General features: G+C 58.2%; 47 protein-coding genes and 15 pseudogenes (1 of these 62 running past the window's edge). 28 read left to right on the forward strand and 34 right to left on the reverse strand.

Features of this window, described 5'->3' with window-relative positions; genetic code table 11:
- Window positions 1-254: the 5' portion of a hypothetical protein gene (locus tag WGT02_RS36000; RefSeq protein ID WP_037070913.1), read on the reverse strand. 178 nt of this gene lie to the left of the window's left edge; the window shows 254 of its 432 coding nt (coding positions 1-254); its start codon is at window positions 252-254; the stop codon falls past the left edge of the window.
- Between the two features lie 146 nt (window positions 255-400).
- Between WGT02_RS36000 and WGT02_RS36005 the strand changes: the two genes are divergently transcribed.
- Entirely contained in the window at window positions 401-1,321 is a 921-nt protein-coding gene (locus tag WGT02_RS36005; protein ID WP_208245286.1) for a cytochrome c, read from the forward strand.
- 2 nt (window positions 1,322-1,323) lie between these two features.
- Here the strand turns inward: WGT02_RS36005 and WGT02_RS36010 are convergent, their stop codons facing one another.
- The 7 genes and pseudogenes from WGT02_RS36010 to WGT02_RS36040 form a co-directional block, all read right to left on the reverse strand.
- Complete coding sequence (locus tag WGT02_RS36010) at window positions 1,324-1,665, reverse strand: cytochrome c family protein (protein ID WP_225040561.1); 342 nt, start codon at window positions 1,663-1,665, stop codon at window positions 1,324-1,326.
- 67 nt (window positions 1,666-1,732) lie between these two features.
- A complete protein-coding gene (locus WGT02_RS36015) occupies window positions 1,733-2,611 on the reverse strand; it encodes a cytochrome c oxidase assembly protein (protein ID WP_208245284.1) in 879 nt (292 codons plus the stop codon).
- A gap of 292 nt (window positions 2,612-2,903) precedes the next feature.
- Window positions 2,904-3,506, reverse strand: coding sequence for a cytochrome c oxidase subunit 3 (locus WGT02_RS36020; protein WP_208245283.1), 603 nt, complete (start codon window positions 3,504-3,506; stop codon window positions 2,904-2,906).
- A pseudogene (gene ctaD, locus WGT02_RS36025) lies at window positions 3,503-5,371 on the reverse strand (cytochrome c oxidase subunit I). The gene WGT02_RS36020 and the pseudogene ctaD overlap by 4 nt, the downstream one beginning before the upstream one ends.
- Before the next feature lie 38 nt (window positions 5,372-5,409).
- Window positions 5,410-6,393: a cytochrome c oxidase subunit II gene (gene coxB, locus WGT02_RS36030; RefSeq protein WP_208245282.1), complete on the reverse strand. Its 984-nt coding sequence runs from the start codon at window positions 6,391-6,393 to the stop codon at window positions 5,410-5,412.
- A complete protein-coding gene (locus WGT02_RS36035; protein WP_082321306.1) occupies window positions 6,390-6,986 on the reverse strand; it encodes a c-type cytochrome in 597 nt (198 codons plus the stop codon). The genes coxB and WGT02_RS36035 overlap by 4 nt, the downstream gene beginning before the upstream one ends.
- Complete coding sequence (locus tag WGT02_RS36040) at window positions 6,986-9,406, reverse strand: FdhF/YdeP family oxidoreductase (RefSeq protein ID WP_024316400.1); 2,421 nt, start codon at window positions 9,404-9,406, stop codon at window positions 6,986-6,988. The genes WGT02_RS36035 and WGT02_RS36040 overlap by 1 nt, the downstream gene beginning before the upstream one ends.
- Before the next feature lie 754 nt (window positions 9,407-10,160).
- Here WGT02_RS36040 and WGT02_RS36045 point away from each other — a divergent pair.
- Both WGT02_RS36045 and WGT02_RS36050 read left to right on the forward strand, forming a co-directional pair.
- Window positions 10,161-10,352 (forward strand): annotated as a pseudogene (locus tag WGT02_RS36045) (hypothetical protein).
- Window positions 10,349-10,714 (forward strand): hypothetical protein, encoded by a 366-nt coding sequence (locus WGT02_RS36050; RefSeq protein WP_024316397.1) that lies wholly within the window; start codon window positions 10,349-10,351, stop codon window positions 10,712-10,714. Before WGT02_RS36045 ends, WGT02_RS36050 begins: the two are co-directional and overlap by 4 nt.
- Before the next feature lie 223 nt (window positions 10,715-10,937).
- On the opposite strand, the gene WGT02_RS36055 is transcribed toward WGT02_RS36050, so the two are convergent.
- The gene (locus tag WGT02_RS36055; protein ID WP_208245642.1) at window positions 10,938-11,903 is read right to left on the reverse strand and encodes a magnesium and cobalt transport protein CorA; all 966 of its coding nucleotides are present in this window, start codon (window positions 11,901-11,903) and stop codon (window positions 10,938-10,940) included.
- Window positions 11,904-13,286: 1,383 nt separating this feature from the next.
- Here WGT02_RS36055 and WGT02_RS36060 point away from each other — a divergent pair.
- The 3 genes and pseudogenes from WGT02_RS36060 to WGT02_RS36070 form a co-directional block, all read left to right on the forward strand.
- Complete coding sequence (locus WGT02_RS36060) at window positions 13,287-13,634, forward strand: hypothetical protein (protein ID WP_208245280.1); 348 nt, start codon at window positions 13,287-13,289, stop codon at window positions 13,632-13,634.
- A 3-nt stretch (window positions 13,635-13,637) separates the two neighbouring features.
- A complete protein-coding gene (locus WGT02_RS36065; RefSeq protein ID WP_208245278.1) occupies window positions 13,638-13,862 on the forward strand; it encodes an SDR family NAD(P)-dependent oxidoreductase in 225 nt (74 codons plus the stop codon).
- A pseudogene (locus WGT02_RS36070) lies at window positions 13,771-14,010 on the forward strand (SDR family NAD(P)-dependent oxidoreductase); the annotation flags it as partial. The gene WGT02_RS36065 and the pseudogene WGT02_RS36070, both read left to right, overlap by 92 nt.
- 608 nt (window positions 14,011-14,618) lie before the next feature.
- Here the strand turns inward: WGT02_RS36070 and WGT02_RS36075 are convergent.
- A complete protein-coding gene (locus WGT02_RS36075; protein WP_024316395.1) occupies window positions 14,619-16,265 on the reverse strand; it encodes a bifunctional diguanylate cyclase/phosphodiesterase in 1,647 nt (548 codons plus the stop codon).
- A gap of 179 nt (window positions 16,266-16,444) precedes the next feature.
- Here WGT02_RS36075 and WGT02_RS36080 point away from each other — a divergent pair, with 179 nt between their 5' ends.
- Window positions 16,445-16,705, forward strand: coding sequence for a hypothetical protein (locus tag WGT02_RS36080; protein WP_208245276.1), 261 nt, complete (start codon window positions 16,445-16,447; stop codon window positions 16,703-16,705).
- A 131-nt stretch (window positions 16,706-16,836) separates the two neighbouring features.
- Here the strand turns inward: WGT02_RS36080 and WGT02_RS36085 are convergent, their stop codons facing one another.
- From WGT02_RS36085 to WGT02_RS36105, 5 genes are all read right to left on the reverse strand, one after another.
- On the reverse strand, window positions 16,837-17,208 hold the full coding sequence (locus WGT02_RS36085; protein ID WP_375680023.1) for a DUF6328 family protein: 372 nt from the start codon (window positions 17,206-17,208) through the stop codon (window positions 16,837-16,839).
- A gap of 395 nt (window positions 17,209-17,603) precedes the next feature.
- Complete coding sequence (locus WGT02_RS36090; protein WP_208245272.1) at window positions 17,604-18,380, reverse strand: ABC transporter permease; 777 nt, start codon at window positions 18,378-18,380, stop codon at window positions 17,604-17,606.
- On the reverse strand, window positions 18,364-19,194 hold the full coding sequence (locus WGT02_RS36095; protein WP_208245270.1) for an ABC transporter ATP-binding protein: 831 nt from the start codon (window positions 19,192-19,194) through the stop codon (window positions 18,364-18,366). Before WGT02_RS36095 ends, WGT02_RS36090 begins: the two co-directional genes overlap by 17 nt.
- Before the next feature lie 15 nt (window positions 19,195-19,209).
- Complete coding sequence (locus WGT02_RS36100) at window positions 19,210-20,211, reverse strand: ABC transporter substrate-binding protein (RefSeq protein ID WP_024316391.1); 1,002 nt, start codon at window positions 20,209-20,211, stop codon at window positions 19,210-19,212.
- Between the two features lie 47 nt (window positions 20,212-20,258).
- The gene (locus tag WGT02_RS36105; RefSeq protein WP_208245268.1) at window positions 20,259-21,341 is read right to left on the reverse strand and encodes a 4-oxalomesaconate tautomerase; all 1,083 of its coding nucleotides are present in this window, start codon (window positions 21,339-21,341) and stop codon (window positions 20,259-20,261) included.
- 109 nt (window positions 21,342-21,450) lie between these two features.
- Here WGT02_RS36105 and WGT02_RS36110 point away from each other — a divergent pair.
- Window positions 21,451-21,798 (forward strand): annotated as a pseudogene (locus WGT02_RS36110) (LysR family transcriptional regulator); the annotation flags it as partial.
- Window positions 21,799-21,835: 37 nt separating this feature from the next.
- On the opposite strand, the gene istB reads toward WGT02_RS36110, so the two are convergent.
- Together istB and istA are read right to left on the reverse strand one after the other, a co-directional pair.
- Window positions 21,836-22,732, reverse strand: a complete 897-nt coding sequence (gene istB / locus WGT02_RS36115) for an IS21-like element helper ATPase IstB (RefSeq protein WP_208245168.1) — start codon at window positions 22,730-22,732, stop codon at window positions 21,836-21,838.
- Window positions 22,729-24,201: an IS21 family transposase gene (istA, locus tag WGT02_RS36120; RefSeq protein WP_208245170.1), complete on the reverse strand. Its 1,473-nt coding sequence runs from the start codon at window positions 24,199-24,201 to the stop codon at window positions 22,729-22,731. Before istA ends, istB begins: the two co-directional genes overlap by 4 nt.
- A 228-nt stretch (window positions 24,202-24,429) precedes the next feature.
- On the opposite strand from istA, the pseudogene WGT02_RS36125 reads away from it, so the two are divergent.
- A pseudogene (locus WGT02_RS36125) lies at window positions 24,430-25,002 on the forward strand (LysR substrate-binding domain-containing protein); the annotation flags it as partial.
- Window positions 25,003-25,322: 320 nt separating this feature from the next.
- Here the strand turns inward: WGT02_RS36125 and WGT02_RS36130 are convergent.
- From WGT02_RS36130 to WGT02_RS36160, 7 genes and pseudogenes are all read right to left on the reverse strand, one after another.
- Window positions 25,323-25,589, reverse strand: a pseudogene (locus WGT02_RS36130) (aldehyde dehydrogenase family protein); the annotation flags it as partial.
- A gap of 590 nt (window positions 25,590-26,179) precedes the next feature.
- The gene (locus tag WGT02_RS36135; protein WP_024316387.1) at window positions 26,180-26,926 is read right to left on the reverse strand and encodes a ribonuclease activity regulator RraA; all 747 of its coding nucleotides are present in this window, start codon (window positions 26,924-26,926) and stop codon (window positions 26,180-26,182) included.
- A gap of 21 nt (window positions 26,927-26,947) precedes the next feature.
- Entirely contained in the window at window positions 26,948-28,111 is a 1,164-nt protein-coding gene (locus WGT02_RS36140) for a mandelate racemase/muconate lactonizing enzyme family protein (protein ID WP_024316386.1), read from the reverse strand.
- Between the two features lie 33 nt (window positions 28,112-28,144).
- Window positions 28,145-29,242: an ABC transporter ATP-binding protein gene (locus tag WGT02_RS36145; protein WP_208245266.1), complete on the reverse strand. Its 1,098-nt coding sequence runs from the start codon at window positions 29,240-29,242 to the stop codon at window positions 28,145-28,147.
- An 11-nt stretch (window positions 29,243-29,253) separates the two neighbouring features.
- Window positions 29,254-30,144, reverse strand: coding sequence for a carbohydrate ABC transporter permease (locus WGT02_RS36150; protein WP_024316384.1), 891 nt, complete (start codon window positions 30,142-30,144; stop codon window positions 29,254-29,256).
- On the reverse strand, window positions 30,141-31,100 hold the full coding sequence (locus WGT02_RS36155) for a carbohydrate ABC transporter permease (RefSeq protein ID WP_208245264.1): 960 nt from the start codon (window positions 31,098-31,100) through the stop codon (window positions 30,141-30,143). The genes WGT02_RS36150 and WGT02_RS36155 overlap by 4 nt, the downstream gene beginning before the upstream one ends.
- A gap of 73 nt (window positions 31,101-31,173) precedes the next feature.
- Window positions 31,174-32,652 (reverse strand): sugar ABC transporter substrate-binding protein, encoded by a 1,479-nt coding sequence (locus WGT02_RS36160; RefSeq protein WP_024316382.1) that lies wholly within the window; start codon window positions 32,650-32,652, stop codon window positions 31,174-31,176.
- 209 nt (window positions 32,653-32,861) lie between these two features.
- On the opposite strand from WGT02_RS36160, the gene WGT02_RS36165 reads away from it, so the two are divergent.
- From WGT02_RS36165 to WGT02_RS36180, 4 genes are all read left to right on the forward strand, one after another.
- Window positions 32,862-33,572, forward strand: coding sequence for a GntR family transcriptional regulator (locus tag WGT02_RS36165; protein ID WP_024316381.1), 711 nt, complete (start codon window positions 32,862-32,864; stop codon window positions 33,570-33,572).
- A 54-nt stretch (window positions 33,573-33,626) separates the two neighbouring features.
- Window positions 33,627-34,793 (forward strand): mandelate racemase/muconate lactonizing enzyme family protein, encoded by a 1,167-nt coding sequence (locus tag WGT02_RS36170; protein WP_024316380.1) that lies wholly within the window; start codon window positions 33,627-33,629, stop codon window positions 34,791-34,793.
- A 68-nt stretch (window positions 34,794-34,861) separates the two neighbouring features.
- A complete protein-coding gene (locus WGT02_RS36175; RefSeq protein WP_208245262.1) occupies window positions 34,862-36,190 on the forward strand; it encodes a mandelate racemase/muconate lactonizing enzyme family protein in 1,329 nt (442 codons plus the stop codon).
- Between the two features lie 17 nt (window positions 36,191-36,207).
- Window positions 36,208-37,407, forward strand: coding sequence for a mandelate racemase/muconate lactonizing enzyme family protein (locus WGT02_RS36180; RefSeq protein WP_208245260.1), 1,200 nt, complete (start codon window positions 36,208-36,210; stop codon window positions 37,405-37,407).
- Window positions 37,408-37,423: 16 nt separating this feature from the next.
- Here WGT02_RS36180 and WGT02_RS36185 read toward each other — a convergent pair.
- Window positions 37,424-37,585 (reverse strand): annotated as a pseudogene (locus tag WGT02_RS36185) (Ku protein); the annotation flags it as partial.
- Window positions 37,586-37,589: 4 nt separating this feature from the next.
- Here WGT02_RS36185 and WGT02_RS36190 point away from each other — a divergent pair.
- The 3 genes and pseudogenes from WGT02_RS36190 to WGT02_RS36200 form a co-directional block, all read left to right on the forward strand.
- Window positions 37,590-38,614, forward strand: a pseudogene (locus tag WGT02_RS36190) (acetoacetate--CoA ligase); the annotation flags it as partial.
- Between the two features lie 228 nt (window positions 38,615-38,842).
- A complete protein-coding gene (locus WGT02_RS36195) occupies window positions 38,843-39,148 on the forward strand; it encodes a type II toxin-antitoxin system RelB/DinJ family antitoxin (protein ID WP_024316375.1) in 306 nt (101 codons plus the stop codon).
- On the forward strand, window positions 39,148-39,441 hold the full coding sequence (locus tag WGT02_RS36200; RefSeq protein WP_208245258.1) for a type II toxin-antitoxin system RelE/ParE family toxin: 294 nt from the start codon (window positions 39,148-39,150) through the stop codon (window positions 39,439-39,441). The genes WGT02_RS36195 and WGT02_RS36200 overlap by 1 nt, the downstream gene beginning before the upstream one ends.
- A gap of 669 nt (window positions 39,442-40,110) precedes the next feature.
- Here WGT02_RS36200 and WGT02_RS36205 read toward each other — a convergent pair.
- Window positions 40,111-40,707 (reverse strand): annotated as a pseudogene (locus tag WGT02_RS36205) (mobile mystery protein B).
- 5 nt (window positions 40,708-40,712) lie between these two features.
- Complete coding sequence (locus WGT02_RS36210) at window positions 40,713-41,324, reverse strand: mobile mystery protein A (protein ID WP_225040559.1); 612 nt, start codon at window positions 41,322-41,324, stop codon at window positions 40,713-40,715.
- 42 nt (window positions 41,325-41,366) lie between these two features.
- Between WGT02_RS36210 and WGT02_RS36215 the strand changes: the two genes are divergently transcribed.
- The 3 genes and pseudogenes from WGT02_RS36215 to WGT02_RS36225 form a co-directional block, all read left to right on the forward strand.
- On the forward strand, window positions 41,367-41,630 hold the full coding sequence (locus WGT02_RS36215) for a hypothetical protein (protein WP_208245256.1): 264 nt from the start codon (window positions 41,367-41,369) through the stop codon (window positions 41,628-41,630).
- 164 nt (window positions 41,631-41,794) lie between these two features.
- Window positions 41,795-42,376 (forward strand): annotated as a pseudogene (locus WGT02_RS36220) (hypothetical protein); the annotation flags it as partial.
- Window positions 42,373-42,495 (forward strand): annotated as a pseudogene (locus WGT02_RS36225) (transposase domain-containing protein); the annotation flags it as partial. The pseudogenes WGT02_RS36220 and WGT02_RS36225, both read left to right, overlap by 4 nt.
- A 10-nt stretch (window positions 42,496-42,505) precedes the next feature.
- Here WGT02_RS36225 and WGT02_RS36230 read toward each other — a convergent pair.
- The gene (locus tag WGT02_RS36230) at window positions 42,506-42,739 is read right to left on the reverse strand and encodes a DUF6429 family protein (RefSeq protein WP_208245255.1); all 234 of its coding nucleotides are present in this window, start codon (window positions 42,737-42,739) and stop codon (window positions 42,506-42,508) included.
- 127 nt (window positions 42,740-42,866) lie between these two features.
- Between WGT02_RS36230 and WGT02_RS36235 the strand changes: the two are divergent.
- Window positions 42,867-43,128, forward strand: a pseudogene (locus WGT02_RS36235) (hypothetical protein); the annotation flags it as partial.
- Window positions 43,129-43,332: 204 nt separating this feature from the next.
- Here WGT02_RS36235 and WGT02_RS36240 read toward each other — a convergent pair.
- Window positions 43,333-43,917: a tyrosine phosphatase family protein gene (locus tag WGT02_RS36240; protein WP_024316367.1), complete on the reverse strand. Its 585-nt coding sequence runs from the start codon at window positions 43,915-43,917 to the stop codon at window positions 43,333-43,335.
- A 580-nt stretch (window positions 43,918-44,497) separates the two neighbouring features.
- Here WGT02_RS36240 and WGT02_RS36245 point away from each other — a divergent pair.
- Window positions 44,498-44,983, forward strand: coding sequence for a hypothetical protein (locus WGT02_RS36245; protein WP_309475105.1), 486 nt, complete (start codon window positions 44,498-44,500; stop codon window positions 44,981-44,983).
- Between the two features lie 300 nt (window positions 44,984-45,283).
- On the opposite strand, the pseudogene WGT02_RS36250 reads toward WGT02_RS36245, so the two are convergent.
- The 3 genes and pseudogenes from WGT02_RS36250 to WGT02_RS36260 all read right to left on the reverse strand — a co-directional run.
- A pseudogene (locus WGT02_RS36250) lies at window positions 45,284-45,668 on the reverse strand (type II toxin-antitoxin system VapC family toxin).
- Window positions 45,665-45,865, reverse strand: coding sequence for a type II toxin-antitoxin system VapB family antitoxin (locus WGT02_RS36255; protein WP_024316365.1), 201 nt, complete (start codon window positions 45,863-45,865; stop codon window positions 45,665-45,667). The pseudogene WGT02_RS36250 and the gene WGT02_RS36255 overlap by 4 nt, the downstream one beginning before the upstream one ends.
- A 168-nt stretch (window positions 45,866-46,033) precedes the next feature.
- Window positions 46,034-46,222 (reverse strand): annotated as a pseudogene (locus WGT02_RS36260) (type II toxin-antitoxin system HipA family toxin); the annotation flags it as partial.
- A gap of 192 nt (window positions 46,223-46,414) precedes the next feature.
- Between WGT02_RS36260 and WGT02_RS36265 the strand changes: the two are divergent.
- The 7 genes and pseudogenes from WGT02_RS36265 (at window position 46,415) to WGT02_RS36295 (ending at window position 54,843) form a co-directional block, all read left to right on the forward strand.
- Window positions 46,415-49,012, forward strand: coding sequence for an EAL domain-containing protein (locus WGT02_RS36265; RefSeq protein ID WP_208245253.1), 2,598 nt, complete (start codon window positions 46,415-46,417; stop codon window positions 49,010-49,012).
- Window positions 49,013-49,042: 30 nt separating this feature from the next.
- A complete protein-coding gene (locus WGT02_RS36270; protein WP_208245251.1) occupies window positions 49,043-50,287 on the forward strand; it encodes a type III PLP-dependent enzyme in 1,245 nt (414 codons plus the stop codon).
- A 12-nt stretch (window positions 50,288-50,299) separates the two neighbouring features.
- Window positions 50,300-51,364 carry a DMT family transporter gene (locus tag WGT02_RS36275; RefSeq protein WP_082321280.1) on the forward strand — a complete coding sequence of 355 codons (1,065 nt, stop codon included), beginning with the start codon at window positions 50,300-50,302 and terminating at the stop codon, window positions 51,362-51,364.
- Between the two features lie 294 nt (window positions 51,365-51,658).
- On the forward strand, window positions 51,659-51,823 hold the full coding sequence (locus WGT02_RS36280; protein ID WP_157997375.1) for a hypothetical protein: 165 nt from the start codon (window positions 51,659-51,661) through the stop codon (window positions 51,821-51,823).
- A 171-nt stretch (window positions 51,824-51,994) separates the two neighbouring features.
- Window positions 51,995-53,011, forward strand: a complete 1,017-nt coding sequence (locus tag WGT02_RS36285; RefSeq protein WP_024316360.1) for an ABC transporter substrate-binding protein — start codon at window positions 51,995-51,997, stop codon at window positions 53,009-53,011.
- A 95-nt stretch (window positions 53,012-53,106) separates the two neighbouring features.
- Window positions 53,107-53,954: pseudogene (locus tag WGT02_RS36290) on the forward strand (ABC transporter ATP-binding protein).
- A 13-nt stretch (window positions 53,955-53,967) separates the two neighbouring features.
- Window positions 53,968-54,843: an ABC transporter permease gene (locus WGT02_RS36295; protein WP_024316358.1), complete on the forward strand. Its 876-nt coding sequence runs from the start codon at window positions 53,968-53,970 to the stop codon at window positions 54,841-54,843.
- Between the two features lie 61 nt (window positions 54,844-54,904).
- Here the strand turns inward: WGT02_RS36295 and WGT02_RS36300 are convergent, their stop codons facing one another.
- Complete coding sequence (locus WGT02_RS36300) at window positions 54,905-56,317, reverse strand: sensor histidine kinase (protein ID WP_024316357.1); 1,413 nt, start codon at window positions 56,315-56,317, stop codon at window positions 54,905-54,907.
- On the reverse strand, window positions 56,310-56,975 hold the full coding sequence (locus WGT02_RS36305; protein ID WP_040680785.1) for a response regulator: 666 nt from the start codon (window positions 56,973-56,975) through the stop codon (window positions 56,310-56,312). Before WGT02_RS36305 ends, WGT02_RS36300 begins: the two co-directional genes overlap by 8 nt.
- Window positions 56,976-57,135: the final 160 nt, after the last annotated feature.

The raw sequence follows: 57,135 nt of genomic DNA on the forward strand, positions 1-57,135 counted from the left end.
TCGCGGAGAGCTTCGATTTCAGAAGCGGCAGTTTCGACATTGCGCTGCATCGAATGCAAGGTCTGCCGTACATAAGCATCAGGCAGTTGATTCAAGTGCCAGCCATTGAGCGCCATGCGCGCCGAATTCGAGCAGGACGAAATAATTCTTGATTGCAAGCTGACTTGATCAGCATCGGAAGAGGAGCAGCCTGCCAAGGCTGCGACCAAGCAAAGAACGCTTACGTGGATTTTCGAGAAATTCCGATGGTCCATGTTAAGTCTGCTTAGCGGTTTATTGCCTTCGCCATAAAACGCAGGTCCAGTCAGCATGTTCCGGGGGACCAAACCCGTCTGGGAACTTTCGCAGGTCGAAAACACTGAGGGTTCTGAGCAGTAGCGCCGTGGGCGCCGGGAATGTCATGCTGTGCAATGCGTGGAAATTTGCTCTCCTAATGATTCTGTGCGCAGGCATCGCGGCAGCGGCTGGCTGGTATGTAACTGCAGCCCGCGCGCCGTTTGCAGCAGGAGACCGGCGGTTCGACGGTGCGGGCGACATCGCGTACGGGCGCCTCATATTTGCTGCCGGCGATTGCGCTTCCTGTCACGCAACACCAGGCCAGTCCGATCGCCTTAGGCTCGGAGGCGGCATGGCGCTCGCCTCACCGTTCGGGACCTTTCGGCCGCCCAACATTTCCCCCGATCCGGTGGATGGTATCGGCGCATGGACCGTCGTGGACTTCGCTAATGCGCTCATCGGCGGCGTATCGCCCCAGCGAGAGCACTATTATCCTGCTTTTCCCTTTACGAGCTTCACGGGTATGACGACCATGGACATTAAGGATCTCTATTTCTACCTGAAGACACTTCCTGAGGTTTCGGGGCGCGCGCCGCCGCACGATCCGTTTTTTCTGTTTCACATTCGCCGAGTCGTCGGGTTTTGGAAACTGCTATTTTTTCGCCAAGGCCAGTCGGCTGCCCGGCTGGACGGCGAGGCGGTCCATGATCGGGGCGCTTATCTCGTCGAGAGCATTTCCCACTGCGCCGAGTGCCATTCCAGCCGAAACGTCTTCGGAGCAATCCGATCCGATACCCGGTTTGCCGGGGGCGTCGATCCCCAGGGTACAGGATTTGTGCCAAACATCACGCAGCAGGAGTTAGGCCGGTGGAGCGAAAGCGACTTCGTGACGATGCTAAAATCTGGCGACACGCCCGACCATGGGCGTGTCGGATCGTCGATGTCCGATGTCGTGACCAACACGGCTATGCTACCCGACAGCGATCGTGTTGCTATCGCTCGTTATATTAGGGCTCTCCCGCCTTTGTCCACGCCTCGTCACTGAACTCAACGGCTGTAGATGTAGGCGGCGAGATCCCGCGCTTCCCTCTCCGAAATACCGCTGTTGGGCATTGCCGTCTGCGGGGAAAAGGCCTGAGGGGAAACGATCCACGAGACAAGATTGTCGGAGCGATTTTCCAGCACGCCAGCGATATAGACGCGCTTGGAAAACCCCGTCAGAGGGGGGCCGACCTCGCCATCCGCACCGGCTATGCCAGGAATCGTGTGACATCCGGTGCAGCCGTAGCGGCGGAAGATCATTGGCGCGCGGGTGAGATCGCCGCCCGTCAGCGCCATAGCCGTAGCAGCTTTTGTGTGGTTGTCGCGCAAGGTGTTTGTTGCGATCATAGTGGCCAGGCCCGCGAGGACGGCGGCGGCTGCCCAGACAGTGCGATGCAATGCCGAAGCGGGGACATCAGGCATTTTGCGTGTCTCTTTTGCTGGAGTTGCGAATCCATAGGGCCAGCATCGTCATTGCGGCGGCTGCGTAGATGATCCCGGCCGGCACCCACATGATCATCCCGGCGAGTTGCTGGTCCCCCAGAGGTGTCAGCTCCCAGGCCGGCGCCGTTTGCGTCTGGGCGACGTAGAGCACGCGCGGCGCGAGCGCGATCAAGGCTCCGAGGATGCTAGTGTGTATCATCGTCAAGAATAGGTGCCAGGCCGCCGCGCCGTAATCGCTTTTCCAAAGAACCGCCCAACAGAACAGGATCGCAGTCGCAAAAAAGCTGAGGTGCTGGAGGCGATGCATCGTGGTGTTGGTCACCGCCGCATCAAACAGGAAGGGCAGGTGCCAGCTCCAGATGACAATACCATGAATGATGGTGGCGTTGGTCGCACCGGTGCCCCAATCCCATGACCGACGGACCAGGGGAGCTTGCATGGCAGCACCTAAGCCCCGGCGCGGTCGTCTAGGCAATCCCCACAGGAGCAGACCGACCGGTCGCGCAAGTACGATCAACGGCGCGGAAATGACCATGACAATCTCGTGCTCGATCATATGAAAGGTAAAAAGGTGCTCTCCAAGCCAATGAAGCGGCGAGATCAGCGCAGCCGCCAAAGTCAGCACGCCGACGTAGAAGAATAGACTTTGCCGTTGTATCTGCCCAAGCCGGCGCGCCCGACCTGAAAGCCTGACGACGCCGAAAATATAGAGTAGGCTAACCGTCGCAATGGGGAGCACGACCCAAGGATCGAATGTCCAGCTCAACGCCGCCGTATGAGCATTGTCACCGTGCGCCAGGGCCGGGGCAGCCATCATAAGTGAGATCAAGATGCAGATCAGCGCTGACATGGATCCAGCAGCATGGACGCCGCTCCCTGCAGTATCAGCGCAAAGACAAATGCCGACGCGATCAGAAATCCTGCATCGATAATAAACCGCTCCGCCCTGCCTACGAGCTTTGGAGACAGACGAGATGCAGCGGTCCCCGCAATTGAAACGAGCAAGAGGGTTCCGCAAACGGCGGGCGTCAAAGCCACATGTCGGCTACAATCGATATAGGGGGTAATCTGCCCAAGCTGGGTTCCGACGACCCAGGCCAGAGGCGGGACAGCAAGTCCGTTAAATCGCAGCCAACTTATCGTCATAGACGCGGCACCCAATACAGGCAGACATACATAGGCAACCAGGTTGCCACCACGAAGTTCCAGTACATCGCGTTGTCACTGACATCGCCGTAGCGCCGCGGATTGTCACCGTGCCTGGAAAACATCAGGCAGGTCAGCACCAGCGTTTCGATCAGGTCGGTAATGATATGGGTCGTGTGCAGCCCAAGCATCACCCAGACGATCGAGCCATAGGCATTCTGGTCCCATTTTACGTGCATCGCTGGAAATTCAAAAAAACGCAAGACCAGCGGCGCGGCGCCCAGCACCGACATAATAATCAGACCGATGCGTACCTTCACCAACTTCTGATCGCGCGCCCAGTGCGCGATGAGGAGGTTTGGCAGCAGGCTGGTGATCAGGAGTGCCGTCAGCGCCGTTCCGGCCAGCAGATCGGGTGTCGGCGCATGCAATCGCCACTGCGATGCGAGGCTCATGAGATAGAGATAGACGACGATCGAAAGCGCGAAGCCTGTTCCCTCGATCAGCATGAAGGCGAGCGTCCCCCACCAAGTCAGACTTGCCCCGCCGAGACCATGCGGCGGAAGCCTCGTCAGGTCGAGCACGACGGCTTGTTTCATGAATCATCCTCCGGCGCGCCTTTCGGCCAGAACCAACAGATGAGAGCGATCGCAACTGGTATCGAGCCCCAGACAACCGCCCAGGGCGAAAAGATCGACCAGATTAGCATCACCGTGGTGGCAAGCGCCGACCACAACGGCCAGATCGAATTCCCAGGTGATGACTCACGGGCCTCCGGAAGCGCTTCGACAACGCTGCTGACGATTAGTTCGCGTCGGTTAACGGACAGGCCTGTGACAACGGAAAGCGTGTCGGGATCGGCGGACAGCGGTTCGAAGCTGCCGACTACCGGCAATCGTGCGAAATTATAAGAAGGGGGTGGCGAAGACGTCGCCCATTCGAGCGTCGACGCGCCCCAGGGATTGGCTGGCGCGGCGGAACCTGACGCGGCGCTGCGAACGGCGTCGATGAAAAATACCAGAAATCCGGCCACAAGAATGACGGCGCTCAGGCTGACGAACATGTTAAGGGCGGACCACGGCATTTCCGGCTGATAGGTATAGATGCGGCGCGGCATGCCCTGCAGCCCAAGGATGTGCATAGGAAAGAAGGTCAGGTTGAAACCGGTGAAGATCAGACCGAATACCCAGCGGCCCAGCGTCTCGCTCATCATCCGGCCAGTCAGCTTCGGGAACCAGTAATAGATGGCGCCGAGCAAAGGAAAGACAGCACCGCCAACCAGGACGTAGTGGAAGTGGGCAACGACGAAATAGGTGTCGTGAACCTGTGTGTCAAAGGGCACGGACGCGACCATCACGCCTGTCATCCCGCCAATGACGAAAATCACCATAAAGCCGATAACAAATAGGAACGGGGTTTTGAAGAGCGGTCTTTCAGTCCACATCGTGGCCAGCCAACAAAATATCTGCAAGCCGGCAGGAATGGCGATCGCCATACTCGAGGCCGTGAAGAAGCTCTCCCCGAGCCGGGGCAAACCCGCGACGAACATATGATGGACCCATAGCCCGAAGGCCAGGACCCCTGTCGCGATCAAGGCCATCACCATGGCGAGGTAACCGAAAACGGGGCGTCGCGTGAACGTCGCGACAATCGTCGAGACCATGCCGACGGCCGGCAGGAAGATGATGTAAACCTCCGGATGGCCGAAGGCGGCGACGTGCTGCTATGGCAGCACGTCGCCGCCTTCGGCCGGATTGAAGAAGTGCGTGCCTACCAGTCGGTCGAGGATCAGCGCCGTGCTGGCGACCATGATTGCCGGCATGGCCATGATGATGAGAAACGATGTGACCAGCATCGACCAGACAAACAAAGGGATCCGGTCGAGCGACATGCCCGGCGCACGTTGCTTGAACACGGTCACCACAATTTCGACCGCAACCGCGAGCGCCGAGACTTCGGTGAAGGTGATCATCTGCGCCCAGATGTCGGCGCGCTTTCCCGCGGCATATTGCGGCCCCGACAGTGGCACATAGGCAAACCAGCCGACGTCGGGGCCGGTATCGACCGCAAAGGCGATCCACAACAGCAGCCCGCCGGCGAGATACATCCAGTAGGAAAACGCATTCAGGCGTGGGAATGCAATGTTGCGGGTACCCACCATCAACGGCACCAGATAGACCGCCATAGCCTCCATGACGGGCACAGCAAACAAAAACATCATATTCGTGCCGTGCATGGTGAAGATCTGATTGTAACGATCCGGGCCAATGAACCGGGCTTCTGGCTGGGATAGTTGCAGGCGCATCGCGAGCGCCAGTGATCCTCCGAGCGCCAGGAATATAAAAGCTGTCACGATATAGCGACGGCCGATGATTTTATGATCGACGGTCGAAAGCGCGCCCCAAAAACCTGCCGGCGTCGACCACGTGGCGGCGAGACGGCGGTCGAGTTCCAGCTCGTCCATTGCCGTATCGCGCAACACCTCGCCGTCATCTCTAAGGGTCATTTGAGGCTTTCCATATAGGCGGAGATATCTCGCAACTCCACGCTGGTAAGGGGAACCATCGGCATATTGTTTCCGGGCTTGAGCGTCTGCGGATCGGCAATCCAGGCCGCCAGCGATCCGCGGGTCGTCTCAAGCAAGCCGGCTGCGATCGTCTGACGGCTGCCGACATGCGTGAGGTCGGGTCCAGTAGCACCGATGGCTGGCGTACCCCGTACAGTATGGCAGGCAGCGCAGGGCTTCGCCAGAAAGGCAGTCTTTCCGGCGGCGGCGTCCGGGTCGCCCGGCATCGCTCCATCATCGCGTTGGGCCGCGACCCAGCGCTGATAGCTTGCGGGTTGCTCCGCGATCACCACCATATGGGTGTGCTGAAGCCCGCAAAACTCGGCGCACTGACCGCGATAGACGCCTGGCCGCTCGGCACGCAGGACAAGACTGTTGCTTCGCCCCGGCACGAGATCCTGTTTGCCAGCAAGGCTTGGCACCCAGAATGAATGAACGACATCGACACTTTCAAGCTGGATTCGAACATCCTGACCGACCGGGATATGGATTTCGTTGGCAGTCTGGAAGCCGAGCGCAGGATCAGGATCGGCATAGACGACCTGCCACCACCATTGCTGCCCTCTGACGGTGATCGTCAGCGCCGCGTTTTCCGGCAACGCGATGCTGCGTGTCGTGTAAAAGCTCGCGATTGTTAGTCCTGCGATGATGACAACGGTTGCTCCCACGGCAGTAGACACCGTTATCGTCAACTTTCGTTCACGGGACCGTTCACTCTCGTCGGGACGGTTTCGCAGTAGCGCCCAACCGAGCATGATCATCACCAGCAGCCAGATGACCGAGCAGACAATGATCATGCCGATAATCAGATGCTCGACATGAATCGCCGGATGGCCCTGAGGATCCAGTGCCGACTGGTTGCCGCTGCAGCCCGAGGCGGCAGTGACAACCAGCAGCAGAAGGATGCGGGCTGTTTTCAAGGGGATGGCCCCTGGTCCGGATGGGCGCCGACTGGCCCTTCGTTGAAAAGCATCTTGGCGGGCGCCCGGTTCTCGGCCGGCCGCGTCTGATGGTCGTCGTTCCGCCCGGTCGCCGCCACTTTGGCAGAATAGGCGCCGATGGTTTGAACATAGCCGGCAAGCTGCCAGATCTGTTCGATCGTCATTCGATCACGAAAAGCGGGCATGCCGTGTGGGCGGCCATCGCGGATGGAAGCGACGATGGACACCATCTCCGGTCCGTAAAGCCACCACCCATCGAGGAAAGAAGGGCCTAAGTTGCCGCGACCGTCGCCGTGGCACGACTGGCAACCGAACCAGGCATAGAGGCGTTTGCCCTGGCTGAGACTATATGCATCGGTTTCGTAAGGCTTACCGAGCGCGAAATAACTCTCAGGGGGTGTGCCGCTGATACCGTTGGGCATCAGCCGAAACCGGTCAAGATCGGCGACGACCGGTGCAAAGGTACGAAGTTCCCTTGGCTGTCGCATCCAGCCAAGTAAAGCGCCCCCAGCGACCAGCAGGAGAAAGGTTGCCAGAAAGGGCCACTTTGCATCCTTGAATGCGCGAGGCATCATGGGGTCATCCGGCGCAGCTCTCCTTCATGTGGAATCTCGATCGATCGACTGAGACGCACGGGGAGAAGTTTATAAGAGGGTGTTTTTGACTTCGGGTCATGATGCGCCAGGGGAAAGAGCGGATTTGTCTCCGGATAATACGCCCCACAACAGCCCTTTGGAATGTCGTATGGGACGATCCTCAATGCCGTCACTTTGCGAACGTTGTTCGCATCAATTGCGGTGGTCACATCGACGCTCTCGCCATCCGCGAACCCCCACCGGATGATATCCTCCGGATTCATAAAGACGATTTTCCGAGTGCCTTCCACCCCGCGAAAACGGTCGCTGTAGCCATAAATCGTCGTATTGAACTGATCGTTGGACCGCAGCGTGGCAAGGTGCAGGACGTCGGCGTTCTGCGACGTCGAAAATTCCGGAAACAGTCTTTCTGGCGTTAGGAAATTCGCCTTGCCGCTCTTCGTCACCCATTTGCGCTCGCGAGCAGGAAGCGCCCTGGCAAATCCACCCGGCTTGAACAGCCGTTTGTTGAAGTCCTTGAACGTTTCCGGATAGGTTCGCTCGATGGCGTCCCTGATCTCCGCATAATCGCCGACCCAGGTATCCCACGGGACCTTGGTTTCGCCGAGAGTGGCCTTCGCCATGCCGGCGACGATCGCCGGCTCCGAGAGCAGTTCAGTGCTGGCTGGTTTCGTCATTCCGCGGGACCCATGAAAATTGGCAATCGAGCTTTCGATCGAGACTGCCTGCGGACCGGTCGCCTGCTCGTCCAGTTCGATCCGACCGAGACATGGCAGCAGATAGGCAATCTCGCCGTGGACAACATGGCTACGATTGAGCTTGGTGGCGATCTGCACGCTCAGCCCCAGCTTTCGCCATCCTTCTTCCATGGCGGCCGTGTCGGGTACGGCTCTCAAGAAGTTGCCTCCGAGACTGATGAAGCCTCGCGATTGGCCGCTCATTATCGCCTCGCACGTTTCGATCGTTGAGCGACCTGTCCATCGCGGCGGTTCGAAGCCGTACAGTTCGGAGAGCTTATCCAGCGGCGCAAGTCCCGGTTTCTCGGTGATTCCGACGGTCCGTTGTCCCTGTACGTTCGAGTGACCACGAACAGCGCAGATATTGGCGCCGGGCTTGCCGATATTGCCCCGGAGCAGTGCCAGATTGCAGACCATGTGAACGTTCTGGACGCCCATGAGCTGTTGGGTCAGACCCATGCCGTAGACCATCATTACGGCATCGGATTTGGCGTAGGTGGCCGCAGCCTGCATCATCTGATCACGGCCAAGGCCAGAGACCCGCTCTAGTTCCTCCCACTGATGCCCACGTGCGGCTTGAGCAAATTTCTCAAACCCCGTGGTGTGCTCGTTGATGAAGTCGTGATCGAGCACATGCAGCTTGTCGGCGGCTGCAATCGACGCGGCAAAGGCGACCATTGCTGCGTTATCCGGATCTTTCGGTTTTGCGTCCTCGCCTGCGACACGGCTTCCCCCCGATGCTTTCAAGGTATCGTCCGCCTCGATGAGCGCCTTGCAAACACCAAACAGAGCCGCGATATCGCCGCCATTCTTCACCTGATAATATTCGGAGGAGATCTTTGTTTCCTTACCCGTGACCATCTGCGTCGGCGATTGCGGATTGACGAAGCGTTCAAGGCCACGTTCCCGTAGCAGATTGAAAGTAACTATCTTCACCCCACGATCGACGGCGTCCTGGAGATCGTGGAGCAAGCGGGGCGACGAGGTACCGACGTTCTGAGCAATGTAGAAAATGCAATCGGTATTCTGAAAGTCCGACAAAACGGCAGTTCCGACCGATGCCCCGATACTTTCAGGTAGTGCCGCCGAAGAGCTCTCGTGGCACATGTTCGAACTGTCAGGCATGTTGTTGCTGCCGTACATGCGTGCGAACAATTGGTACATGTAGCTAGTTTCGAGCGACGCTCGACCCGAGGTGTAAAAGTCGACCTGATGGGGGTCGAGCCCACGCAATTCTCTGCCGATTTCTTCGAATGCCGCCGCCCACGCCACTGGAATATATTTATCCGTGGCCGCGTCCCAGCGCATGGGATGGATCAACCGGCCCTGTGCCTCAAGGTCGTGGTCCGGCCAGAGCTCCAGCTCGCGAAGTGTGTATTTGTCGAAAAATGCCCGATCGGCACGCCGTGATGTGACCTCCCACGCCGTTGCCTTTGCGCCGTTCTCACAAAATTCGAGCGGATGCGGCTTCGCGGGTTTCGCCCAGGCGCAACTCACGCACATGTAGCCTTGTGGCTTGTTCTGCTTCGACAGCAGCTCAGGCGCCTTCAATGTGACATGCTCTCTGACGGCAATCTCGGCGATGGATTTGGCAGATCCCCATCCGCCGGCGGGCCCAGAATAAGGTTTGATTTTAGGGAAGCGTATTTTCGATGTCATGTATGCCTCACGCGGTGCGAAGAGGGCGAACCACCCCCGCGGCACTAACTTCCGATGTCGCAACGTGTTCCGTGCTGCGCCGCTTGTGTCCGAATGCGGCGCATTTCGTTGCCCTTAGGCAATCCTCATCATCTGCGGTTGATCAATTATTATGGCCGTTGGGATCGTTTGCGGTTCGGGCCGGTCTTATCCTCGGCTCTTTCCCTGAGACTCACCCACGTTCGTATCACGCTCGTCGTAATTGACGTCCCAGTCCTTAGCGCCTTTATCCTTACCGGGCTTTTTCTTGTTGCTGGTGGCGTCGTCCGAATGGGTGATAACACGAGGCTTGGCGCTGCTCACGCCATCGTTGGTTCCGCCTTGCTTTCGGACTGCCCTTTGGCGTCCTGCTCGATCTGCGTTTTCGAGGGTCGGTCATTTTTTGCGATGTTGGGGCTCCTGAATAGTTGGTGCGACGCGCTCAATTGCTTCGTCGCTCTGGGTTTCGGCGATCGCTCGGCGCAGCCCTTTTTCAGCCTCTCGAGCCAGATTGCTGCGACGGCGTGTGGCGGTGGGGCCATCGCGGGAAGCGCAAACTGGTTTCCTTCGCAGTTGAAGGTCTCCGCCCGTTTCACGCGCAAACGGGCGCCTTGGAGAGTGTAGCTGCGGGTACGATTGTCGCGGCTGAGCCGGCCGCGTGCACGTCTTCGTCCGCTATCGCACGCATCCTTTTGAATTGTCCTGCGTTTCTACGTCACTAACATTGGAGACGATCATGAAGAAACGCGAACTCATCGACACCGGGCGGGCAAGCCCTATGTCCGCCGCGACGTACGGCTGCTTCAAGGAGAGCGTCGACGTCGGCCGCTCCCTATCCGCGGACAAGCGGTGGAAGGCGAAGAACGACGCGAAGCCGGGCGAGGGTGATCGCGGCGACGATCAAGAAGCATTGAGGAGGGGTCGATGACCAACTTCCGCGCCAAAGGCTTCAACGGGAAGAATCTCGATTCTTATCTCGCAGAATACGACGATCCGGGTGTCGAGGAGACTGTGGACGCCGCCGAGGACGACGACATGGACGCCGGCCAGAAGGAAATTGCCTGGCTCCGAAAGGAAGTCGCCGATCTTCGGGAGCGGCTTTCCGTCATTCGCGGTGAGACCGGCGGTATCCCAGCCGCGAAGGACCGCGCCCGACCCTGGCTCCGTATCGCGGCGACGGCTGCTGCCACGTTTATCCTCGGTAAGGCCTTCCATCGATTGCGGTTGGGCGCGGCGGGCGCCGCCGCGATTCCGAGGATCACCCCACAGCTCGCCCGCAAGCTTTGGTAGGGATCGAACTGGCGGAAGGGACGCTCGAGTGTGCTTCCAGAGAGCACCAAGCGTCCCTTCCTCTGGCATTCGAGATTTCGTCCAATACAGGATGCTCGTCCCGCTCCGCCCTGTTGGGCCGCACCGTTCGGTTGCGATGAGGGACATATTAGCCAGCTGAAAAAGTGTTTTGAACCAAATCCGGGGCCTGTGGCGATTTTTTCCAAAGGCGACGGCGCGGACGTCAGAGCCAGCCCGACTTCTTGAAGCGCCAGAACAGGATACCGCACAGCGAGAAGATGACGGCCAGTACAACGAAGTAGCCGTGCTGTGTCTTTAGCTCCGGCATGTTCTCGAAGTTCATCCCGTAGATGCCCGCGATCGCTGTTGGAACTGCCGCGATTGCCACCCATGCGGCGAGCTGGCGCTGGATCGCGCCGACCCGCTGTTGCTCGAGAAGATTGCTGGCTTCGAACACGGAGGTGATGACGTCCTTCAAACCGCCGACCACGCCTTCGACCCTTCGAACATGGTCGTGCACGTCTCGGAAGTAGTTCTTCGCTTCGACGTCGATGCAGGGGAGGTCGACGTGGACGAACTTGCCGCAAACTTCCGACATCGGGCCAACGAATCGCTGGAACCGGATCACCTGGCGGCGGAGCTGGAACAGCCTCGTGATCTGCTCCCGCGCCAGGAACGTATCGAGCATCTGCTGCTCCATTCCCAGCACACGATCCTCGACACTTTCCACGACCGGGAGATACCCGTCCACGATGAAGTCGAGAACCCCGTGGAGAACGTAGTCGGGGCCGTTCTTGAGAATCTGCGGTGACGCCTCGAGCTGCTGCCGGAGAGCGCTATGTCCTCGGTCGGAGCCATGTCTGATCGTGACAACATGGCGCCGGCCGACGAAGATCGAGGTTTCGCCATACTCGATCACGTCATCTTCGAGATGGGCTGTCTTCGTCACGACGAAGAGCTGGTCGTCGTAGACGTCGACCTTGGGAACTTGTGTGTGGGATAGGGCGTCCTCTACTGCCAACGGGTGCAGATGGAAGATCCGTTGGAGAGATTTCAGCTCGGCTTCGTCCGGGTCGTGCAGTCCGACCCAGACAAACTCGTCGGAAGCCTCCGGCGACCATCCGCTTTCGATGTCGAAGGAGGAGGTGCGGCGACCGTCCTTGTATAGGTAGGAGGCGACGACTGTCATGGGAAGGACTCGTTGGCGGGGCCGGGTATGATGATGTATAGCGCTGGTACCGGGCTGCGTTTGTGAAAGTGCAGCCGTCGCCACCGTCGATCCGGCATTCGAAACGATGCCGCCCAGGCCGGAGAAGGCCCCCCCGACAAGGGCACCGACCGACGTGGTCAAGAGGTAGACGACCACCAGCGTGGTGACGGCCCAGGATGTCACGCCATGAAGCGCTCCCGTGGGAGGGACGGGACGTCCCGACAGGCGGCTTGCGATGTAGCCGCCGACGAAGGACGCGATAAGTCCGCTGACTACGAACCACGCCGCCGAGCTGACCGACAGGGTTGTCGCGCTTGGGTTGTCGTTTGATTGGGGGTAGATCACGGCAGCACCAATGCCCGCACCCAGGAGATTGAGCAGGAGTTGCACCACGAGAGCGACCGCAACGCCGGCAAAGACCGCTCCCCATGAGACTTTGTTAAAGGCTGCGTTCAGATATGGGTTGTCGTCACGAGTATGTATATGAGCGACGGGGAGACAGATTCGGTCATCAGGAGCTTCCTCTTCTTCACGGATTCGTCGAACTCGCTAGGGACCGGGTTGTTCCCCGTCAAACGATGCCGGCCTTCTACGACTTCAGTGAAGAAGGGGCGGCCGCGGTCATCGAGATCGAAGGCCGCAATGAAGAGAAGAAAGGTGCATGATATCCTCAAGTGAAGGCGAGGAACTTTCACTGAGTCTGGGGGTTCACAAAGCGTCAATCACTCGATGCAAGTTAGAGCTTCTCTCAAACGAGCACGCTTCCATCAAAGGCTTTCCTCAGGATTGGCGAACTTTTGCTGCGAGTCACGGGAACCGTTTCGTCTGATCGAGGTTGGGACACCGGAGATCATTTCCGATCTCATCAACGAGGAGTTCAACATGCCATCTACAAGCGGATCACACTCGGGAAAAACCGGGTCAAAGTCTGGGGCTAGCAAAAGCGCTGCTGCTAAAAGCTCGAGCTCAACAGGCAAGCAGGGCGGTTCACATGAGCAGCATGTCAAGGCTGGCGAACAGAGCCACAAGAATTCGAAATAGTCGCTGCAGGCGGGGGCCTCTCTTGGGGCTCCCGCTCATAGTGCAGAACTTCACGGGGGCGATCCGAAGTCAATCAACACGGATATTCGTCCGACGCTAACATGCGAGGCTGGAAGCGACTGGTTGCCTCCTCCCTCTCTTCGACACGACCGCCTGTACCTCATGTGCTCGCCGACGGCTACAGCAGCCGTCGGCGACGTGCCGAGATAAACTGGCTGAAACGAAATAGTTCCTGATCGGCTCTTGGATTTCGTCGCCGCTGGAAGGCATCCGGAACAACCGCCGTTCTCCTGCATTCTCTCGCGACAAAGGAGAACTCCCATGCAGCTTATCGACACCCACGTGAGCAATCTGAACGACGGCACCGTCACGGTTGAATTTCAAGGGGAGGGTGGTGATCGCGTGTCCGTTCGGATGGCGACCGACGGTAGCCTCGACCACGACGGCGCTGTCCTGCGGGCAAAGGAGCTGATGGTTCAGCTCGCTGTCCTCGGAACCGAGAACGACAAGGATCTGAAAGGGGAGGGCAACGGGAACGAGCAGGGCTCGCTCGAGGACGAACAGCCTTTTCTTGAAGTTGCCGCCGAAGGGCCCGAGGAGGGTCGCGGGGATACCGTCGAGGCAAGCGATCCCGTCTCCGTCATAAACCCCACCGGATCGCGGGACTGACGGATGGCACGGCCAGTCGCGTTCGTCACCGGTGCGAGCTCCGGGATAGGTCTCGCCACAGCGACAATTCTTGCGTCGTCGGGTTACGATCTCGCGCTCTTCGATCTTAATGACGAACCACTGGAAAACCTGGCTCGAACACTCCGACAACAGGGTGGGCAAGGTAGTACCTGTGTACGGAGACTTCTTCTCCGAAGTAGATATGGACCGCGCCATAACGGCCATTAGGAGCGATTTCGGTCGGCTCGACGCTGTGGTCGCCAATGCCGGCATCAACGGCGTCTGGGCGCCAATCGACGATCTCACACCGGACGAATGGGACGCCACCATCCGCGTCAATTTGCGTGGAACCTACCTGACGCTGAATAGGACGGTCGCGTCGCCGACCCAGCCTTGGTTTTCCGGGGGACGATGCCCGATGGAGACGGTCACAATATTGATCGCCGATGATGAGGCATCAGTGCTGCTGGTTTCCGCCCGCGCACGGATTGGTCACCGACATTCCGCTGAGAGACGCGCCTGACGGCTGGGAGGTGGCCCGCGTTGCGCGGGAAATCGAGCCAGGAATGCCTGCCGTATGCACGACTGACGACAGCGCCGCCGACTGGCCATCGAAAGGTGTTCCAAACAGCATCATGCTTCAAAAGCCATTTGACATCGCGCAATTGGTGACCGCGATCTCGCAACTGCTCAACGAAAGCTCACTACGTCGGACAAGGGCGAAACCGAGGATCGCGGTTGATGTTTCGGTACCACCGCACGTCAATCGGATGTCGCCGATGCTGAATTGGATGAGCCCACGGTGACGCAAGCTGGGGCGACGCTGCGAACAAAATTCGTGGTGCCTCGTTCTGATAAAACGGTGCCAGCGATGAGGAGAGCGGCTCGTCTTGAACAAGTGAGACCAGTTCTCCTTGGCCATATCATTCCGATCGCCGTCGGATCAACCCTCGATGGACTCACGATCGTGCGAGCTTGGCAGGTCTAAAGCATCGCGAACGACGAATGATCCAAGAAATCCCCGATGGCGTCGGCAGGCATCGGGGCGCCCAAGAGGTTTCCCTGTAGCCGGTCGCATTTCCTTCTGCCAAGCCAGGTCGCTTGGCCGACAGTCTCGACGCCTTCCGCAGTGACCCGCATCCCCAATCCGTGAGCAAGGCCGATGATGAAGCGCACGATCGTCTGGCTCTTCGGGTTCGTCTCGACATCGTTGATGAAGTGCTTGTCGATCTTGATCGTATCGAAAGGAAAGTTCTGTAAGTAGCTAAGGGACGAATATCGGGTACCGAAGTCGTCGAGCGCGATCCGGATGCCTAGGATCTCGAGTGTGTTGAGCGTGTCAAGATTGTTGGTCGTGCGCTCGAGCAAGACGGTTTCCGTTATCTCGAGTTCCAACCGATCGGCCGCGAGTCCGACCTCGTCAAGGATTGCCGCTACGCGATCGGTGAAACCACCGAGTAGGAACTGGGCCGGGGAAAGATTGACCGCAACAATGAAGTGCGAGGGCCAGGTTGTCGCCTGGCGGCAGGCGTTTTCCAGCACCCACTCTCCGATTTCTCCCATCAGGCCGTCAGCTTCGGCCATGGGAATGAAAAGGTTCGGTGGAATGACTCCAGCATAGGGATGGCGCCACCGCAGCAAAGCTTCGAAGCCGACGATCCGCTCCGGCAGCTCTACGAGCGGCTGGTATTCAATGAAGAATTGCCCTTCCTGGAGCGCGACACGTAAGCTGCGCCTCAGCATCTCGCGCTGCTCTAGCATGATCAGCATCGAGCGGTTGAATGCTCTCGCGCGACCGCGTCCATCGTTCTTCGCAGCGTAGAGCGCGATGTCAGCCGCCTTCATCAATTGCTCGCCGTCGTTTCCGTCATTTGGCGCGACGGCGATTCCAATGCTTGCGCCGACAAAGACATCGATGCCGTCGATGGTGAACGGTCCCTTGAACGCATGGACCAGTGATTCCGCCAGCCGCTCTGCTTCACCGGGCTGATCGTCATGGCATTGAATGACGGCAAATTCATCGCCTGCGAGCCTGTAGGCGGTCTCCCCATCGCGAAGCACGGCTTGGATCCGTTCCGCCGTCATCTTGAGCACGATATCGCCAGCGCCGTGACCAAGGGTGTCGTTGACCGGCTTGAAGCCATCGAGATCCATCTGCATCAACGCAAGCTTGTGCCCAGCAAGCACAGGGAGATTCGCCTGAAGATCGCTGCTGAACTGCCGACGATTGGCCAGTCCTGTCAATGCGTCATGCCGAGCCTGGTGAAGAAGCAAGGCTCGATCTGCGTATCCATTCGGGGCTTTCGAACGAGCCGCCTCGTTTCGCGTCTCGATGACCCCGAGTCCCCGTTCCGTGCTGAAAAGGAGAAGATTGCGCCCCTCATCGGACGCGCCAGGTTCAATCGCAATATTGCACGGGATGCCGCCGGCAAGCACCGCCTCGACAAACGGCCTGCGGTCGGAAATCAGCAGCTCTGGATAGACCTGCCAAAGAGTTGCATCTGTCGCGGCCACGATTCTGTAGGCCTGGGCAACCTTTGCAGAGCATTTTACCAGCTTTAGGCTATTCCCATAATAGGAAACAAATTCATCGGTTTGACGATGCATAGACGCCACATTAGAATCTTTCATTCCCGCCTCAGCCTGTTGAGACAACGCTAACATGCTGACACTAAGTTTTTCAATCAAGTGTCGCGTGGTCACCGAGAGGACAACTAGGGAGCGTCAAATAAAAAGAAAGTTCCGGAATCGGCGTTCAAAGGCGCGGTCGGCAGCGGAGCAACTAACACCGGCCGCCAGAAGATCGTGTGGTGACGGCCCTTGATGGGATGAAGTTGCTGGTGATGATGATCCCCGACAGCGGGATTAGGGATTGCCCAAATCCACTGGCCACTTCTTGGGCTGGTGAGATCGAGCAATATCCGTCCGAACTGCAAATCGCCGTTCCACGCGGCGAAATCCTGATGGCCTTCAGCCGGCCACGTTTCTCGCCAGCGATATCTCGGTTCATATTCGGGCGCACAGGGCTTCCCTCGGAAGATGTTGCCGACAGCCGCATGTCGATGGTTTGAATTCTTGCTCCGCCCGACCCTCATGCCTGGGCGCTGGCAGTACGACGCGGGCTTCTGTTAACACATAGTCGATCTTGGCAGCGGTCGGCGTCTTTTCGTCAAAAGTAGACATGCTCGTATCTCCATCGCCGTCACGAAGCAGGATTGGACCGTACCACAACCCAAGCGCCACCAGGCCCCCTAAGATACCGGCTACGATCCCCGCCAATATTCCGAGACTGCGGCTCGTGGCAACGCCGAGACCCAAGCCGAGTGCGAGGGCAAATGGGGCAAGCGTCAAGCAAGAAATCCGCGTGACAAACCCATTGAAATCTCGTCGCTTCTCCTCGCTCCACAATCCGATGGCGCGCGCTCGGCGTAATCAGAACTGCGATGACCCCGACCATGATGCAAAGCAGGATCACTTCGATCCCTTTTTGGAGGAAACTGAGATTGGAAAAAGCATTTTGAAATGGCGCATGGAACTGAAAGCCGAGCAAGATCTGCGCGCCCAACATCGGCATGCGCAATTCATCCAGAGCCGTCTTTCTCTTATCGGCCAGAGACACCTGCTCGACCTTTTCTTTTGCGCAAACGCGAATGGCTGGAACTGCGTCTATGCCGCGTCACCCGACATGAAATGGCAAGTTTCATAAGGCATCCCGCCCCGTCTATGCCATAGAACCGCTACTCCACTCGGAAGTTCCACGAGTGAGGATCTAAATCAGAGTTAGGGTCTGGGGTGCTGACCAATCCAATTGGGCACGAAAAACAATGGTCGCTTAGAAGCGCCTAAGATTTTAGCACTTCGATTCACAACAATCGGGTGTTGGTTACGCGTTCGAATTCAAGGCCGAAAAAGAACGGGATGCCGATGGCGGCACCCCAGCTCCAATCACATGGAAACTGATCCGGTTGGTTACGCCGCTCTTTCTTCTGCTGCGTTCGGTCTCCACTTAATGAGCCGGCCTTCCAAAACATCGAGAATGCGGTCGATGATGAGCACGAACAAGGCCAGGATGATGATGCCGGCAAACACTCCGACCGCGTCGAAGTTGCCTTCCGCCTGCGCGATCAGATAACCGAGCCCCGCAGAGGAGCCGAGATATTCACCAATGATGGCGCCTACCACCGCGAAGCCAACTGACGTGCGAAGGGAAGACAAAATCCAGCTGGCCGCCGCCGGAAAATAGACATGCCGCAACAGATCGGAACGTTTGGCCCCGAGGATCCTTGCGTTTGCGAGGACGACCGGGTTGACTTCGCGGACGCCTTGCATCGCGTTGAAGAAGGTGATGAAGAAGACAAGCGTTACTGCGAGCGCTACCTTCGACCATAGGCCGAGACCAAGCCAAAGCACGAAAATTGGGGCGAGTACGACGCGCGGAATGGCGTTCAGGCCCTTGATGAAGGGGTCTAAAATCCGTGCCGTGCTGCGGCTGAGACCGAGCCATACCCCGGCTGCGACGCCCAGGCCCGTGCCGATGATGTAGCCGAGCACAGTCTCCGTCAGTGTGATTGACACATGTCGATAGAAGCTGAGGTCAACAATCCAGCTGACCATCTGGTTGAAGATGTCGAGCGGGGCTGGAAAGAAGAAGACATCGATGAAGCCGGCGGTCACGCCGAGCTGCCAGCCGCCGAGGATAAAAACCAGCATCCCGAGCTGGATGATGCGTTCAGTCACGACGTTCATAGCTTTTCTCCACTTCGCCGCGCAGGGAAGCCCAGATATTTCGATACAAATCCATAAAGCGTGGATCGAGCTTGATTTCCGCGACGTCGCGGGGGCGCTCGAGTTCCACCGCGAAGCTTTCGATGACCCGTGAACGAGGGCCGGCTGCCAGAATCGCGACCCGGTCGCCGAGGGCTATTGCTTCCTCAAGGTCATGCGTGATCATTACGACGGCCCTGCGCTCTTCCTGCCACAGACGCAGGAGTTCGTTTTGCATGAGGTGCCGTGTGTGAATATCGAGGGCCGAAAAGGGCTCGTCCATCAGGATGACTTTGGGGCCGGAGATCAGGGCCTGCGCCATCTGAACGCGCTTGCGCTGGCCGCCCGAAAGCTGATGCGGATAGCGATGCTCGAACCCTTTGAGTCCGACTTTCGCAAGCCAGTTCATAGAACGCTCGCGCCGCTCTGCACTCGGCACACCTTTGAACAGCAGTCCCAGCTCGACATTCTCGATCGATGTCTTCCAGGGCAGCAGTGCGTCCTGCTGAAAGAGATAGCCGATATCGTTCTGGACGCCCTTAATCGGAGCGCCGTCGATCGCCACTCTGCCGCTGGCAGGCTTCAGAAGACCGGCAATGGCGTTGAGAACGGTACTTTTGCCACAGCCTGTCGGTCCCACGATGGCGAGAAACTCGCCATCGGCAACTGTCAGGTTCACGTCCTGCACCGCGACATAGGAGCCGAATGACATCGTGACTGTGTCAATCGATACCATTGGCCTTTTGTTTAGCTCGCCCGTCGGAACGGACATGGGTTTTACGACAGCCAATGCCATGGCCTCCTCCTGGGGTTAGTTGATGGTCTTGTCGGTGACTTTGTCCACGAATGCGCTCGTGTAGGTTTTGGAAAGATCGATGGTCGCGGCAGCAACCTTTTGGTTGAAACTCTTCAAAACGGCGAGGGGTGTCTGAGTGTCGGTCTCGCTGAATTTGCCATCGACCGAGAAGATCGGTTTGGCATTCTCGACAGCCTTCACATAGGTGTCCCGGTCACCGGAGATGAATTCCTTCGGCAGTTTTTCGACAATCTCTTCAGCGCTGTGTGTGTTCATCCAGGCCAGCGCCTTAACGGTCGCGTTTGTGACTTTCTGGATGGTTTCCGGATTCTCATCGATATAGGCCTGCGTCGCATAAAGGACGGAGGTCGGGTAGATCCCGCCGTAGATTTCCGTGGCACCCTCGTCGCTGCGGGCGTCAATCAAAATCTTGCCGACACCCTTGGCTTCGATAAAGGTTGCCGCCGGATCGTAGTTGACCAATAGATCAACTTTTCCTTGCTCGAGCGCCGCAACAGCAGCCGAACCGGAGCCGACTCCGATCAACGAGACGTCATCAGCCGATAGGCTGTGGCGCTGCAGATAATAGCGAACGAAGAAGTCTGAAGACGAGCCCGGTGCTGTGATACCGATTTTCGCGCCCTTGATCGTTTCAGGTTTGGCAGGATCAAACGTAGCGTTCTTTCCACCGGCAAGCACGAGCCCGGAATTGCGGGCCAGCTGCACGAAGGCGACAACAGCCTTGTTCTGCGACTGCATCTGGATGGTGTGGTCGTAGAAGCCGACCGCGATATCCGTGGAGCCGGCAACGAGCGCCTGCAGCGTCTTGGAACCGCCCGATGCGAAGTTTTCGACGGTCACCTCAAGACCTTCCTTCTCGTAGAGACCTAGGCCAGCTGCGACCGGAAAGGGCAGGTTGTTGAGGTTGTAGGACCCGACGCTGATGCGGACGGGTTCCGCAAAAGCCGAACCTGCGAAGGCGGCCGTCGCTGCAAGGGCGAGCAAAAGTTTACGCATGCGTATTCCTCCCTGATGCGTGGCGCCCTCCCGGCAACCACTTTCGATTATGCCGCGCAAACCATTTGCGCGATAGGTTTTGCAAAGACCCGGCCTTCGAAGAGGCGGCGGGCCGTACGCAGGATTCCGGCAACTGTCTTGCCGTCGCGGGTATCCAGTTTCACTTCCAAACGACCACTTGGATGTTCGAGAACGAGAACGACCGGCGGCTTGCGGTCGCCGATCAGCCGCGAGGCGACGGTTCCGTCGCTGATGCAGGCTGTGGCAATGCCGACCGCACCGGTCGTTGCGAGAGACGGGTGGCATTGACGTGGCATGAAATAGCGCACGCCGAGATCGCCACTCTTGTTAGGCGTCGAGATTAGAACCGGCTTTGGCGTGACCTGACTGCTGACGTCACCCATACCCATGCGCCGGCCGGCTTCGAGCCTCAGAGTTTCGAGACGTTCGAGCAATGCGCCGTTGGCATTAAGCACGGCCGCAGGTTCGTTCCCCGTCACGCCGAGGGCGGTGGCTTCCAGCAACATCATCGGCATCGCGCAATCGATGCAGGTCACATCGATGCCATCGATCCTGTCTCGCGGGTTGCCGGTGGGAAAAAGCATGCCCGTGCGTGCTCCGGCAGCATCCATGAAGGTCAGCGCGATTGGCGCAGCATTGCCGGGCACGCCGTCGATCGACGCATCTCCCATGTAGGCAACCCGGCCATCAGGGGTCGGAACCTCGGCTTCGATCAATTTGTCGGTATTAACGTTGTGAATGCGCACGCGGGTTACCCCCGTCGTCGCCTTGATCAGGCCGGCCTCGATCGCGAACGGCCCGACGGCCGCCAGCATATTTCCGCAGTTGGGCGAGGTATCGACGAATTGCTGATCGATGCGGACCTGAGCGAACAGATAATCCACATCCGCATCGGACACGGTTGCTGGACCAACGATGGCGACCTTGCTGGTGACCGGATTGCCACCGCCGATTCCATCGATCTGTAACGGGTGACCGGATCCCATAACCGAAAGCAGGATCTGATCGCGTTGACGCGAATCCGACGGAAGGTCGGATGCGAGGAAGAACGGTCCTTTGGAGGTGCCGCCTCGCATCAGAACGCAGGGAATGGAAATCAGGTCGTTCATGGTTGTGTCCGCATACTGATGTGATCTAAATATCAATCAGCTTCTTTGTTGCAGTAAGCGGCAAAACGATTGATATGTGAAATGCGAATATCAGATGGAATGATGCGTTGTGAGCATTAATTGCGAGATACTGGATCTGCGCGCGTTTCTATCAGTCGTCGAACTGGAAAACTTCCACCGCTCTGCCGAAGCGCTTAATCTGTCACAGCCGGCACTCAGCCGGCGAATTCAGAAGCTCGAGCTGGCAATCGGGGCACCGTTGCTCGAGCGCACGACGCGTCATGTCTCGACAACCGCCCTTGGCGCGGAGCTGATCCCCCTGGTACGGCGCATGCTTGAGGAGTTCGACACGTCGCTGTTTGCAGTGCGCGATGTTGGGTCCCAGCGCAGCGGTCTTGTGACGATCGCATGCCTGCCGACGGCTGCTTTCTATTTTTTGCCGACTATAGCGCGACGATCAGGATGAGACGCGAGCGACAATCTGGATGAGATTCTTATGTCGCGGTTGGAGCGAAGTTATCATGTTGATTGTCGCTGGCAAGAGTTTCATCGTGTTCTGATTGCCGCTCCGCGACAAGCTGGGAAGAGCTTTTGATTGTCGCGAATGAGGCGGGTCTGCCGCGCTGGCGTTTGGCTTCCATGGCCGAACGCCGCCGGTAGCTTTCGACATTCATCTCGAAGATTGTTGCGTGATGGACAAGTCGGTCCACCGCGGCAAGCGTCATGGCCGGGTCTGGAAAGACGCGGTTCCATTCTCCGAAGGGCTGATTGGCGGTGATCATGATGGAACGCCGCTCATATCTTGCGGAGATGAGTTCGAAGAGCACGCTCGTTTCGGCCTGGTCCTTGGTGACGTAGGCCAGGTCGTCGAGGATGAGAAGATCGAACTTGTCGAGCTTTGCGATGGCGGCTTCGAGCTGAAGCTCCCTCCGCGCGACCTGAAGCTTCTGGACGAGATCGGTCGTGCGGGTGAAGAGCACGCGCCAGCCGTTCTCGATTAGCGCGAGGCCGACGGCTGCGGCGAGATGGCTCTTTCCGCCGCCGGGCGGACCGAACATCAGGATATTGGCGCCTTTGGCGAGCCAGCTATCGCCGGCTGCAATCGCCATGACCTGGGCCTTGGAGACCATGGGAACAGCGTCGAAGGCGAAGCTGTCGAGCGTCTTTCCGGGTGGCAGGTGGGCCTCGGCGAGGTGTCTTTCGATCCTGCGATGGGCGCGTTCGGCCAATTCATGCTCGGCGATGGCCGAGAGGAAACGGGCAGCAGGCCATCCTTCCCGATCGGCCTGCTCGGCAAATTGGTGCCAGAACGTCTTGATCGTCGGCAGCCTCAGTTCGTTGAGCATGATGCCGAGGCGGGCTTCATCGACTGTGTGGATGTTGCTCTTCATGCGACCTCTCCCGCATAGGCCGTGCCGATCAGGGCTTCATAACCATTGAGCGACGCGAGTTGCACATGAACGATCGGCAACTGATCCGGGTCCGGGCTGAAGACCGCTCTCAAAGCCGCCAGATCAGGCAGTTTGTGGGCGTCGAGCGTTTTGGCAAGCTCCTCGGCCAGTTCACGCTCGCAACTGCGATCGTGAGCCAAGGCAAGCAGTTCCACGGTGATCTTGCAAGCCTGCCGCTCGGGCAGTTGCTCGATGAGCGCGTCGAAAGTCCTGCGATATTCCGGCCTGGGGAAGAGCTTGTCGCGATAGACGAGCCCCAAAAGCGCCATCGGCTTTTTGCGCAGGGAATGAATGACGTGATGATAGTTGACGACTTGATCGTGCTTGCCACTCGCATGGGCGCGGCCTCGGGGTAATGTCAGCAGATGCGTGCCGCCGATGAAGACGTCGAGGCGATCGTCGAACAGACGCACCCGCAGCCGGTGGCCAATCAGACGGGAAGGCACGGTGTAGAAGACCTTGCGCAAGGCGAAGCCGCCGGTGCTCGATACGGTGACGATGACCTCTTCGAAGTCGGTGGTGCGACGATCGGGAAGAGCTTGCAGATGCGTGCGCTCGGCATCGATGCGCTTGCCATGTGCGGCATTGCGGCGGCTGACGATCTCATCGATGAAGGCGCGATAGGATCCGAGGTCGCCAAAGTCCCTGGTTCCGCGCATCAGCAGAGCATCGCGGATCGCATTCTTGAGATGGCCGTGGGAACTTTCGATCGAGCCGTTCTCGTGCGCGACGCCCTTGTTGTTGCGCGTCGGCGTCATGCGATAATGGGCGCACAGTTCGTCGTAGCGATGCGTCAGATCGACCTTGGCGTCGGCATCGAGGTTGCGGAAGGCGGCCGATAAGCTGTCGCTGCGATGATAGAGCGGCGAACCGCCAACCGACCACAGGGCGTTCTGCAGCCCCTCGGCCAGAGCGACGAAGCTCTCTCCACCCAGGATGACATGGGCATGCTCGAAGCCCGACCAGACCAGCCGGAAGTGATAAAGCAGATGATCGAGCGATTGGCCGGCGATCGTCACGCCGAGGCTGCCCATGTCGGTAAAATCCGACAGTCCTAACCGACCGGGTTCGTGCATCTGACGGAAGATCACTTCCTGCTCCTGACCGTGAACAGCCCGCCATGATCGGATACGACGCTCAATCGTACGGCGAACACCTTCTGACAGCTCTGGATGACGCCGCAGCATCTCGTTGTAAACGGCGACCGCTCGGATGCCGGGCGCGGCCTTGAGGAGCGGAACAACCTCGGCGTCGAAGATGTGCTCAAGGGGATCGGGGCGACGCCGGTCGCGCGGCGGCTTGGTCTGCGATGGAAGACGCGCATCCTTCTCGATGCGGTAAGCCGTCGCCCGGCTGATCGACGCCTTGGCGGCAGCGACCTCAATGGGGTTGTTTTGTCGGTACTTCATAAAAAGCCTCGTCTGATGATCGGTTACATGGCGACCCGGCACAAAGGTGATTCTCCATTCTCAGAAAATCACCGACGCTACCGGGCCAACCGCGATCATGAGACGCCGAAAAATTGCGCCGCGGCGGGGGTGTAACTCCAGTCGGGCTACGCCCTCCCTTCGTCACACCCCCGCCGCCGAGTCTCATCCTGATTGACGCTGAGTCTCACCTTGTTTGTCGCCGCGCAGCCGACCGTCATCAAGCAGTTCAGCGCCGAATATCCCAATATTCGTTTTCGCATTCTCGATTTGCCGGCCACCGACGGTCTGCAAGCAGTCGCCCGCGGGGAGGTCGAGTTCGGCATCAATATCATGGGCTTTTCAGATCCCGACCTTGTCTTCGACCGGCTCATCGAAGATCCGTTCGTGCTTGCGGCACGCAAGGATCATCCGTTGGCGGCCAAGAGCGAACTCGAATGGGACGATCTGGCGCCCTATCAACTGATCACGGTTCACCGATCCAGCGGCAATCGTACGCTTTTGGATGCAGCATTGGCGAAATCGAACCTGAAACTGCGCTGGTCGTATGAAGTCACGCATCTTTCGACATCACTTGGTCTCGTGGAAGCCGGGCTTGGAATTTCGGTTCTGCCGAAACTCGCCACACCACAAGAGGAGCACCCGTTTCTCGTCACGAGACCTATTCGCAATCCTCAAATCTCGCGAACGATCGGCATTGTGCGCCGTCGCGGTGGGACGCTTTCGCCCGCAGCCGAGCGCTTCATGACCATGTTGATTGGGACGTGGGCCGAAGGAAATTGAGCGGCAAAAGCGTTGATGTTGGCGAGAAGGTGACGATGCCGGAGCCCACGGCTCGGCGTACCGGTCGCCGTCGGGGGCTATTGCCTGGCGGGGCGGTATGCCTTGCCGCAAGGCTGGCGAATGGGCGCACCCTCAAGGCATTCATGTCCGCTCATGACGCCCGAGAACCCAAATTTGTGGGTTGCCGCTCTCCCATCCGCAGGTCGTCCTTGTTTTCTTCGGGTACGACCGGCATGCCGAAATGCATCGTCAACTCGGCCGCGGGAACGCGACTGAAGGAATGTCGCCGGCGACGCATATTGCGTCCTCGCAATCTCCGGTCAGACAGCTTCTGTAATCAGCTTGGTGTTGAAGAAGTTGTCCATCGCCTCAGTCCCGCCTTCGGACCCATAACCAGAGTCCTTTATTCCGCCGAAAGGCAGTTCCGGCAGCGCGAGACCATGATGATTGATCGACACCATACCGCTTTGTATATCGCGCCCGAGCGCGGCGCTCACTTTTGCCGACGTTGTGTACGCGTAAGCTGCAAAGCCAAAGGGGAGACGGTTGGCTTCCGTGATGGCTGCTTGATAGGTTGAAAAAGGGCTCAACGTCACGATCAACAAGCTCTCGCAAAAATGGATGAAGATCGGCCTCGAATAGTCGGCGATCTCTGCCTTCTACAATCGGAAAAGATCGCCGCCGCCATGCGCTCGGGCCGGCTCAATTGCACCGCCTGTTAGTTCCATAAATACGGGTTACACAACAAAGGCCGAGTTTTCAGCATCTTTGAAAAAAGGCTGTGAGGCCGATGGTTCGTATCCCATCACATCAGGATCGATGCGGTCGGTCTTCGCCCGGCGATGCCGGTAGGGCATGGCAATCGATGCGGCCTCTACAATGTGAGCGAAAATCTAAAGTTTGGTGGCGGAACGTGGCCCGAAGTTAAAATTTTCAGCCCCTCGCGATCTGAACGTCCACTAGTTCCGAAGACCCGACGCCGCCATGCAACGTTCGGCCCAAAGCTGCCGGCATCCGACACCCTTCATAGAAGGTGACATTCGGCGAACCTCGGCGTCTGGATCCCGGCTGCCTGATCGAAAAGCGGGCGCCGAGGGCGAAATTCGACTCAGTGCTTTTTGTGTAGACGCCGGCGATATCCCAGAAAGTTCGCCGCCCGCCTAGGGTAATCCATTGGCTAAGTTGTTCCCGAGCGTTTTGTTTTGCGCCACTCTTCGTACTCTCCGCGGGCATCGTCATGCAGCGGATAGTAGCGCTGCAACGACCCGCCCCCCATAAGCTTCACTCGCGAGAACTCCTCCCAATCGTGATGCTTTTGCGATTCTTCGATTACCTTCGGGGCCATTGCGACTGGAAGCACCACCACCCCGTCATCGTCGGCGACGACGATGTCTCCGGGGATTACCGTGACACCGCCGCAGGCAATCGGAACGTTGACGGCGTTGGGATAGATGCCAGTCTGCACATGATAGTTGGGCGTCCAGCCGCGCAGCCATAGGGGGAGATCTAGCTTCTCGACATTGGGCCGATCGCGCATGCACCCGTCGATTACGATGCCAGCGCCGCCTCTGCCTTTGAAATACGTCGACATCATATCGCCAAAGACGCCCGAGCTCATGTCGCCGCGCGCGTCGACCACGACCACATCGCCCTCGTGCACGTGATAAAGCACATGGCGGTGCAACTGCGTCTCCGGATCTGCATATTCTCCCTCGGTGAAGAGGTCCGGCCGCTGCGGCATGAATTGAAGCGTCAGGGCCGGCCCGACGATCGACTTCCCGCGATTCTGCGGCACGGGACCGACCATGTGCGGATTGCGGAAACCCATGTGGCCAAGCGTGCCGGAAACCGTCGCGGCGCCGATTTCCTTCAGTGCGTCGATCAGCTCTTTGGGCGGTCGCGTAATGTCGGGTGTATGCGTCATTTTAGGCTCCGGTGGATGAAACTACCAGTTTGTGACAGAACCGTCGCGGCGCTTCAGGTGAGGCGCTTCCCAGAAACGAAAGCTCTCCGCCTTGACCGCCTCTTCGTTGACCTCGACGCCGAGCCCCGGCAGATCGCTGACCGGATAGTCGGGGCCGTCGAGCCGTGGTTGTACTGGGAAGAAGTCGGAATTATCGAAGCCCAGCTTTGCTTCGGGCGCCCTGGTCTCGAGCCAAGCGAAATTCGGTACCGCGGCGGCGAGATGGATGGTCGCGGCCGTGCAGACTGGGCCGAGGGGATTGTGCGGCATCAGGTCCACATAGTGCGCCTCGCTCCAGCCAGCGACCTTCATCGCTTCGGTGAGCCCGCCAACATTGCAAACATCGAGCCGGTTGAACTGATGGATGCCTCGCTCGATGTAGGGCAGGAACTGCCACTTGCTAGCAAATTCCTCGCCGATGGCGAACGGGATGTCGGTCATCGTGCGCAGAGATTCGTAGGCCTCCGGGGTCTCGTCTCGTATCGGCTCTTCGAGGAAATCAAGCACGCCACGGCCGAGCTTGTTGCAGAAGCTCGCCGCCTCTGCCACCGACAGCCGATGGTGATAGTCGATGCCGAGCACGACGTTGTCGCCCAGCGCCTCGCGCGCCTTGTTTAGCATACTTGCGGTAGCGCCGATCGACTCGCGCGGCTCAAAGAAGTCCTTGCTGTTTTGCCCGATGGGGAAGAAGCGGATTGCCTGCCACCCCTGTGCGCATAGTTCGCGGGCTCGCTCGATGGCAACATCGCCCTCGGCCTCGTCACCGGTCGAGGCGAAGGTAGAAATGCGGTCGCGCTGCTTGCCGCCCAGCAGGTCGTGGGCCGGCACCCCCAGCGCCTTGCCCTTGATGTCGTGAAGGGCAATGTCGATGGCGGAAATCGCCGCCTGCAGAACGCGCCCGCCCTCGAAGTATTGGCTACGATAAACTTCTTGCCAGATCCGACCAATTTGCATCGGGTCGCGGCCGATGAGAAACTCGCGATAGTGCTCGATCGCGCCGGCCACTGCCTTCTCGCGACCGCTCAAACCGCTTTCGCCCCAGCCGAAGATGCCGTTGTCTGTCTCGACCTTGACGAGCATCTGGTTGCGTGTTCCTACCCATACCGGATAGGGCTTGATAGCGGTGATTTTAAGCTTCGTAGTCATCCACGTCCTCGTTCCACACGCATCCGCTCTGTCTCAGCTGGCCTTGAGGGCCATTTCTGTTTCGCCGTCGAACAGATGCATCCGCTCCTGGTCGAACTCGAGCCAAATCTGCTCGTCGGGCGCGACGGCAATGGTCGGCGGCACGCTGACGTTGACGATGACGCCAGACAGGAACGCCTGTATGAAGGTGACATCGCCGGTCGGCTCGACCGTGTAGGCCTTCGCAGGGACGCTTCCTGGCACCGCACTCTTGTGCAGCTTGATCGTCGAGTGACGTGCGCCGAGCACGACTTTCTTGGTGGTTGCCCTCGCGACCTTCTGGGCGTTCTGTGGCGAGAGCTCGAGGCGCCAGCCCTCCGCGCTGGTCAACACAGTGTTGCCGCTTGCCGTTGATGCCTCCAGCGGAACAAGGCTCATCGCCGGGCTGCCGACGAAGCTGGCGACGAACATGTTCACCGGATGGGCAAAGACCTGCGCCGGTGAATCGTATTGCTGCAGGTAGCCGCCGTTCATCACCGCCATCCTGTCGGCCATGGTTACGGCTTCGAGCTGGTCGTGGGTCACATAGATGATCGTCGCCTTGAGGTCCTGGTGGAAGCGCTTGATTTCCGACCGCATCTGCACACGCAGCTTTGCATCGAGGTTGGACAGTGGTTCATCCATCAGGAATACCGCCGGATCTCGAACGAGGGCGCGGCCCAGGGCCACGCGCTGCTGTTGCCCGCCCGAAAGTTCGCGCGGCTTACGCTCGAGCAGCTGCGTCATGTCGAGCACTCGCGCTGCTTCTTTGACCTTCTTGTCGATCTCGTCCCTTGGCAGTTTGCGCATCTGCAGCGGGAACGCCAGATTTTTATAGACCGATTTTTGCGGATAGAGCGCGTAGTTCTGGAACACCATTGCGATGTCCCGGTCCTTGGGGTCGAGGTCGTTGACCACCCGGTCGCCGATGACGATGTCGCCAGATGTGATGGGGATGAGCCCCGCCACAAGATTGAGCGTGGTTGTCTTGCCGCAGCCTGAAGGGCCGACGAGCGCAACGAATTCGCCGTCGTTGACCGTCAGCGAAACATTATTGACAGCTTTGAAGCTGCCATAGGTCTTGACCAGATCTTTGAGGACCACGTGGGCCACCGGCAACTCCCCTAGTGCTTGACTGCGCCTTCCGTGAGGGCGCGTACAAAGTATCGTTGCAGGACGAGAAACAGGACCACGACGGGCACGCTCATCATAAAGCTGGCCGCCATCAGGCCCGGAAAGTCCGTCGTATTTTCCGAGAAGAAGCGCTGGATGCCGACCGGGAGTGTCAACTGCTCGTTCTTGGAGAGGAAGGTGTAGGCATAGATGTATTCGTTCCACGCGCCGATAAAGGAATAGATCGCCGTGGCGATGATTCCTGGCGTCGAGAGCGGCATCACGATCAGGACAAAGGCCTGGAACCGCGTTGCCCCGTCGATGCGCGCCGCTTGCTCGAGCTGCACCGGGATGTTGTCGTAGAAACCCTTCAGGAGCCAGATTGCCAGCGGCAGGCCGAATGTGAGGTAGGTGAGGATGAGCGACCCATGCGTGTTTACCAGCCCGATCGCGCGCATCAGGATGAAGAGCGGCACGAGAAAGATCACGGCCGGGAACATGTTGCGAAGCAAGACGGCGAAGAACAGAAAGTTCCGGCCCGGGAAGGTGAAGCGCGAAAACGCGTAGGCCGCAGGAACTGCCACGATCACCGAAAGGATGGTCGTGGCGGTGGAGACGAAAAGGCTGTTCCAGAAGAAGCGCAGGAAGTCCTGACCGACGCTGTTTTGCGGATCGAGCAGCTTCTGGTAGCTGGCAAGGGTGGGTTGGTCCGGCCACCATTGCGGCGGGAATTGCATGGCCGCGAAGCCGGACTTGATCGAGGTGATCAGCATCCAGATCATCGGTAACGCGGTGTAAAGCAGCATGAACACAAGGAAGATGCGTCCGCCCCACCGCCATCCATCGATGCGCACACGACGACGCGCCTGGCCTCGATGAGCATTCTCGGCAATCGTGCTCATTCGCTCCCATCCTTCTGTTCGTTACCGCTCAGCGCACGGACGTAGAAGTAGCCGAGCGACATCAGGATCAGGAACAGCAGCACCGAATAGGCCGATGCCCCCCCCCAGCGCTGGCGGCCGAAGGCGAGTTCATAAATGTGGGTGATCCAGATATGCGATGCGTTCGACGGCCCGCCGCCGGTCATGATCCAGGGGATGATGAAAGAATTGAAGTTGGCCACTGCCAGCAGAAGGATCGTCACCGTCGAGACGTTTCTCAAGTGCGGAAAGGTGACGTGCCAGAACCGCTGCCATGCATTGGCTCCGTCGACTTTTGCGGCGCGCAGCAACTGGTCGGGGACTGTCTGCAGGCCAGCCATCATCATGATCATGGCAAACGGAAACTCCCGCCAGATATTGACGACGATCAGCGAGGGCAGTACAGTGCTGACGCTGTCGATGAAATTCGGCGGCCGGTCGGCCAATCCGAGGCCGACCAGCACCGCGCCGATAATCCCAAAATCCGAATGATAGATCCACTTCCAGATATAGGACGCGGCGACCGCGCTGATGACCCAGGGAATGATCAGGACGGCGCGCAGGATGCCACGGCCGGCAAAGTCACGATGGAGCGCCAGGGCGCTGGCAAACCCCAGGACAAATGAGATGAAAGTGGATCCCAGTGTCCAGATAAGAGTGTTCGAGGTGACCTTCCAGAACACCGGACTTGTGACGATGGCGATGTAGTTGTCGAGGCCGATGAAAATTTTGTCCCGGAGCTGCAGGCCAGGCGGTGTATTAAAGAACGACAGCTCGATCGTGTAGTAGATAGGGTAGGCTATGACGATGAGCATCACGGCGATCGCAGGAAGCACGTACGCGTAATCAGCGCGGTGCTCCCAAATCTTTCGCAGCACGCCGGACCTACCGGGTTGAAGTCTTCGGCGAGTCTCGGCCTTGCCAGTCAAGATCGTCACTGTGCCGTGCCCTTATTCTTCGGAACAAACCGGCTGCAATCGAGGCGCAGCCGGTCAGATCGTCAGGCTTGGTCTAGAGTCCGCCGTCCGTCAGGTCTTTTACCTTCTTGGCCGCGTCGTCCGCTGCTTGGTCGACGGTCATGGCTCCGGTCAGGGCATTCTGCAGCATGTCCGGGACGATAATGTTCATGATCTCGGGGGACTGTGGCAGCGCCGGGAACGGGATGCCGTAGGGCAGCATCGAGGTCGTGACATCAAGGAACTTGATGTTGTCCAGACGTTCCTTCATCCATTTGGTCTTAAAGCCGTTAAGGTTTCCCGGGTTCGAGCCGGCATAGGCCATCTTCAGTGACCATTCGGGGCTCGTCCACATGCAGATGATAGCCTTTGCAGCCGGTTCGTCTACCTTGCCGCCCTCGACATATTCGGGCTTCAGGATGTGAATGTTGGAGCCCCCGAACACGACGGCACGCTTGCCGTCGGGGCCAGTTGGAATCAGGCCGTAGCGCATGTTGTCGATGACGGTCTGCGCCTTATCCTTGTCGGTATCCGTCGCTTTTTTCTGCAGGTCGAGCATGACGTTGTAGTCGGACGGGTGCGAAATCATCATGCCGAGCTGGCCAGCGAGGAAGAGGGGCTGGTTGTCGGCCTGCTGGTTGGTGAGCGCCGAAACCGGAACCGACTTGTCGCGAACATACATATCGTAGGAGGCTTGCAATGCCGCCTTGCTCTGCGGGCTATTGAGCTCGACCTTCTTATAGGTCGGGTTGGCGGTAGCTTCGTCGAAGACGCCGCCGCCGTAGGCCCACAGCTGCGGCATGAAGCGGTACGGCGTATTGCCGGCATTCTTGCGAGCCACGAGGCCGTAACCGGCAATGCCGAGCTTGTCGTGGATCTGCTTGGAATACTGGACGACGTCGTCCCAGGTTGCCGGAGCCTTGTCCGGATCCAGGCCTGCACGCTTGAAGATGTCGGCGTTCCAGATGAACGCCATCGTCTCGTTGTTGGTTGGAATGCCGTAGGTCACCCCCTCCCAAGTTACAGCCTTCATTGCGCCGGGCCAGAAATCCTCGGTCGAATACCCTACATCCTCGGGTTTGAGCGGCTGCAAATAACCCTTTGAGGCGAACTCGGTGCCCCCCAGGATTTGCAGTCGGACCGCCATGGGCGCTGCATTGCCAAGGAGCGCGGTCCGGAACTTGTCCAGCAGGTCGTTATAGGTGAGGGCTTGTTCCTCAAGCTGGATGTTTGGATAGGTTTTGCGGAAGGTCTTGAAGAACTCCTTATAATACTCTCGCAGGAGGTCGGGGTCTCCCTCGAACACGCCCTGATACCAGAAAGTCAGTCGCCCCTTGTAGTCGAGCGGGGTGACCTTGGCGCAATCGCCCGCCGTGTCAAAATCCTGGGTCCCGGCAATGGAGCGCACATATTGCGGCGACCACTTGCTCAAGTCGACCGGCGCACCCAGCGCCGACGCGGACATCAACGATACCATCAAAGCAGTGGAGACAGTGCCGCGCAGGACGGCACCTCCGAGTGAAATCCTCGTCATAGGTATCCTCCAGGTTCTCTCCCATGCCGCTCTGCCTCAAGGCGAGCGGTCTTTGCTCGTCGGCCGCAGGACGTTTTCAGCGAATGTATCCCTTCGAGCTAATCATACGTTTTCAGATCGTTGATTGCCTGTCAACTAGAGAAATCGTACATTGTTTGCAGAAGCCTCGCATGATATCTGAGCAATGTGTGTATTGATTGGGGACAGTCTTGGCCGATACAAGCGATTTTAAAGCAGAGCCACCCGAAGGGATTGACGCTATCGGGGCCTCCAGCGAGGGCGCCTCGCTTTATCAACTGATCAGGGAAGACATCATCGAAGGGCGGCTCGCTGCCAACGAACGGCTTGTGGTCACCGATCTCGCCCGGCGCCACGGCACCTCGACCAACCCCGTGCGTGAGGCTTTGCAACTGTTGCGCGGGGAGGGCTTTGTCACCCTTGTTCCCAACCGCGGAGCGCGCGTCCGGCCCATAGACCAGGATTTTGTTCGGGACATCTACGAGATAGGAGTCTTGATCGAGCCGGCACTGACGCGATGGTTCGTGAATATGGCCACCGTCGAGGACATTGCTGAACTCGAACGCATCCAAGGCTTGATTGAAGAGAACAACTTCGCCGACACGTTCAGGCACAGCGAGCTGGACACCGCCTTTCACACCATAATGTACCAAAGACACTACAACCGCCATGCCGCCGAGCTTTGGTGGAAGCATCGCGAAGTGCTTCGAGCCGTGAGCCGGCGTTTCAACTTCACGCTCGCCCGGCGCGCCGCGATCCTTCGCGAGCATCGCGAGCTCATCGCGCATGTAAAAGCGGGAAATGCGAACGAGGCAGGCGAACTCATTGCACGCCATGTCGAGGGCTCCGGCCGGCACATCCTCGAACACATGCGTGCGCGTAACGCCGCTCGGGCAGGATAGAATACATGGCGTGGAATATCGTTATCCCGACCACTTCGGATCAAGGCAATTGAGATGAAAATCACCAGCGTTCGGCCGTGGCTAATCAAGTCCGATGCTTCTTATTGGGGAGAGTTTCTGTTCGTCGAAGTGACGACCGACGAGGGGGTGAGCGGCTGGGGAGAGATCACCACCACGACAAGGCTCGCCAATCGCGCCCTCTGCACGATCCTGAGGCAGATCGGTGCCGCTGTGACAGGCGAGGACCCGGCGCGTATTGAGTATCTGTGGCACAAGATATTCCGCAGCTTCACCTACATGGGCAGTCGCGGCGCCGCAGTCGAATGCGTGAGCGCCATTGACATAGCCCTCTGGGACATCCGAGGCAAAGTCTTGGGTAAGCCGATTTACGAGCTGTTGGGTGGACCGGTACGCAATGAAATTGCGCTCTACACTCATCCCCACCAGGCTAAATTTACCAGCAATGAGGCTGTGGTCCGCGAAATTCGAGACATCGTCGAGTCCGGCCACACTGCGCTCAAGTTCGATCCTTTCCCCCACCAAGGCCGCACCGCCGATGGACAGCCTCGCGAACAGCGCGACGGCTACCTCGATGGCAGCATGACCCGCAAGGATGAGCGCGAAGCCGCCGAACTCACGGCTCTGATCCGCGAAACGGCGGGCTCTGATGTCGACATCCTCATCGATGCGCATGGCCGGTTCGACGTTCCCACCGCCATTCGCCTTTGTCGGAGCCTCGAGGAAGCTGGTCAGATCGACTGGTTCGAGGAGCCCTGTCCACCGGAGAGCCTCAACGCTCTCAGACAGGTCCGTGAGAAGGTCAGCGCCGCTATCTCGTGGGGCGAGCGCGGCCACACGAAATGGGATTTCGTGCCGGTGCTCGAAAACAAGCTCGCTGACTACATCATGCCGGACGTCACCTGGACCGGCGGCATTACCGAACTTAAGAAGATTTCTGCCCTATGCGAAGCCTACTACATCCCGGTCTCGCCGCATGACGCCGCAGGGCCGATCAACGTGGTTGCGGGAGCGCAGGTGATGATGACCGTTCCTAATTTCTACAAACTTGAAACGTCTGAGTGGAACCTGGGCAAATACGATCACCTCATCGACAGAGCACTCGATGTTTCGAATGGCAGCCTCAAGCTTACGCCCAAGCCTGGTCTCGGCGTTGAAATGAACCGCGACTACCTTCAAAATCACGAGATAGAGCTGGACTAGGTAGCAACGCTCTACGCCGCCTCAGCGTGCGCGACGACGAGCCCCGCCGACCAGAACGAGGATAAATCATGCCAGAGGCAGATGGAGCCGACGAGGCGCTCAATCGGGTGAACACGCATTCCAAGCCGTCCGACCTTCGCATCACCGACATGCGGGTAGCCGAAATTGTCGGCGCGCCGTTCACCTCAGTGCTGCTTAAGATTTACACCAACCAGGGCATCGTCGGGCTTGGCGAGGTGCGCGACGGTGCCAGCGCCACCTACGCGATGATGCTGAAGAGCCGGTTGCTTGGCGAGAACCCTTGCAACATCGATCGACTGTTTCGCCGGATCAAGCAGTTCGGCGGGCACGGCCGGCAAGGCGGCGGCGTATCGGCGGTTGAAATCGCGTTGTGGGATCTTGTCGGCAAGGGCTATGGCGTCCCCATCTACCAGATGCTCGGCGGTCGTTTTCGGGAGAAAGTGCGCGTCTACTGCGATACCGACGCCACCGTGCCGAGCGGCACCGAGACCGGCAAGCGCCTCAAGCAGCGCATGGAGCTCGGCTTCACCTTCCTCAAGATGGATTTGGGACTGATGCAGATCGCGGATGTGCCCGGTGCGGTCGTGTTTCCTGCCGGCTCACTAGAAGGATACCGCGACCACCCCGGTCGCGGCGCAGTGAAGACCTTTGACGAGCGGCGCGTCCGCAACGCTGTGTACGATTTGCATAACGTCCAGCACCCGTTTACCGGCCTCCACTTTTCCGACAAGGGCCTCGACCTGCTTGAGCAATACATCGCCGAGGTTCGTGAGGTCATCGGCATGGATGTGCCGCTCGCGATCGACCATATCGGCCATATCTCAGTGCAGAACGGCATTCGCCTTGCCAGGCGAATTGAAAAATACGTGCCAGCCTGGCTTGAGGACGTGATCCCATGGCAGTACACCGAGCAGTACCGACAACTGCAGGGCGCCACCACGGTGCCGATCTGCACCGGGGAGGACATATACCTGAAGGAGGGCTTCGAGCCTCTGCTCAAGAGTGGCGGCCTCTCCGTTATCCACCCGGACCTGCTCACCAGCGGGGGTATCCTCGAGACCAAGAAGATCGGCGATATGGCGCAGGACCATGGTATCGCCATGGCCATCCACATGGCAGTCGCGACCGCGACTGAAAACTTCATGGCGCTCGAATACCACTCTGCCGATGTCGACTGGTGGGACGATATCGTCACCGGCCTTCCCAAGCCGCTGGTTAAGGACGGCTTTATCACTGTTCCGGACAAGCCGGGCCTGGGGATTGACGACGTCGTCGACGAGGTGATCTCGCAGCATCTGCAGCCGGGTGTCACCGGCATCTGGCAGCCTACGGATCACTGGGACGATGAGTATTCCTGGGATCGCACCTGGAGCTGAGGCGAAAAGGAACGAAGATGAAGATCACCGATCTCCGCTGCGCCGTTATCGGCAAACACCCGATCGTCCGCATCGTTACGGACGAGGGCCTCTATGGCTTGGGCGAAGTCGAATTCACCAAGTCCTACCTCAAGCCCTGGGTGCTGCATTTCCGCGAGGCGCTGGTCGGCGAGGACCCGACCGACGTCGAGAGAGTAATGTTGAAGATCCGCCAACGCGGCTCTTTCAAGCCGTACGGCGCGGCAGTGAGCGCTATTGAGCATGCGCTGTGGGATATTGCTGGCAAGGCCGCGGGCGTGCCCGCCTATAAACTGCTCGGCGGCAAGGTGCGGGACAAGGTGCGCGTCTACAATGGCTCGGTTCGCCAGAAACGCACGGGCGACCGGCCGGAGGATTACGCCGCTGACGTCAAATGGATGATGCAGCAGCCGCAGAACTTCTTCATGGTCAAGCAAGGAATCTCGTTCCACTCCAACATGAAGGACACCATCGAGGGCTTCCACTACGGCGTGACGCAGAAGAAGGCCGGCTATCATGGTGCCATGGATCAGGGCGTGATCAGCGAGCGCGGTTTCAATCACATGCTCGACTGCGTGATCGCGATGAAGGAAGTGCTGGGCGACAAAGTCAGCCTGGCACTCGACTGCGGTCCGGGCTGGATGCTGCCCGATGCGATTAAGTTCGCTCGCGCGGTAGAGAAGTACAATTTGATGTGGCTCGAGGACATGCTGACGGGCGACTATGTGCCGTGGGTCAATCCGCAGGCCTATCGGGAACTGACAACCTCCACCTCGACGCCAATCCACACTGGTGAGCAGATCTACCTGCGGCACAATTTCAAGGAACTGATCGAGACGCAGGCGGTACGCGTCATCGGCCTCGATCCAGCCGATGTTGGCGGCATTGCCGAGCTCAAATGGGTCGCCGAGCACGCCTACATGCACTCGATCCTGATGGCACCGCACGGCACTGCTAACGGCCTGCTGGGCCTCGGCGCGTTGATCAATGTCTGCGCCACGTTGCCGGCAAATTACATCGCCTTCGAATATCCGACCGCCTCCGACCCCTGGTGGGAGGACCTGGTAATCGGCTTGCCGCCGCAGATCGTGAAGGACAGCATGGTGGACCTACTGGAAGCGCCGGGGCTGGGCCTCGATATCGACGCTGAAGGGGCCAGGAGATATCTCAGGGAAGAGGATGCGGGCTTTTTCGACTGAACCTCCCTCCACCTGCCGTGTCCATCTTGTTGGGCGCCAGGTAATAGGGCTTCTCGAAATAGGTGAAATCGATCTGTAAACAGGAAATGAAGGCCTCGATCTTCAAGGTCTTGTCGCTATCGGGTACGGCGGCGGCAACCTCTTCCGACTCCAGCACGATATACTGCGCGTTCTCGATAGCCCTCTTCTATTTCACCACCTGCGGCTGAATGATGTGGAACTGGCTTGCGTCAGGAATGGCAAGTGGCGGGACGTATGCTTGTTCAACGGCTCGCCCTTCGCCCCCTCAGGCAACGTTTTGTGGCACTACGCCGCTGAGGAGCGCTTCGCCATCTTCGACACATCAGCCAAATATTTCGACGCGATGCGCAAAGGCGGCATTGAACCGCTGAGGACCCATGATCTCTCTAAGCTTCGTCTCATCATTTCCACCGGCTCGCCCTTGTCTCACGAGGGCCTCACCTTCGTCTATGAGGGCATCAAGGAGGATGTGCAGCTCGCCTCGATTTCCGGCGGCACCGATATCGTTTCCTGTTTCGTGCTCGGCAATCCTGTAACGCCGGTCTGGCGCGGCGAGATTCAGGGGCCCGGCCTCGGCCTCGCCGTCGATGCGTGGGATGACGAGGGCAGGGCGGTGCGGGCGAGAAGGGCGAGCTGGTCTGCACGCGCGCTTTTCCCTCCCTGCCCGTTGGCTTTTGGAACGACGATAACGGCGCCAAATACCGCGCCGCCTGTTTCGAGCGTTTCGACAATGTCTGGTAGCACGGCGACTTCGCCGAATGGACGGAACATGGCGGCCTGATCATCGATGGCCGCTCGGAGGCGACCCTCAACCCGGGCGGCGTGCGCATCGGCACGCCCGAAATCTACAACCAGGTCGAACGGCTCGACGAAGTCGCCGAAGCCATTTGCATTGGCCAGGACTGGGACGACGACGTTCGGGTGATTCTTTTCGTTCGCCTTGGACCAGGCCTGGCGCTGGACGCCGATCTCGAGAAGAAGATCAAGTCGAAGATCCACACCGGCGCCTCACCGCGTCACGTGCTTGCAAAGGTGACCCAGGTCGCCGATATTCCGCGCACCTCCGGCAAGATCGTCGAACTCGCTGTCCGAGAGGTTGTGCATGGAGGCCAGTGAAAAAAAGGAAGCGCTCGGCAATCCGAAAGCGCTGGAGCTTTATGCGGGGCTCGAAGCGCTGAAGGTTTAGGAGTCAGCGTGATCGATGGCTGGCTGCACAATACAATTTCGATGATTCACGACAAATGCGTTCAATAAATTGCGCTACGCCGCAAATTATTGATTTTTTCAGGTGTTTAAATGATTTAGTTGAGGGTTCGTCGGTTCAGATCATTTCAAGGCGACCATAGAAGAACGAACTTTGCTCTAGAAAATGTCATTCAAATGAATTACGTTTGCGGTGAAGGAGATCCACAGTATGGCTGCAAATGCACTCGTCCAGACTCGGATTGATGCCGACGTAAAAGAACGCGCCACGGCGGTTCTCGAAAATATGGGTTTGACCCTGTCGGATGCTGTCCGAATTCTTCTGACTCGGACAGCAAATGAGGGAGCCGTACCGCTCGAACTTATCAACCACAGCGAGGCTCACGATGCGTGGTTTCGTGCGAAGGTATTACAGGCGCTAGAGGACACTCGACCGGATCTCGACGATGGTGACGCCGAGGTGCGTTTTCGAGAGCGCCGGGCGGTAGCATTACGCAAAGCAGAGGTGCGCGACTGATGAAGCTTGTTTGGGCGCAATATGCGCTTGACGATCGCGATGCCATCTTCAGCTACATTGAAAAAGAAAATCCACGGGCAGCGGCTCATGTCGACGAGGCGATTGTTCGTGCTGCACGTCGTCTTCTTGAGTTTCCTGAAAGTGGACGTCCCGGCCGAATAACTGGCACTCGGGAGTTTGTCATACCGCACACACCTTACTTCGCCGCTTACGTTGTAAAGATCGATAGAATACGGATCCTGCGCGTTTTGCATGGCGCGCAAATGTGGCCTACCGAGGTCGGCGACGAGTAGAGACTTTACCCGGTCCTTGGTCCGAATCTCTTCAAGACCACCAAATGAGAAACCCAGGTTAATCAATGGCTAAGAGGCTTCTTCAACGAGCCTCCGGTTCGATTACTATCAAGGCGGGCGTTATCAGCGCAGACATCCAAGTCGCGATCAGACTGGCCCCGAGCATTTGGGGGATGGCACGATATCGGGCCATCGCGTGGAAGGCAAAAGCCAGGCTATACCAATGATACTGTCGGCTCGCCATCGGCAAACCGCAACCGAAAGTCAACAATGCGATTGCCCGCGAACTGACCGGCTTCGTCTGGGACGTGAGCAGAAATTTGCGGCCAATAGCCCCTTCCGTGATGATCGCAAGAACATCTGATCCCAACAATTTTGGGGCAGTTCTGAACATACCACCTTGCCCGGCGTGCCGCGAAATCCACGCAGGATGAGAATCCTCGATATACGGTGGGGCGAGCTCAGTCTTGTGTCCTTCCTTAAAGAGTGGAAGGCTGGTGACAAACATGGCAAATGCAGTACCCAATCCGCGGATAAGAGCGGATCAATCGCGCATGATCGGATCGCGGCACACCGGTCAGGTTGAAATCGACCGCCTCGATGTAAACTCGGCGAGGTCGTCCTGTGCTTCCCACACCCACGACGGTCATGAGAGCGTGCCTGTGACCCCTACGAGCGCGCGAACCCTAGTAAGGGTTCGATCTCGTGATTGTCGGCCGCCCGGAGCGCCGTGACATAGCGGGCACGGGTCTCGCCAGCGTCAATCAGGTTTGCCCGGCCTCAGCTAAACGGTGGTCGTCCGAGCTGGCGAGCGAGCAGGTCGCCCACCAGGCGGGAAAATCGTCCGTTTCCGTTTGGGAAGGATTGGATGGCGACCAAACGGTGGCTGAACCGGACAGCGATCTCATCGGGTGGATAGGTACCGTGCTCGACCCAATAGCGGCCATCGTCGACTGTCTGCCTGACATCCATTGCGATACGATATGCAGCAACGCCAATGTTCCGGCCCGTCGTGCGGTATTGTCCCGCCCAACGCCACACCTCGCCAAACATGCGGCGGTGCAGCTCGTTCAAGGATTCCTGGTCGAGGACGTCACGCCTTCGTGACATCGCCCAGCGCAAGCCTTCGCCGATGTTGACCTGTTCGGCCTCGTTTAACTCATGCCGCAATGTGATGTAGGAAGGGATGAGCTGCTCCCGCTCCTCGGCGGTTAGCGGTGTGTTCGCTTCGTCATCGTCTTGGAACCGAGGATCGGCGTCTGCCATGGGAGTCAGTCATTCTCCCACAGGCGTCGGGGCGAACCGGCCAGAATGGCGTCAATGAGACGGCGGCGTTCGTCCTCCAGATCCGGCTTGAGCAAAGCTTGGTTTTCCAGCATCATCGTATGATCCAGGCGCGCCATGTCCTGCCCCGCCTTTTCTGCCGCTCGCTCGTGAAGGATGTCGTCGAGTGGCTTGATCGGTACGAAGGCGTAAACGAACGTGCAGTTCATTGCCGCCGCCGCTTCCCGAAGCGTCTTGATCGTCGTCGCGCCCGAAACCTCGGCTTTCTCGATGGCCGGAATGCGCGAGGGGGCTGCCCCCATCCGAGTGGCGAGTTGTCGTGTGCTCATCCCCAGAGCTTCGCGGATGGCTTTCATCCAACCGCGAGGCGGTGCAATGAGCTTAAGTTCCCGCAATGGCGCGAGACGGCGTTCCAGTTGTTTGCGCGCGAGCGCGGCCTGTTTTGTGTTCATAAATATATGTCCATCTACGGATGGATATAGCATAAAAATATGAGCGGAAAAACAGAAAACGAACATATACAAGTGATCGCGGGCGTGGCCCGGTACATTCACCTTAGAGGGGATGTAGCGGGCGCGATGGGAGGGCAACTCCAGCATCACGAAAAGGATGCGAGACCTACCCGCTCGAAGGAGGGCAAGATGAGCTTGAGGCCGATACGCGCGACTATCTATGGATTGGGAACAGTGGAACGAGTAACGGCCCGCTATCTCCAGGAAAGGAATGTAGAGGTGGTGGCAGCGTATGTCACGACGATCGATTTGTCCGACACGGGCTTCTACGGCGCGCAGGTTTCGGAGGAAATCGCCCGTGAGCCGTTGGTGCATCTGGGCCACCATCGGCGTGCGCTGGAAAGCGCTGGAGGCAACATGCTCGATGAAAACAACCTGCCGCATCGCGCATGAAAGAGGACTTATCCTGCGGGTGAAATGCAATCCGGCGTCGGTTTCCAAACTGCAATGACAATAGTGCAGCCATGGTCGACAAGTTCAAATACCGCGAAGCGGTGTCCAGACTCGGGGCGGCGGTGAGTGTCGTGACTCTCTAACGGCGGGACGTCTCGGCGGTCTGCAGCGTCACGGACGCGCCGGCACCATTACTCGCCTACGTCAACCATGCGAGCCGGTCAAACAATGTGATCAAGGCCAGCCGGGTGCTTTGCGTGAACGTGCTCGCCGGCCGCAACCGGACGGTGGCGGACCTGTTTGCAGGATGGACTGGGGTGCCTTCCGACGAGCGGTTTTCTCTCTATTTTAGCCGGCAATACATTTCTGTCAGCGCCTCGGCAGAGCAGCGCAGCCACCCCAGCCGGCAAAACCTACCCGGCCATTCGACCGCTCTCCAATCCGGACTTCAAGATGGCAAGCAAACGCGCGTTGCCAGCGAGCCGGGTTTGATATTCCTGCTCAGCACGCTCGTCGCGATCGGCGCGATGTCGATCAACCTCTACCTCTCGGCATTGCCCGAGCTCGGTGCGGTCTTTGGCGCGTCGGCCGGGACGATGCAGCTGACCGCCTTCGGTTTCCTCATCGGTCTTGCCTGCGGTGGCCATATTTCGCCCGCTAGCCGACCGGCACGGGCGGAAACTGCCGCTTGTAGCCGAGTGCTTGCCGCGCTTCGAATGCGGAGGGTTTCATCGCCGCGCGCGTGATCGTCACGGCAAAAATGAACCAAGTCGATCCTCAGGCCTGGCTTGCCGACCTTCTTGCCCGTATCGCAGATCATCCAGCGAGCAGGATCGACGAACTGTTGCCTTGGGCTTGGAAGGCCGAAAAAGCCGCTATCGCGGTGCCCGCCCAAATAGCTCGACAAAGAGCGCTTTTGAGCGCTCCAGGCCTTCATCCGTCAGGACCAACGACTTCGACTTGTTCACCGGATCCCCGATCATCCCCTTCTTGAACAAGCGATCGGTCGTGGCCCAGTCAAAACCCTTCCACGCCCGGTACCCGTCATGAAGCGTCAGCGACAGCAACGCCAAGACAGCATCATCGATCTTGTCTTCGTCGATATCCATCGCGAGAGCATATCACGAGCAAAGCGAAATTCCTGCGGGTCCTCGCCGAATGCGTCCAGATTTTCCTCGCCTGTCGAGAGTGCCTAATTCCGACCGAAGATCTCGTGTATCTCCATGACAATGAGACAGCTGCGACGACACTTATTCCCTGGTATCGTTGGTCTCGGCCGGGCTCGGCATCGGTTTTGCGCCCGAGTGGGCTGAGGGCCTGCCGAACCGGGCCTTCGAGCTGAAGGCGGTGCGCTGCATCGATTTCGGGATTGGGCTGGCTGTGGCCTGGAACAAGAAGATCGCGCGACGACATCGTCGATTGCGCGGCAACGGCACGGGCCGGGCAGGTGACGATGACCTGGTCGACTGGTCCATACCGGTTTCGCCATACCGGATAGCGAGGGCAGGAACTAAAGTCGGGGATTATGCAAAGCAGCCCCAATCGGCGTCGCCTTGGTGAGTCCATCTGGTAAGATCATCAAGGTGAATGAAAGTCTCGCCGCCATGTCTCTAGAGCGCGCGCCAACGACAGTGAAGGCTGCCTTGCCGCGGAACACTCAGCTGCGGGACAGGTCATGTTTCGTTTTAAACAGGCGCTATTATCAGTCTAATCTTGCCATTGCGAGTTCGGCCTGCCTGTTGAGGCTCGTCATCCAGTCGGTAAAATGCGGCTGGCTTTTGATCTGGCGTCCGTAATGGCGGGAAAGCTCTTTCAAAAGCTCTCCGTTGCGGCCAAGTTGTTCATCAGCAAATCCGATCATTTGAGAATTCGGCCATGCTTGCGGGCGGATGCGAACCAATCTCGCAAACAGGGATTGTGCGCTTTCATCCGGATCCGTCTGGGCCATCAAAGTCAGCATTGCCGCCGTCGATCGAGAAACGCCCATATGACAGTGCACGAGGACGTGGCTGGGAGCCCCACGATCCTCCCGAGCCAGATACTCGGCGCCGAATTTCAGGATGGCTTCGACATGCTCTGGTGCTGGCATGATCAGACCCCGCGTTGCGACGATGATGTCGTGGAAGCGCAATGTCGCGCGGTTGTGCTTTCCGTAAGTCTCGAATACTTCCAGTTCAGGGTGATCCGGATCCACGATCGACAGAACATGCGTGACATTGCGAGCGCTCTGCGCGGGCAGTTCCTGAATACCACAAATGGTCAGCTCAGGGGCAATAACCGATTCCAAAACTCTACCCTCTATGATGATTGTCCGACTGGAGCCGCCGGCGGTTCTAATTAGCAATCATTTCGAGAGGACGCCACAATTTTAGCCTCGGCTCACTCTCCATGGGGCCCATCTCAGTCCACAAGTGAACAAGGGGTCTGCTATCCATCTGAAATCAATGGCTGATGTACAAGCCGCAATACCGGGTCCTTAGGTTCGATGGATAGAGGCTGCGAAGTCAGCTTTTAGTGCCGGCCAGCCAGCGGGCTTCAATGCTTGCGGGGAAATGGTTTGTAAGATTGGCGGGGCTGTCGGACGAGACTAAGGCCCGTCGGCAGGCTCACCGTCTGGGTTCGGCGCTGGCGTCTCTCTTGTATCTCGCGGCGGATGTTTGCGATCGTTAGCATCCTGGGGCGCGCCCTTCTGTTCGGAGTCACGGACAGGCTGCTCTTTAGGGTCTCGCCCCCTGGGTAGGGTTGCAATTTTCTTGGGCATAGCCAGTTCCTCCAGCTTCAACGATAAGAACCGGCTGGCAGGGCTGAAGGTTCCGAGCCAGCCGGGTTGCAATCATCAACGCATAAAAAGAAACTGAAAGGGCCCCATGGCGACCATCGTGGTCGATATCGGGCCCTCCAAATGGCTCGCTGTCTACGACCTTGTTTTTATGTATGGAACGCTATCTTCTCACCTCCACGAGCAGGAGGTATCGATGCGCCAATACTTGCTTTTGACATTGTTATTTGCACCGGGAATCGTGTTCGCACAGGCGCCGGATCTAGAGAAGACCTGCGTAAACGTCGCAAAGAGCTTTTTACTTACCGACCAGATCACTGTCGGGATAGTGCAGTCGTTTCCAGAGCTAAAGCCTCCAGGTGTTCGCATGTCGTATTCCACCAAGCCCGGGGCGCCGAAAGCTGAAATGTCCGATATCTTCGAATGCGAATTCGAAAACCCCAATCCACCCCATCGTTTGTCTCGGTTTTGTGTTTCCAGTACGTGTTACTCGCCGACTGAAGAAGATGGCGAACGTAAGAGACGGTTCGCGGAAATGCGAGTGGTTCTCGATCGAGCTGAAGCCCGTCCATAGTGCTTGAACCGCACCCGCGATGGTGCGCGCCACTCCGTTGGCCGACGACTTATCACTGTGGTGTACGCCATGCATAGTGTGTGGGAAGTAGTCTTTGAAGAGCTTTGCTTCAGCATGTTGAGCGTTTGTGGCGATAGGGGATATCGCGCCACCAGCCGTCCATCCGATTTGAAGATGGAGTTTCATGCTGAATTCCAAAATTGACTAGCGTCAATCGACTGAAATCTCAGCGATTGTTAGCTCCTTTCAAGAGCAAGGGATCGAAAATATCCGGAACCTCGTGCGGTATTGTTTCAGGATTTAATTAGGCAGGTTGACCGGCATGTGCACCGAAGCCCCCGCCTTTTCGGCCGCTGCCCGCAGACGCTTGTCTCTGGTCCATAAGGTCGCTCGCTGGTCAAGGAGGACCGATGCCAGCAAGTGGGCATCCGTGTAGCCAATACCGATGCTGAACATGCCGTGGCGATCGATCATTGTCATGACTTCGTCGGGCGTGGGGCGACAACCGCTCCGCGCTGAGCCGCCAGAAAAGCCATCACACTGCTGCGATCCCGAAGGCTGCCAAGCGCCAGCTCACCGATCACGGCCGGGTGGCAAGTAGACGATCGTGCTCAATAACCCTGCGCAGTTCGGCATCGACATGGCGAAAATGATCAATCCAGATCGAGGTGTCCGCTAGTATCACTTGGCCGCTGCGCTCCGGCGGCGCGGGGCTGCCTCGGCATCGGGCATGGTTCCTCCGAGCGCGATGAGGCGCTTTCCGGACTCCACACGAACAAGCGTCTCCAACGCCTGGCGGACGAGCGCCGCGGTTTCCTTGGTGCCGGTTAAGGACCTGGCCTTTTCCATCAGTGTGTCGTCGAGGTTCATGGTCGATCGCATGATCTGGCTCCCTTGCTAAGGCATGCAACTGAACACCATTTGGTGATTTAATCTATGCCCTGTTTCCGCTCCCACATATCGGGCGCGGTCCTATAACTGAAGCAGCACGACCCAAATTTTGGACAGCGGGGAAGCCCGGCACCGTAACATTGACCGAGGGTTGATATGTTATATCGCAAGCGCCCGTTTGAGGTCGTCGTGTTCGAAGGCGCTGGCCATTCGGGTAATCTCGGCCGAGCGCGCTCCCACTGCCCTTGCGGTGTCGCGCCATTTCGCGGTCACGGTCGCAACCTCTTTGATGATCGCGCGAGCCTGGGGGAGCGCGAGTGCGAAATACTCCGACGCCTCTTCGAAGATTACAAAAAAATCCAGGGTGCCCAGCAAACTGAATCTCGCAGCTGTCGATAGCGCCCCGTAGGCGATGTTCGTCACAAGACTTCACATCAAATGTAAGATTTAATTAACTATAGAATTATGCAACTTCAGATTTTAACGTATCATTTGCAGTTAAAACAATAGCATTCACGACATAAAACTGGGGTGGGTGCTATGAATACAGTCAGTTTAAACAGTCCGACTCTGTCGGGAGAGACTTTCACCAGACGTATCATTTTCCCCATGGCCAGCATCGTGGTTGTTGCAATCGCCGTCGTGCTGGGTTTCGTGCTTGTATCCGCAAGCGGTCAGAATCGACTTGAGGTCGAAGCCTCGACCAAACTCGCAACCGCCGCCCTTCAGGTTAAGGCGAGAGAAGTTGCCCGCAACCTCCGCGACTATGCCGTTTGGGAAGATGTCTACAAGAACCTCCACGAGACTGTGAACGGCGAATGGGCCGCGACCGACGGAAACGTTGGAGCGAACATTTACGAAGGTCTGGGCTATGAGATGGCCTTTGCGATCAATCCGAGCGGCAAGACCGTTTATGCGGTGATCCACGGAGCACCCCAAAAGGTTGATGCGCTCCAAGTGATGCCTCATGGCTTGAAAGATCTCCTACATGTCGCCTCGATACAGACTGATCCGGTCACAAGCATCATCAAGTCCGGGGAAGATGTGTTCATTGTCGCAGCCACGGGAATTCTTCCGCCTTCCATCGAAAGATCGACGGTTCGTCCTAGGGATTTGTCGATGCTGGTGTTCGCCAAGAAACTTGATCAGAAGTTCCTTGACGGGATCGGCCGCGACTATCTTCTGAATGGGCTGGCGATCTCGCCCTCCAAGCCCACCGACGCAGAGGCTTCGATCCCCCTGCTTACGCAGGACCGGGTTTACCTCGGCTCGATTACCTGGTTTCCAGCCAAGCCCGGCTACCAGTTGCTTCGCTTCATCCTGCCGCCGTTGGCAGTCGCGCTTGTTATCCTCGCCGCTTTTTCCTTGCTGGTGGTCCGCAATGCTCGCCGATCCACTCGCGCCCTGGAGGAGTCGGCCAAGACAGTCGAAGCTTATGCACAGACGCTCAAGGAGAGCGAATCTCGGTTCAAGGATGTCGCGGAGGCATCCTCGGACTGGATCTGGGAGAGCGACAACATTCTGCGGCTGGTATACTTTTCGACCCGCTTCACGGAAGTGACGGGCGTGGCGGCCGCGAGCGTCTTAGGCAAGACACTCGAACAGTTTTTTTCGAGCGACGCCGATACCGACGGTTGGCGCCGGCTGATCGAGGAGACCCATGAGCGGACGTCATTTCGGGATCTGAGATGCTGCTATCGTGATGCAGGCGGCCAAACGCGTATCTGCCGGCTCGCAGGACGTCCCATCACAAGTGCGAGCGGTGAATTCCTCGGTTTCCGGGGCACGGCAACCGATATTACCGAGGAGGTCAAGGCACAGGAGCGAGCAACGCACCTGGCACACCATGATGCTCTCACCGGCTTGCCGAACCGCGTGCTCTTCCGCGAACGGCTCAACATCGCATTGGCGGCGAATGCCGTCGAGGCGTCACGCGTTTCCATCATCTGTCTCGACCTCGATCACTTCAAAGAGATCAATGATACGCTTGGACACGGCGCTGGCGACATACTTCTCCAGCAACTCTCGAACAGGCTTTTGGGCTGTGTCCGTTCGAGCGACACCGTTGCCCGGCTCGGCGGCGACGAATTCGCGATCATCCAGGTCGGTGTAAACCAGCCTCTTGAATCCGAACAACTCAGCCGAAGGCTTATCGAAGTCGTGAAAGCCCCGTTCCAACTCGACGGCCAGGACTTTCATATCGGCGTCAGCGTTGGCATCGCGGTTGCGGATACTCGTGACAACGATCCCGAGCGGCTCCTGAAGAATGCCGACATCGCGCTCTACAGGGCAAAGCAAGCTGGCCGCGCGACTTACAAGATCTTCGAAGCCCAAATGGACGTCGAGCTTCAGGCCCGCAAGGCGTTGGAATATGACCTGCGCCAGGCAGTCCTCAAAAACGAGCTCGAAGTTCACTACCAGCCACTCATCGATCTTGAGGCGCGTGCAGTGGCCGCCGTCGAGGCGCTCGTGCGGTGGCGCCACCCCACGCGAGGTCTTGTCTCACCAGCGGAATTCATTCCACTCGCAGAGGAGACGGGTCTGATTGTCGCCATTGGCGAATGGGTTCTTGAAACAGCTTGTCTGCAGGCGCTCGAGTGGCCCCAGCTCCGGGTCGCCGTCAACCTCTCGCCCGTCCAATTTCGAGGCCGTGAACTTGTCGAAACCGTCGACGGTGTTCTTGTGCGAACGGGTCTTGATCCAGCGCGGCTGGAACTGGAAATTACCGAGAGTGTCCTTATCAACGATGCCACAGCCGCGCTCGAGATATTGAACGGTCTGAAAAGCCTCGGTGTCAGGATTGCGATGGACGACTTCGGGACGGGATATTCCTCTTTGGGTTATCTCAACTCGTTCCCGTTCGACAAAATCAAAATCGACAGATCCTTCATCGGAGATATGAGCAGCAAGGACAAGTCTGGCGCGATTGTGAAATCGGTCATCAGTCTCGGCCAGAGCTTAAACATGGTAACGACCGCCGAGGGCGTGGAGACGATCGAGCAGGCTACCTTCCTCACCAACGAAGGCTGCGACCAGCTCCAGGGATTTTATTTCAGCAAACCCGTCACAGCATCGGAACTCACCGCGTTTATCGATCGCTGGGAAGGGTCGGACATAATGTCCATTGTAGCAGCCTAGCCCAAATCGAAATCAGACAGGAAAATTGAAATGACCGCGCAAACCGCGTCTGCCGTCCTGGATGGGTCGGATTTGTCCCCGCGCCAGCTCCAGGCACGGATACAAAGTTCAATTCCATCGCTGGAGAAGGCTCGCCACACAGGGACTCCGCTAGCGAGTTATCCTGACGTCAATACTATTATTGCCGAGTTGCAGCCCACGGAACCGGTTTTTTGCATCTCGCCCTCGAGGTTGCGGGAGTCTGCGCAGAGCTTTCAGTCGTTTCCCGGTCGGGCGCTCTATGCGGTTAAGTGCAATCCACATCCCTTCGTGCTCGAGACCCTCTATCGTTCCGGTATCACGGATTTTGACGTCGCGTCGCTGGATGAGATACGTCTGATCGACGGCATGTTTGGGAAGGCGGCCGGCCAGTTTTTCAACAACCCGGCGAAAACACGCCCCGCCATACGTGCTGCAAGCGAACATCATGGTATTCGCTTCTACACCGCCGACTGTATGGAAGAGATTGAAAAGATCGTCGAGGAAGCCGGCTCTAGGGACGACCTGGTTATTGCCGTCCGCCTTGCTACACGACCGGCCGATGCAAGGTATGTTCTGGCCACCAAGTTTGGTGCCCAGCCCAACGACGCGGCCGAAATGTTGAAGGCCATTCATGCGAGAGGCATCAGGGCCGGGATTTCGTTCCACGTCGGCTCGCAGTGTCTGGCACCCGGCGCATTTGCGGCAGCCGTGGAACTCACTGGAAAGGTCGCTAACAAGGCGGGCGTTCCCCTGAGTGTGCTGAACGTCGGTGGTGGTTTTCCAGCACCCTATCCCGGCGACAAGATCGAGGGGCGGGAGCACTATTTCGGCAATATTGTCCGAGCGGTGCGGATGATCGAGCTGCCCCGCAGCTGCATCGTCCTTTGCGAGCCAGGCCGGAGCCTCGTGGCAACGGCGGGGACGATGATCGTTCAAGTCGTAATGCGCCGAGGATCGAACATTTTCATTAACGATGGCGTTTTTGGCACGTTGCAGGAGCTTGGGCACCCCAAGGAGCATCGCCCGACGCGGCTTGTCAGGAGCCGCGTGCGTTCGGCGGCCCCTCATGTCGATTTCAAGATTTATGGGCCCACCTGCGATTCGAACGATGTTCTGGGAGCACCGTTCAATCTGCCTGAAGACGTTCGCGAGGGCGACTGGATCGAAATCGGGATGATGGGTGCGTACAGTCTGTCGATGCGCACACAGTTCAACGGTTTCTACACCGACAACGTCGTGGCACTGGGTGAATAAAGGCAAATCGCAATGTCTTTAGTCTGCTCGAGCCGTTTGGTCGCCTCGCTGGTCGGAGCTGTGGGGATCGTCCTCTGGGCCACCGAGACGACACTTGTCACCTTCACCACGGCCATCCCGCCTCTTCAGACAGTGGCGACTGCATTTCTCTTCGCCGCCGCCATGTCGCCTTTCGTGTGGCTTGTCACACGCAGCCACCCGCTCGTCGCTTTTCGTCAACCGCCCCGCGTCTGGCTGCTGACGGTGATTTCGCTCGTTGGCTACCATGCCTGTATTTACTATGCCACGCAAAAGGCTCCCGCGGCAGCCGCAGCCCTTCTTCAGGGAACGACACCGCTTATGATCGTGCTCGGCTCTGCTTTCCTCCCTGGAGAGAAGCTCCGATGGTGGCACGTTGTCGGCGCGATGATGGGGTTGGCGGGCGTCATCAGCCTCGTTGATGCTGGCAGCGAAGCGTCCTTTTCGGCGGGAGCGACATTCTATCTCTCGCTGATCGGCGTTGCGGCGGCTCTCTGGGGGATTTATTCCGTTCTGACCAGAGCACTGCCGGAGGTTCCTTCATCGGCCCTCGGAGTGTTCTACGCTGCCTCCGCCATCGTCTCATACATCGCGCACCTGTCCTTTGAGGAGTGGGTTAGGCCCACGACCGGGGAATGGCTGGCAATGGCTGCGCTTGGCTGCTTGCCTATGGGGCTCGCTATCTATTTCTGGGACCATGGGCTGAAGAAAGGGGACATTCAGGCGCTCGGGGCCTTCTCCTATGTTGAGCCGTTTGTCGGGGCTCTTCTCGTCGCTTCATTCACTGCGGCCGCATTCGACCCCTCCCTCTTGTGGGCCGGAGTGCTGATCGTCGGTGGCGCCGTCATCGCCAGCGCGAGCCTCTGGACGCGACAGGAGATCAACACGGCCGGACGCGACGGCGGGAGCAGGATCAAAGGCACAGCGATCCCAGAATCGCTCAACGAAGCCTCGACGCCACAAGAGCCAAGTGCCATGAAAAACCGTTTCCTACAGCGACTTGCCGAGATAGACGACAAGGATAGTGCGGAACCTCTTGCGAGGACGCTGTCAGGTTAACTGACGCAGAGGTCTTTGGATATGATTGCGTCGGGCCATGACCTCCGTTAGCGACAAACGCCACCATCGAAAACCTGCTGTTCTTCCAACACAACACGCACATGTTCTACGGCGATGCAAAGAAGTCGATTTTCGATCTTCTGCTGCAATTGGGATAGGTAACCAGAGCTGAGGACGTTGGTCCGACGGCGCCCGCCCGCCGCCATCTTCGAAGAAGGCAAGTTTATATACGTCGGGGAAAATCCTTGACGTGTCTGACGCCGTTGACGCTGAAATTGAGCGGCAAGTCGCCTCGTGTGGTGGCGCCGGATCTTCCAATTCGCGCTGGCCGAACAGATCGCCTGGGCAAAGATGCTCAACGCCGGGCAGATCTGTACCAACGTCGGTTACCTGCTCCAGCCCGAGACCGCGGGGATGCCTTCGCCAAAGCCGCGCGCAATGATCGTCGAGTTGGCTTGACGAGCCTCGTCCTGCGCACCTATGCGAACGGTCCCTCTTGATTTGAGTTTTAGCTGAAGCGGCTGAAAGCTGACTGAAAGCTTGGCCTGCTACTGTCGTCGTCGCATCGTGGAGGAGACACGAGCCCGTGTGTTAATGGCGATGCTGACAACTACTAGGAGGATACAGTCTATGCGTTGTACGCGCGCACTTCTTCATTCTGCTGCCGTTTTCGCCTTCCTTGCCAGCGCCGCCATGGCAACCGCAACGTCAGCCAATGCTTCTGATAAGATCACGATCATGGTCGGCGGTTACGAAAAGCAGATCTATTTGCCGGCAAAGCTCGCCGAGACGCTTGGCTATTTCAAGGAGGAGGGCCTCGATGTCGAACTTCTGAACGAGGCGGCTGGCGTCGATGCAGAAAATCAGCTGCTTGCCGGCGCCGTGCAAGGGGTCGTCGGCTTTTATGATCACTGCGTTGATCTGCAGGCGAAAGGCAAATTCGTCGAATCGATCGTCCAGTTCAGCCAGGCGCCGGGTGAGGTTGTGCTTGTTTCGAGCAAGCATCCAGAAATCAATGCCCCCAGCGACTTTAAAGGCAAGACGATCGGAGTGACAGGGCTTGGCTCCTCGACCAATTTCCTGACGCTGTACATGGCATCGAAGGCTGGATTGCAATCCGGAGACGTCGTCACCGTCCCAGTGGGTGCTGGAGGAACGTTCATCGCCGCTATGCAGCAGGATCAGATCCAGGCAGGTATGACGACGGAGCCAACAATTTCGCGCATGGTCAAGACCGGCGAGGCATCGGTTCTCGTCGATATGCGCACCGTCGAGTCTACGCGCAAGGCGCTCGGCGGCACCTATCCGGCTGCCTCTGTCTACATGGAGAGCGCCTGGGTCGACGCACATAAGGAGGAGGCTCAGAAGCTTGCCAATGCGTTCGTAAAGACCCTGAAATTCATCAATACGCATTCTGCCGCCGAGATCGCCGAAAAAATGCCTAAGGATTTCTATGTCGGTGACAAGGACGGCTATATCAACGCACTCGAGGCGGGCAAGGGCATGTTCACGCCGGACGGTGTCATGCCCGAAGACGGCCCGAAGACCATTCTAGCCGTACTCTCGGAATTCTCCAAAAACGTCAAGGGCAAGCAAATCGATCTTTCGAAGACCTACACGACCGAATTCGTAAAGAACGTCAAATAAGCGCCCCTTCGCAGCACGTCCGGTCAAGCCGGAACCAGTTCCCTTGAACAAAAAGCACCTGTACGCGCGCCTACAGGCATGCGCGAGGATATCTCATGACAGAACTTATAACCCATGATCCAGCGATCGAATTGATCAATGTGAGTCGCCGCTTCGTTTCTCCGACCGGCAAGTCTCTGACTGCGCTTCGCGATTTCAACATGACCGTCGAACGCGGTGAGTTCGTTGCCGTGGTCGGCCCCACGGGGTGCGGGTTGCCGTGGTCGGCCCCACGGGGTGCGGCAAGTCGACGACGCTCAATCTCGTCACCGGCCTCGCGCGGCCGAGTGCTGGCGAAGTCCGCCTTATGGGCGGGCCTGTGTCTGGCATCGATCCGCGCGTTGGCTTCGCCTTTCAGACGGATGCCCTCTTCCCCTGGAGGAACGTGATCGACAATGTAATGGCTGGTCCCCTGTTTCGCGGCAAGCCACGCGACGTTGCGGAAACGTCGGCCAAGGGCTGGCTGGCACGCGTCGGACTTTCAAAATTCATGAACCACTATCCGCATCAGCTGTCCGGCGGCATGCGCAAGCGCGCTGCGCTCGCGCAGACCTTCGTCAATGAGCCGGAAATCCTACTCATGGATGAGCCCTTTTCCGCGCTCGACGTGCAGACACGCACCGTCATGCACGAGGAACTGCTGAGACTATGGGCGGAGCGCAAGGCATCTGTGGTTTTCGTCACGCACGACCTCGAGGAAGCCGTCGCACTTGCCGACAAGGTCTATGTCCTGACCGCCGGACCCGCAACTGTTAAGTCGGTCTACAAGATCGACCTGCCACGGCCGCGCGTTGTGTCGGAAATCCGTTACGAACAGCAATTCATCGACTACTGCAAGACCATCTGGGATGATCTGCGACAGGAGGTGGAAACCAGTTATCGCCGTGCGAGCGAAGCGGCATAGGGAGGCCTTAGCAATGGCAAACGTACCCATGGAGACGGCGCGTGTAGTTTTTCGCCCGGGCACCTCTGATGCCGAAATCGAAGCTGTCGCATTGAAGTCCATCAAGCGCCGCAAGCAAACGGTTTTGTTCTGGCAGATCGCCATTCTCGTCGCGACACTCGGGCTTTGGGAGTTGTCGTCCGCAATGGTCTGGATCGACCCGTTCTTCTATGCAAGCCCAAGCGCCATCGCCGCACGGCTCTACGACTGGGCCCTCAACGGCACAACGGAAGGTTCGCTTTGGTATAACCTGTGGGTTACCATGCAAGAAGCGTTGATCGGCTTTTTCGCCGGCTCGATCGCGGGTGTATTCGTTGGCGTCGGTCTTGGCCGCAACCGCTTCCTCTCGGATATCTTCTCCGTTTATATCAAAGCGATCAACTCGATCCCGCGCGTTGTGCTTGCACCAATCTTCATCATGATCATGGGTCTTGGGTTGCCATCGAAGGTAGCGCTCGCCTTCATCATGGTGTTCTTCGTGGTTTTCGCAAACGCTTTTCAGGGTGTGCGGGAAGCAGACCGCAACATGATCGCCAATGCGCGCATTCTCGGCGCCTCCAATTGGCAGGTAACCCGTAGTGTTATCGTTCCATCGGCGATGAGCTGGATCTTCGCGAGCCTGCATGTTTCGTTCGGCTTTGCTATCATCGGCGCGATCGTTGGCGAGTTTGTCGGCGCCCGCTTTGGCATTGGCCAGCTGATTTCGATCGCCAAGGGGACTTTCGATGCAGCGGGCATGTTCGCGGCGATTATCCTCGTCATGATCTTTACACTGGTTGCAGAGGCAATCATGACCGTGATCGAGAACCGCCTAGCCAAGTGGCGGCCACAACAGATGGACGTTCAGTAATCCTCTCAAGCCTTGCTGGAACGCTGAAAGGGCCGGGTGAGATGCTCGGCCCTTTTGGTTTTCACGGCCCAAGCGGCAATGTTACAAGGACAAGAAGTCCTCCGTCTTTTCCATCACCAAGTTCGATCGTGCCTCCGGCGCTATCGACCACTTCCCGCACGATTGCCAACCCGAGACCGCTACCCTCGGTCTGTGTGCCGATCACTCGATAGAAGCGTTCGAATACCTGCGTGCGCTCGCCTTCTGGAATTCCCGGGCCGGTGTCTTCGACCGTGAGGATTGCCATATCTCGCAGTGACTTGACCGTAGCGGTTACCGCGCCGCCAGCTGGCGTATAGCGCAGAGCGTTGTCGACCAGGTTGACTACCAACTCGCCGAGCATGGTCGCATCACCAGTCACATTCACTGGACCGTTATTGTCGAAACCGAGATCAATGCTGCGTTTCAATGCCTCTTCGGCGACATCTTCGAGTACGGAACGTGTGAGAGCCGCCAAGTCGATATTGTCCCTGCGTGGGCGGAAGTTGCCGGGCTCGGCCCGGGAAAGAGCAAGTAGCTGCCCAGCCAGCCTTGTAACTTGACGCGTGCTTTTCTGCAGAGCTTGAAGTGCTTCATCGCGCTGACGAATGTCAACTTCCCTGGCAGCCACCGCGGCCTGGGTCGCGATCAGCGCCAGTGGGGTTCGCAATTGGTGGGCGGCATTGGCAACAAAGCGCCGCTGAGCCGCCATCTGATTTTGCACGCTCTCCATATGCTCGTTCAAGGCGTGAACGAGCGGCTGCAGTTCTGTCTGTACCATTGATGGCGGGAATGGGTCGAGGCGGTCACGACCACGTTGGCGCACAGCGTCGCGCAGACGCAATATGGGGGAAAGTCCGCGTTGGAGACCGATGATAGTGACAAGGCCTGCCAGTAGAACAAGCGCAAGCTCGTTTGCGAAATCGGAAAGCCAGAGCTGGCGTCGAATTGCATATTGGCTGCCATGCGTGACACCGACCGTCACAGCAATCGTTCCATCTCCCGCAAGGCCCACGACTGGATGCTCAAGCATGAGCGCTCGAATACTTTGATCGTGAAATATCAAATCCTGGCCCTTCAGCGCGACCGGCGGCGACGGCAGATCGGGATATCCTGACAGTAGGTTACCCCAGGGCGTGGTCACGCGATAGAAGACCTGATCGCCAAAGCCGGTGTCAAACATCTCCAATGCGGCGGGGGGAATTTCGACCTGAACGGAGCCACTGTCGTCGACGTGCACGGCCTCGGCAATGACACGAGCCGATGCCAGCAAAGTGCGATCGGTGACGAGCTGGGCGGCGGCAGCGGCAGAGCGGAAGCTCAAATAGAGGTTGACGCAGATTGCTCCAGCTAGCGTCAAAACGACCAGTGAGACCAGTTGGACACGCAGACTGCGCTTTAGCCGAGCAATTCCGCCTGGCAGCCTTCGGATCAGCGATTTTGGTCCTTTAAACATGGCGCAGCAGATAGCCAAGGCCGCGCAGCGTTACGATCTGAATGGAGCTGCCTTCGAGCTTCTTTCGGAGTCGATGGACGTAGATTTCGATTGCGCTCGCATCCGCAACATCATCGAATCCAAAGACCCCTTCGGAAAGGGATGCTTTCGTCACAGTCGCTCCCGCTTTCATTATCAGGTGCTCGAGCACGGCGTGTTCGCGAGGCGTGAGCTGTAGTGGCTGCCCGCGCAGCGAAAACTGTCGTGTTTTGCCATCAAGGACTAGGTCTCCAACGACAATTTGCGGCGCTGCGACGTCATGACCGCGCCTGATCACCGCGCGGATTCTCGCTTCAAGTTCCGCAATTTCAAACGGCTTGGCGAGATAGTCGTCCGCACCGCTATCAAGACCGGCAACACGACCCTCCAAGCTGGCGTTTGCAGTGAGAATGATGACGGGCACCTTATTGCCGGCGCGGCGCAGCTGCTTCAAGACGGTCATGCCGTCTAACTTGGGTAGGGACAGATCGAGGATAACGGCCGAATAGGCTGCAAGATGTAGCATATGCTCAGCGTCAAGGCCGTCGGCCGCAATATCCACAGTGTACTGCGTTTGCCTTAGAGCCTTCGCGAGCCAGGCAGCAAGGTCGGCGTTGTCTTCCACAATAAGCAGGCGCATTTTCCGTGCTCACGTCAATAGGCGACCACCAACCTATCATTGGTCAATGCCGATCAGAACTCTGGAATGACAATCTTCCGTCCTGTTTTTTCCCACGTGGTGACGAGTTGTCACAGCGATAGCGGCAGCGTGGCACGCACAAATGGCCTGCGGATCGAAC

Source organism: Rhizobium sp. T1470 (assembly GCF_042140505.1).
Taxonomy (GTDB): domain Bacteria; phylum Pseudomonadota; class Alphaproteobacteria; order Rhizobiales; family Rhizobiaceae; genus Rhizobium; species Rhizobium favelukesii.

Coding starts and splice junctions, on each gene's coding strand:
- WGT02_RS36005 (WP_208245286.1), top strand. CDS start 401: ATGCTGTGCAATGCGTGGAAATTTGCTCTCCTAATGATTCTGTGCGCA.
- WGT02_RS36010 (WP_225040561.1), bottom strand. CDS start 1,665: ATGATCGCAACAAACACCTTGCGCGACAACCACACAAAAGCTGCTACG.
- WGT02_RS36015 (WP_208245284.1), bottom strand. CDS start 2,611: ATGTCAGCGCTGATCTGCATCTTGATCTCACTTATGATGGCTGCCCCG.
- WGT02_RS36020 (WP_208245283.1), bottom strand. CDS start 3,506: ATGAAACAAGCCGTCGTGCTCGACCTGACGAGGCTTCCGCCGCATGGT.
- WGT02_RS36035 (WP_082321306.1), bottom strand. CDS start 6,986: ATGCCTCGCGCATTCAAGGATGCAAAGTGGCCCTTTCTGGCAACCTTT.
- WGT02_RS36040 (WP_024316400.1), bottom strand. CDS start 9,406: ATGACATCGAAAATACGCTTCCCTAAAATCAAACCTTATTCTGGGCCC.
- WGT02_RS36050 (WP_024316397.1), top strand. CDS start 10,349: ATGACCAACTTCCGCGCCAAAGGCTTCAACGGGAAGAATCTCGATTCT.
- WGT02_RS36055 (WP_208245642.1), bottom strand. CDS start 11,903: ATGACAGTCGTCGCCTCCTACCTATACAAGGACGGTCGCCGCACCTCC.
- WGT02_RS36060 (WP_208245280.1), top strand. CDS start 13,287: ATGCAGCTTATCGACACCCACGTGAGCAATCTGAACGACGGCACCGTC.
- WGT02_RS36065 (WP_208245278.1), top strand. CDS start 13,638: ATGGCACGGCCAGTCGCGTTCGTCACCGGTGCGAGCTCCGGGATAGGT.
- WGT02_RS36075 (WP_024316395.1), bottom strand. CDS start 16,265: ATGAAAGATTCTAATGTGGCGTCTATGCATCGTCAAACCGATGAATTT.
- WGT02_RS36085 (WP_375680023.1), bottom strand. CDS start 17,208: ATGCCGATGTTGGGCGCGCAGATCTTGCTCGGCTTTCAGTTCCATGCG.
- WGT02_RS36090 (WP_208245272.1), bottom strand. CDS start 18,380: ATGAACGTCGTGACTGAACGCATCATCCAGCTCGGGATGCTGGTTTTT.
- WGT02_RS36095 (WP_208245270.1), bottom strand. CDS start 19,194: ATGGCATTGGCTGTCGTAAAACCCATGTCCGTTCCGACGGGCGAGCTA.
- WGT02_RS36100 (WP_024316391.1), bottom strand. CDS start 20,211: ATGCGTAAACTTTTGCTCGCCCTTGCAGCGACGGCCGCCTTCGCAGGT.
- WGT02_RS36105 (WP_208245268.1), bottom strand. CDS start 21,341: ATGAACGACCTGATTTCCATTCCCTGCGTTCTGATGCGAGGCGGCACC.
- istB (WP_208245168.1), bottom strand. CDS start 22,732: ATGAAGAGCAACATCCACACAGTCGATGAAGCCCGCCTCGGCATCATG.
- istA (WP_208245170.1), bottom strand. CDS start 24,201: ATGAAGTACCGACAAAACAACCCCATTGAGGTCGCTGCCGCCAAGGCG.
- WGT02_RS36135 (WP_024316387.1), bottom strand. CDS start 26,926: ATGACGCATACACCCGACATTACGCGACCGCCCAAAGAGCTGATCGAC.
- WGT02_RS36140 (WP_024316386.1), bottom strand. CDS start 28,111: ATGACTACGAAGCTTAAAATCACCGCTATCAAGCCCTATCCGGTATGG.
- WGT02_RS36150 (WP_024316384.1), bottom strand. CDS start 30,144: ATGAGCACGATTGCCGAGAATGCTCATCGAGGCCAGGCGCGTCGTCGT.
- WGT02_RS36160 (WP_024316382.1), bottom strand. CDS start 32,652: ATGACGAGGATTTCACTCGGAGGTGCCGTCCTGCGCGGCACTGTCTCC.
- WGT02_RS36170 (WP_024316380.1), top strand. CDS start 33,627: ATGAAAATCACCAGCGTTCGGCCGTGGCTAATCAAGTCCGATGCTTCT.
- WGT02_RS36175 (WP_208245262.1), top strand. CDS start 34,862: ATGCCAGAGGCAGATGGAGCCGACGAGGCGCTCAATCGGGTGAACACG.
- WGT02_RS36180 (WP_208245260.1), top strand. CDS start 36,208: ATGAAGATCACCGATCTCCGCTGCGCCGTTATCGGCAAACACCCGATC.
- WGT02_RS36195 (WP_024316375.1), top strand. CDS start 38,843: ATGGCTGCAAATGCACTCGTCCAGACTCGGATTGATGCCGACGTAAAA.
- WGT02_RS36200 (WP_208245258.1), top strand. CDS start 39,148: ATGAAGCTTGTTTGGGCGCAATATGCGCTTGACGATCGCGATGCCATC.
- WGT02_RS36210 (WP_225040559.1), bottom strand. CDS start 41,324: ATGCTGGAGTTGCCCTCCCATCGCGCCCGCTACATCCCCTCTAAGGTG.
- WGT02_RS36215 (WP_208245256.1), top strand. CDS start 41,367: ATGAGCTTGAGGCCGATACGCGCGACTATCTATGGATTGGGAACAGTG.
- WGT02_RS36230 (WP_208245255.1), bottom strand. CDS start 42,739: ATGGATATCGACGAAGACAAGATCGATGATGCTGTCTTGGCGTTGCTG.
- WGT02_RS36245 (WP_309475105.1), top strand. CDS start 44,498: ATGGCGACCATCGTGGTCGATATCGGGCCCTCCAAATGGCTCGCTGTC.
- WGT02_RS36255 (WP_024316365.1), bottom strand. CDS start 45,865: ATGCGATCGACCATGAACCTCGACGACACACTGATGGAAAAGGCCAGG.
- WGT02_RS36265 (WP_208245253.1), top strand. CDS start 46,415: ATGAATACAGTCAGTTTAAACAGTCCGACTCTGTCGGGAGAGACTTTC.
- WGT02_RS36270 (WP_208245251.1), top strand. CDS start 49,043: ATGACCGCGCAAACCGCGTCTGCCGTCCTGGATGGGTCGGATTTGTCC.
- WGT02_RS36275 (WP_082321280.1), top strand. CDS start 50,300: ATGTCTTTAGTCTGCTCGAGCCGTTTGGTCGCCTCGCTGGTCGGAGCT.
- WGT02_RS36285 (WP_024316360.1), top strand. CDS start 51,995: ATGCGTTGTACGCGCGCACTTCTTCATTCTGCTGCCGTTTTCGCCTTC.
- WGT02_RS36295 (WP_024316358.1), top strand. CDS start 53,968: ATGGCAAACGTACCCATGGAGACGGCGCGTGTAGTTTTTCGCCCGGGC.
- WGT02_RS36300 (WP_024316357.1), bottom strand. CDS start 56,317: ATGTTTAAAGGACCAAAATCGCTGATCCGAAGGCTGCCAGGCGGAATT.
- WGT02_RS36305 (WP_040680785.1), bottom strand. CDS start 56,975: ATGCGCCTGCTTATTGTGGAAGACAACGCCGACCTTGCTGCCTGGCTC.